Annotated in this window: 50 protein-coding genes, 1 tRNA gene, 2 rRNA genes and 1 riboswitch (1 of these 54 running past the window's edge); of the genes, 32 read left to right on the forward strand and 21 right to left on the reverse strand. The window is 38.5% G+C overall.

Going from position 1 to position 57,671, the window contains the following annotated elements; all coding sequences use genetic code 11:
• Positions 1-210 precede the first annotated feature (210 nt).
• The 11 genes from rrf (CW745_RS08600) (at position 211) to CW745_RS08650 (ending at position 10,564) form a co-directional block, all read left to right on the forward strand.
• Positions 211-326: ribosomal RNA gene (gene rrf, locus CW745_RS08600) — 5S ribosomal RNA — on the forward strand.
• A gap of 109 nt (positions 327-435) precedes the next feature.
• A 5S ribosomal RNA gene (gene rrf / locus CW745_RS08605) occupies positions 436-551 on the forward strand.
• An 8-nt stretch (positions 552-559) separates the two neighbouring features.
• Positions 560-635: transfer RNA gene (locus tag CW745_RS08610), tRNA-Thr, on the forward strand.
• 79 nt (positions 636-714) lie between these two features.
• On the forward strand, positions 715-1,650 hold the full coding sequence (gene hemC, locus CW745_RS08615) for a hydroxymethylbilane synthase (RefSeq protein ID WP_101108249.1): 936 nt from the start codon (positions 715-717) through the stop codon (positions 1,648-1,650).
• A complete protein-coding gene (locus tag CW745_RS08620; protein WP_101108250.1) occupies positions 1,643-2,365 on the forward strand; it encodes a uroporphyrinogen-III synthase in 723 nt (240 codons plus the stop codon). Before hemC ends, CW745_RS08620 begins: the two co-directional genes overlap by 8 nt.
• Positions 2,366-2,373: 8 nt before the next feature.
• Positions 2,374-3,492, forward strand: a complete 1,119-nt coding sequence (locus tag CW745_RS08625) for a uroporphyrinogen-III C-methyltransferase (protein WP_238596762.1) — start codon at positions 2,374-2,376, stop codon at positions 3,490-3,492.
• Positions 3,493-3,502: 10 nt separating this feature from the next.
• Entirely contained in the window at positions 3,503-4,711 is a 1,209-nt protein-coding gene (locus CW745_RS08630; RefSeq protein ID WP_101108252.1) for a heme biosynthesis HemY N-terminal domain-containing protein, read from the forward strand.
• A gap of 58 nt (positions 4,712-4,769) precedes the next feature.
• Positions 4,770-5,267, forward strand: a complete 498-nt coding sequence (locus tag CW745_RS08635) for a cyclin-dependent kinase inhibitor 3 family protein (RefSeq protein WP_101108253.1) — start codon at positions 4,770-4,772, stop codon at positions 5,265-5,267.
• Between the two features lie 506 nt (positions 5,268-5,773).
• Positions 5,774-6,781, forward strand: coding sequence for an ArsJ-associated glyceraldehyde-3-phosphate dehydrogenase (locus CW745_RS08640; protein WP_101108254.1), 1,008 nt, complete (start codon positions 5,774-5,776; stop codon positions 6,779-6,781).
• Positions 6,782-6,926: 145 nt separating this feature from the next.
• Positions 6,927-8,129, forward strand: coding sequence for an organoarsenical effux MFS transporter ArsJ (arsJ, locus tag CW745_RS08645; RefSeq protein WP_101108255.1), 1,203 nt, complete (start codon positions 6,927-6,929; stop codon positions 8,127-8,129).
• Between the two features lie 86 nt (positions 8,130-8,215).
• Entirely contained in the window at positions 8,216-10,564 is a 2,349-nt protein-coding gene (locus tag CW745_RS08650) for a permease (RefSeq protein WP_153069754.1), read from the forward strand.
• 357 nt (positions 10,565-10,921) lie between these two features.
• Here the strand turns inward: CW745_RS08650 and CW745_RS08655 are convergent, their stop codons facing one another.
• Positions 10,922-11,278 (reverse strand): glutathione S-transferase N-terminal domain-containing protein, encoded by a 357-nt coding sequence (locus CW745_RS08655; RefSeq protein WP_101108256.1) that lies wholly within the window; start codon positions 11,276-11,278, stop codon positions 10,922-10,924.
• Positions 11,279-11,367: 89 nt separating this feature from the next.
• Between CW745_RS08655 and CW745_RS08660 the strand changes: the two genes are divergently transcribed.
• Entirely contained in the window at positions 11,368-11,547 is a 180-nt protein-coding gene (locus CW745_RS08660) for a DUF1289 domain-containing protein (RefSeq protein WP_101108257.1), read from the forward strand.
• Positions 11,548-11,558: 11 nt separating this feature from the next.
• Here the strand turns inward: CW745_RS08660 and CW745_RS08665 are convergent, their stop codons facing one another.
• Positions 11,559-11,912 carry a hypothetical protein gene (locus tag CW745_RS08665; RefSeq protein WP_101108258.1) on the reverse strand — a complete coding sequence of 118 codons (354 nt, stop codon included), beginning with the start codon at positions 11,910-11,912 and terminating at the stop codon, positions 11,559-11,561.
• A gap of 317 nt (positions 11,913-12,229) precedes the next feature.
• A complete protein-coding gene (locus tag CW745_RS08670) occupies positions 12,230-12,712 on the reverse strand; it encodes a DUF523 domain-containing protein (protein WP_101108259.1) in 483 nt (160 codons plus the stop codon).
• A gap of 243 nt (positions 12,713-12,955) precedes the next feature.
• Between CW745_RS08670 and nirB the strand changes: the two genes are divergently transcribed.
• The 5 genes from nirB to CW745_RS08695 all read left to right on the forward strand — a co-directional run bounded on the left by nirB (position 12,956) and on the right by CW745_RS08695 (position 18,797).
• Complete coding sequence (gene nirB, locus CW745_RS08675; protein WP_101108260.1) at positions 12,956-15,502, forward strand: nitrite reductase large subunit NirB; 2,547 nt, start codon at positions 12,956-12,958, stop codon at positions 15,500-15,502.
• Positions 15,502-15,828, forward strand: a complete 327-nt coding sequence (gene nirD / locus CW745_RS08680) for a nitrite reductase small subunit NirD (protein WP_101108261.1) — start codon at positions 15,502-15,504, stop codon at positions 15,826-15,828. Before nirB ends, nirD begins: the two co-directional genes overlap by 1 nt.
• Positions 15,829-15,924: 96 nt before the next feature.
• Positions 15,925-16,737 (forward strand): formate/nitrite transporter family protein, encoded by an 813-nt coding sequence (locus CW745_RS08685; RefSeq protein WP_101108262.1) that lies wholly within the window; start codon positions 15,925-15,927, stop codon positions 16,735-16,737.
• A 331-nt stretch (positions 16,738-17,068) separates the two neighbouring features.
• On the forward strand, positions 17,069-17,962 hold the full coding sequence (locus CW745_RS08690; protein WP_101108263.1) for a DMT family transporter: 894 nt from the start codon (positions 17,069-17,071) through the stop codon (positions 17,960-17,962).
• On the forward strand, positions 17,955-18,797 hold the full coding sequence (locus CW745_RS08695) for a methylated-DNA--[protein]-cysteine S-methyltransferase (RefSeq protein ID WP_101108264.1): 843 nt from the start codon (positions 17,955-17,957) through the stop codon (positions 18,795-18,797). Before CW745_RS08690 ends, CW745_RS08695 begins: the two co-directional genes overlap by 8 nt.
• On the opposite strand, the gene CW745_RS08700 is transcribed toward CW745_RS08695, so the two are convergent.
• The 6 genes from CW745_RS08700 to CW745_RS08725 form a co-directional block, all read right to left on the reverse strand.
• Complete coding sequence (locus CW745_RS08700) at positions 18,794-19,216, reverse strand: GNAT family acetyltransferase (RefSeq protein ID WP_193755569.1); 423 nt, start codon at positions 19,214-19,216, stop codon at positions 18,794-18,796. The two genes, CW745_RS08695 and CW745_RS08700, sit on opposite strands and share 4 nt — an antisense overlap.
• Before the next feature lie 288 nt (positions 19,217-19,504).
• Complete coding sequence (locus CW745_RS08705; protein WP_101108265.1) at positions 19,505-20,494, reverse strand: calcium/sodium antiporter; 990 nt, start codon at positions 20,492-20,494, stop codon at positions 19,505-19,507.
• Positions 20,495-20,578: 84 nt separating this feature from the next.
• Complete coding sequence (gene rpoZ, locus CW745_RS08710) at positions 20,579-20,854, reverse strand: DNA-directed RNA polymerase subunit omega (protein WP_101108266.1); 276 nt, start codon at positions 20,852-20,854, stop codon at positions 20,579-20,581.
• 72 nt (positions 20,855-20,926) lie between these two features.
• Positions 20,927-21,550 carry a guanylate kinase gene (gene gmk / locus CW745_RS08715; RefSeq protein ID WP_101108267.1) on the reverse strand — a complete coding sequence of 208 codons (624 nt, stop codon included), beginning with the start codon at positions 21,548-21,550 and terminating at the stop codon, positions 20,927-20,929.
• 388 nt (positions 21,551-21,938) lie between these two features.
• On the reverse strand, positions 21,939-22,907 hold the full coding sequence (locus tag CW745_RS08720) for a phosphotransferase (protein WP_101108268.1): 969 nt from the start codon (positions 22,905-22,907) through the stop codon (positions 21,939-21,941).
• A 190-nt stretch (positions 22,908-23,097) separates the two neighbouring features.
• Positions 23,098-24,183 (reverse strand): outer membrane beta-barrel protein, encoded by a 1,086-nt coding sequence (locus CW745_RS08725; protein WP_101108269.1) that lies wholly within the window; start codon positions 24,181-24,183, stop codon positions 23,098-23,100.
• A gap of 205 nt (positions 24,184-24,388) precedes the next feature.
• On the opposite strand from CW745_RS08725, the gene CW745_RS08730 reads away from it, so the two are divergent.
• Positions 24,389-24,991, forward strand: a complete 603-nt coding sequence (locus CW745_RS08730; protein ID WP_101108270.1) for an ACP phosphodiesterase — start codon at positions 24,389-24,391, stop codon at positions 24,989-24,991.
• Between the two features lie 28 nt (positions 24,992-25,019).
• Here CW745_RS08730 and CW745_RS08735 read toward each other — a convergent pair whose 3' ends face one another.
• Positions 25,020-25,583, reverse strand: a complete 564-nt coding sequence (locus CW745_RS08735; RefSeq protein WP_101108271.1) for a phosphoribosyltransferase family protein — start codon at positions 25,581-25,583, stop codon at positions 25,020-25,022.
• A 305-nt stretch (positions 25,584-25,888) separates the two neighbouring features.
• Between CW745_RS08735 and CW745_RS08740 the strand changes: the two genes are divergently transcribed.
• Positions 25,889-26,527: a hypothetical protein gene (locus CW745_RS08740; RefSeq protein WP_101108272.1), complete on the forward strand. Its 639-nt coding sequence runs from the start codon at positions 25,889-25,891 to the stop codon at positions 26,525-26,527.
• A 4-nt stretch (positions 26,528-26,531) separates the two neighbouring features.
• Here the strand turns inward: CW745_RS08740 and CW745_RS08745 are convergent, their stop codons facing one another.
• Positions 26,532-27,107, reverse strand: coding sequence for a TetR/AcrR family transcriptional regulator (locus tag CW745_RS08745; RefSeq protein WP_101108273.1), 576 nt, complete (start codon positions 27,105-27,107; stop codon positions 26,532-26,534).
• Between the two features lie 76 nt (positions 27,108-27,183).
• On the opposite strand from CW745_RS08745, the gene CW745_RS08750 reads away from it, so the two are divergent.
• From CW745_RS08750 to CW745_RS08760, 3 genes are all read left to right on the forward strand, one after another.
• Positions 27,184-28,089 carry a Gfo/Idh/MocA family oxidoreductase gene (locus CW745_RS08750; protein WP_101108274.1) on the forward strand — a complete coding sequence of 302 codons (906 nt, stop codon included), beginning with the start codon at positions 27,184-27,186 and terminating at the stop codon, positions 28,087-28,089.
• Complete coding sequence (locus CW745_RS08755; RefSeq protein ID WP_101108275.1) at positions 28,086-29,165, forward strand: hypothetical protein; 1,080 nt, start codon at positions 28,086-28,088, stop codon at positions 29,163-29,165. The genes CW745_RS08750 and CW745_RS08755 overlap by 4 nt, the downstream gene beginning before the upstream one ends.
• A gap of 132 nt (positions 29,166-29,297) precedes the next feature.
• Positions 29,298-29,382, forward strand: a riboswitch (cyclic di-GMP riboswitch).
• An 84-nt stretch (positions 29,383-29,466) separates the two neighbouring features.
• Positions 29,467-30,882: a fibronectin type III domain-containing protein gene (locus tag CW745_RS08760; RefSeq protein ID WP_101108276.1), complete on the forward strand. Its 1,416-nt coding sequence runs from the start codon at positions 29,467-29,469 to the stop codon at positions 30,880-30,882.
• A gap of 62 nt (positions 30,883-30,944) precedes the next feature.
• Here the strand turns inward: CW745_RS08760 and CW745_RS08765 are convergent, their stop codons facing one another.
• Positions 30,945-31,511: a PEP-CTERM sorting domain-containing protein gene (locus tag CW745_RS08765; RefSeq protein ID WP_101108277.1), complete on the reverse strand. Its 567-nt coding sequence runs from the start codon at positions 31,509-31,511 to the stop codon at positions 30,945-30,947.
• Positions 31,512-31,808: 297 nt separating this feature from the next.
• Between CW745_RS08765 and CW745_RS08770 the strand changes: the two genes are divergently transcribed.
• The gene (locus CW745_RS08770; protein WP_101108278.1) at positions 31,809-32,264 is read left to right on the forward strand and encodes a hypothetical protein; all 456 of its coding nucleotides are present in this window, start codon (positions 31,809-31,811) and stop codon (positions 32,262-32,264) included.
• Between the two features lie 127 nt (positions 32,265-32,391).
• Here the strand turns inward: CW745_RS08770 and CW745_RS08775 are convergent, their stop codons facing one another.
• The 8 genes from CW745_RS08775 to CW745_RS08810 form a co-directional block, all read right to left on the reverse strand.
• Positions 32,392-35,022 carry a tetratricopeptide repeat protein gene (locus CW745_RS08775; RefSeq protein WP_101108279.1) on the reverse strand — a complete coding sequence of 877 codons (2,631 nt, stop codon included), beginning with the start codon at positions 35,020-35,022 and terminating at the stop codon, positions 32,392-32,394.
• Positions 35,023-35,070: 48 nt separating this feature from the next.
• A complete protein-coding gene (prsR, locus tag CW745_RS08780; RefSeq protein WP_101108280.1) occupies positions 35,071-36,414 on the reverse strand; it encodes a PEP-CTERM-box response regulator transcription factor in 1,344 nt (447 codons plus the stop codon).
• A gap of 17 nt (positions 36,415-36,431) precedes the next feature.
• On the reverse strand, positions 36,432-37,709 hold the full coding sequence (locus tag CW745_RS08785) for a hypothetical protein (RefSeq protein ID WP_153069755.1): 1,278 nt from the start codon (positions 37,707-37,709) through the stop codon (positions 36,432-36,434).
• Between the two features lie 12 nt (positions 37,710-37,721).
• Positions 37,722-38,453, reverse strand: coding sequence for a polysaccharide biosynthesis protein (locus CW745_RS08790; protein WP_101108282.1), 732 nt, complete (start codon positions 38,451-38,453; stop codon positions 37,722-37,724).
• Between the two features lies 1 nt (position 38,454).
• Positions 38,455-39,999 carry a chain length-determining protein gene (locus CW745_RS08795; RefSeq protein ID WP_101108283.1) on the reverse strand — a complete coding sequence of 515 codons (1,545 nt, stop codon included), beginning with the start codon at positions 39,997-39,999 and terminating at the stop codon, positions 38,455-38,457.
• Between the two features lie 2 nt (positions 40,000-40,001).
• On the reverse strand, positions 40,002-40,607 hold the full coding sequence (locus tag CW745_RS08800) for an XrtA/PEP-CTERM system exopolysaccharide export protein (protein ID WP_101108284.1): 606 nt from the start codon (positions 40,605-40,607) through the stop codon (positions 40,002-40,004).
• A gap of 25 nt (positions 40,608-40,632) precedes the next feature.
• Positions 40,633-42,684 (reverse strand): XrtA/PEP-CTERM system histidine kinase PrsK, encoded by a 2,052-nt coding sequence (prsK, locus tag CW745_RS08805; RefSeq protein ID WP_101108285.1) that lies wholly within the window; start codon positions 42,682-42,684, stop codon positions 40,633-40,635.
• Between the two features lie 168 nt (positions 42,685-42,852).
• A complete protein-coding gene (locus CW745_RS08810; RefSeq protein ID WP_101108286.1) occupies positions 42,853-43,881 on the reverse strand; it encodes a hypothetical protein in 1,029 nt (342 codons plus the stop codon).
• 300 nt (positions 43,882-44,181) lie between these two features.
• Here CW745_RS08810 and CW745_RS08815 point away from each other — a divergent pair, with 300 nt between their 5' ends.
• From CW745_RS08815 to CW745_RS08850, 8 genes are all read left to right on the forward strand, one after another.
• Entirely contained in the window at positions 44,182-44,979 is a 798-nt protein-coding gene (locus CW745_RS08815) for a WecB/TagA/CpsF family glycosyltransferase (protein ID WP_101108287.1), read from the forward strand.
• A gap of 14 nt (positions 44,980-44,993) precedes the next feature.
• Positions 44,994-45,977, forward strand: a complete 984-nt coding sequence (locus CW745_RS08820) for a sulfotransferase (RefSeq protein WP_101108288.1) — start codon at positions 44,994-44,996, stop codon at positions 45,975-45,977.
• 6 nt (positions 45,978-45,983) lie between these two features.
• Positions 45,984-47,531 carry an MATE family efflux transporter gene (locus tag CW745_RS08825; RefSeq protein WP_101108289.1) on the forward strand — a complete coding sequence of 516 codons (1,548 nt, stop codon included), beginning with the start codon at positions 45,984-45,986 and terminating at the stop codon, positions 47,529-47,531.
• Between the two features lie 44 nt (positions 47,532-47,575).
• Complete coding sequence (locus tag CW745_RS08830) at positions 47,576-48,784, forward strand: hypothetical protein (protein ID WP_101108290.1); 1,209 nt, start codon at positions 47,576-47,578, stop codon at positions 48,782-48,784.
• A 51-nt stretch (positions 48,785-48,835) separates the two neighbouring features.
• Positions 48,836-50,017 (forward strand): glycosyltransferase family 4 protein, encoded by a 1,182-nt coding sequence (locus tag CW745_RS08835; protein WP_238596764.1) that lies wholly within the window; start codon positions 48,836-48,838, stop codon positions 50,015-50,017.
• Positions 50,010-51,344 carry a hypothetical protein gene (locus CW745_RS08840; RefSeq protein ID WP_101108292.1) on the forward strand — a complete coding sequence of 445 codons (1,335 nt, stop codon included), beginning with the start codon at positions 50,010-50,012 and terminating at the stop codon, positions 51,342-51,344. The genes CW745_RS08835 and CW745_RS08840 overlap by 8 nt, the downstream gene beginning before the upstream one ends.
• A gap of 46 nt (positions 51,345-51,390) precedes the next feature.
• Positions 51,391-52,809, forward strand: coding sequence for an O-antigen ligase family protein (locus CW745_RS08845; RefSeq protein ID WP_101108293.1), 1,419 nt, complete (start codon positions 51,391-51,393; stop codon positions 52,807-52,809).
• A 70-nt stretch (positions 52,810-52,879) separates the two neighbouring features.
• Positions 52,880-54,733, forward strand: coding sequence for an acyltransferase family protein (locus CW745_RS08850; protein ID WP_101108294.1), 1,854 nt, complete (start codon positions 52,880-52,882; stop codon positions 54,731-54,733).
• A 57-nt stretch (positions 54,734-54,790) separates the two neighbouring features.
• Here the strand turns inward: CW745_RS08850 and CW745_RS08855 are convergent, their stop codons facing one another.
• On the reverse strand, positions 54,791-56,530 hold the full coding sequence (locus tag CW745_RS08855) for a right-handed parallel beta-helix repeat-containing protein (protein WP_101108295.1): 1,740 nt from the start codon (positions 56,528-56,530) through the stop codon (positions 54,791-54,793).
• 631 nt (positions 56,531-57,161) lie between these two features.
• Between CW745_RS08855 and CW745_RS08860 the strand changes: the two genes are divergently transcribed.
• Positions 57,162-57,671, forward strand: the 5' portion of a protein-coding gene (locus tag CW745_RS08860; protein WP_193755570.1) for a glycosyltransferase. It continues 537 nt past the right edge of the window; the window shows 510 of its 1,047 coding nt (coding positions 1-510); it begins with the start codon at positions 57,162-57,164; its stop codon lies beyond the right edge, outside the window.

Consider the following 57,671-nt stretch of genomic DNA (forward strand, 5'->3'; position numbering starts at 1 on the left):
ATTACCCGTGAGGCTTAACCATACAAACTCTAAGAGTTTTGTATACCAAGACGAGTCGAAAGACTATAAAAGAAATGCTTGCGAAGCATATTTTACGAAAACATTGCAAAGATTAAGAAGAACAAGCAGATTACGAAGTAATTTGCAGTTTCGTACTGTTTAACGAAGTTAAATAGTGGAAACAAACAGCTTTTCTAATTAACTTTTTTGTTTGGCGACAATAGCGCTGTGGTCCCACCTGATTCCATTCCGAACTCAGTAGTGAAACGCAGTTGCGCCGATGGTAGTGTGGGGTCTCCCCATGTGAGAGTAGGTCATCGCCAAACGCCTAATTTAAAATAACCCCACTGGTTAATTCCGGTGGGGTTTATTTAATTCTAGTGGTTGCAAATAACCACTATGAAAATTTATAATAATAATTATTTTTAGATTTTTTCTGACAACAATAGCGCTGTGGTCCCACCTGATTCCATTCCGAACTCAGTAGTGAAACGCAGTTGCGCCGATGGTAGTGTGGGGTCTCCCCATGTGAGAGTAGGTCATTGTCAGATCCCCTTTTGCTGATATGGCTCAGTTGGTAGAGCGCACCCTTGGTAAGGGTGAGGTCGGCGGTTCAAATCCGCCTATCAGCACCATCCCCCTTTTAAAGCCTTAGTAATTCTCTTATACTCTCTTTTAATATTCTGATTTTATTCTTCTTTATTAAGAGATCTCATGACTCAAAAAACGATTCGTATTGCAACAAGACACAGCCCTCTTGCTATGTGGCAAGCCAACTTTGTTAAATCTGAACTATTAAAATTTCATCCTGATCTAAATGTTGAATTACTTCCTATGAAAACCAAAGGGGATATTATTTTAGATACACCACTGGCTAAAGTCGGTGGTAAAGGTTTATTTGTAAAAGAGCTTGAAGTGGCAATGTTGGAGGGGCGTGCTGACATTGCAGTTCATTCAATGAAAGATGTTCCTGTCGATTTTCCTGAAGGTTTGGGGCTCACTGTTATCTGTGAGCGTGAAGACCCTCGTGATGCTTTTGTATCTAATCAATATATGAATATATCAGAGTTACCTAATGGCGCTATTGTTGGTACATCTAGTTTACGTCGTCAATGTCAGCTTCGTGAACTAAGGCCTGATCTGATTATTAAAGATTTACGTGGAAACGTTAATACTCGCTTACGTAAACTGGACGATGGTGAATATGATGCCATTATCTTGGCAGCGGCTGGTTTAATACGTCTTGAAATGTATTCGCGTATTGCTAGTTATATAGAACCTGAGATGAGTCTACCAGCGGTTGGCCAAGGAGCTGTAGGTATTGAGTGTCGATTGGACGACGAAGAGACTATTGCTTTATTACAGCCTTTAGAACATCAGCAAACACGCCAACGTGTGACAGCTGAGCGTGCAATGAATCTCGCACTGCAGGGGGGATGTCAGGTGCCTATTGGCAGCTATTCTATTTTTAAAGGTGATCAGCTCTTTCTTCGCGGTCTAGTAGGCAGTGTTGATGGTAAAAAGATCATTCGTAAAGAGATAATAGGTCAACCAGAGCAAGCTGAGCAAATGGGGCTGACACTTGCAAAGCAACTCTTAGACTGCGGTGCGAAAGAAATATTATCTGAAGTTTATAATATTAATGGTTAAACCTAGGCTATTAATCACGCGTTTTGCACCACATGGGCAATACTTAGCCGAACGACTTAGTGAGCAAGGCATTTATAGTCTTGCTCAGCCTTTATTAACGATAGAGCCCATCCCTCACTTAGATTACCCTTTTGTTCATCATTATGACTTTATTATTGCTGTTAGTGCAAATGCGGTTGAATATACAGATCTGTCTCTACACAATAAAACATGGCCCCAATGTAACTACATTGCTGTAGGTGATGCAACACAACACTTATTAGCAGAAAAAACAAAACAATTTGTTGAAGTGCCTATCTCTTCGTTCAATAGTGAAGGTGTGTTGGCATTGCCTAAGCTACAACAGTTAGACAATCGTAGTGTGCTTATCCTACGTGGTGTGGGAGGGAGGGAGTTACTCAAAGAGACCTTACTTGCCCGTGGCGCGAGTGTTGATTATTTTGAATCATATCAGCGTGTTGCTATTTCGTTACCGAGATCAATGACTATTGATAAATGGCAGCAACATGCTATTAATGGTGCTATTATCAGCAGTGTTGAGTTATTAGAACAGCTGATAATATTAACTCCTGATTCACAGCTAAACTGGCTGAAGACCATCACAATTTATGCCGCCAGTGAAAGAATTCTAAATTTTGCGTATGCCAACGGTTTTGTTAAGCGCGTATTGTTACCGAGCATCGCGAGCCAAGATATTATTGATTATTTTAAATGAGGGCAGTTATGAGTGAAATTGAAAATAAATTAGAACAACAGCCTAATGAAAATTTACCTGAAACGAATACGATAAAGCAGCCAAAGTTACCATTATATAGTGCATTATTAGCACTTTTATTAATTGTAATGTTAGCTATCGGAGCCTTTTATTTTCATCAGCAGCATAGTGCATTAGTTAATGCACAGCAGCTACAAATTAGTGAATTATCTAAGAAGCTATCTGTACAATCTTCACAGCAAACCTCTCAACATCGCCAAGTCATAGAGACTAAAGGTAAGCTTGAAGCAAAAATAGAGCAGGTTAATCTACAACTTCAGCAAGCTAATAATGATAATAAAATCGTCAAAACTGATATCCAAGCATTACAGCGTAGCTTCGCAGCTAGCAATGTTCGCCAGCCTAATGATTGGGTTTTAGCGGAAGTTGAATATCTCATTGACTTATCAGCCCGAAAAATCTGGTTAGAAAAAGATATTAACACTGCAATATCCCTTTTAGTGGCTGCAGACCAACGTATTGTCTCACTTAACGATGCAAGCCTAAGTCCATTACGTGGGGCTATTCTAGCTGATATTAATCAATTGGAGTCATTGCCTAAGCTGGACACTGACGGTGTTATTTTAGCGCTAACCAGTTTAGAGCGTCAGGTAGATAAATTACGCTCTTCAAGTTTATTGATGCCAGAAGCTGCCGAAAATACTGATAATGAAGTTTCCAGCGATATAAATGATTGGGAAACTAATTTATATAAATCTTGGAATGTTTTCATTGATAGCTTTATTACAGTTAATAAGAGAGAGCGCAAAGTTGAAGCGTTATTATCCCCAGAGCAAAGTTGGTATCTGCGTGAGCACCTGCGTAATAATTTAGCTAAGGCACAGTTTGCAATTTATCGAGAGCAACAAGAGGTTTATGACCTAGCTCTAGAAAACACCTTAGTGCTATTAAAAGATTATTATGATCTAAATGATAATGCGACGGAGCACTTTTATAAATCGGTACAACGTTTAAGTAAGCGTCAGGTATTTATTAATTATCCTGATCAATTAAAAAGCGCCCCTTTGTTAGAGCGTGTATTAGATCAGCGTATTAAAAAAACACTTGCTAGCTCAAATCTGAAATAGGAGAAACAGTATGATTAGAATGATTCTTATTGTTTCAGCGTTGATTGCTGGATTGATTTTAGGCCCTGAAATTAGTGAAAACAAAGGTTACATTCTGCTCTCCTTTGATAGTTACACAACCTATGAAACTACGATTATTAATGCATGTTTTATCGCGCTTATTTTCTATTTTTTATTGTTGATTGCTGAGTGGCTATTGCGTCGATTATTGTCAATGAACTCTTTAACTCGTGGGTGGTTTGGACAAAGGAAAACTAAAAAAGCACAGAAAAATAGCTTGTTAGGTATGTTTGCACTGTTTGAAGGCAATAATAAACAAGCATATAAATTACTGTCTAATTCAGCACAACGCAGTGAAGCGCCTTCTCTTACCCATATTGGTGCCGCTAGAGCGGCTCATTTACAAGGATTATATGACCTACGTGATGATCATCTTCAACTTGCTGGTGAAGTGAATAAAGCCGCAGAATTGGCTGCTGGTCTAGTGTGGGTTGAGTTGCAGTTAGACGCTAAGCAATATGAAAATGCATTAGCCACCCTGCAAGAATTGGCGATAAAGTTTCCTAAAAATAAACGTATTGCTCTGTTATTCCTCGACATCTACCCTGCTTTAGATGAGTGGAAGCTATATATACAGACCTTAAATGAGCAACGCAAATCGCTTGCATATAATGATCTTGAATTTGCTACGTTAGAATTAAATGCTTATCAGCACTTTTTTACACAACTTGCTGCTGATAGCCCTGATATGCTCAAACTTTATTGGGATAACAAAGCACCTCGCTGGATGCGTAAAGAGCTATCCTATCAAAAGGCGGTATTGGACGCTTTTATTAGCACGGATCATGGTAAGTTTGCACAGGCTGTACTGCTCGAAAAATTAAATAAACAGTTTTCATTACCGTTATTAGCGTATTTGGATAAAGTTGTGGTAACTGATCATTATCCATTAATTCTCTTACTTGAAAAGAAGCTCAACAAAGAGAAAGAGACCAGTTTAATACATCAAGCATTAGCAAAGTTAAAACTGAAAGAAGACAACCCTATCGCTGCCATTAAGCACCTTGAGCAGAGTTTAGAGACTGTGCCTAATGCAGAAGACTTTGCTTTGATAGCTGAGCTTTTAGAAAAACAAGATCGTCACCAAGAAGCAACTAGTTACTATCGCCAGGGGTTAATATTGGCGACAACTAAAAATACTGCTGTCACAATAGTGTAACAATACGTTTTTATCATTAATTAGCAGGAATCGGCCTGCTTTTTATATAGGTCCATATATGTTAACTCATCCATTTTTTACACTTCCCATAAAAAATAGTGAAGCGAAAATTATTTTAACCGCTTGCCCTGGTACTAAAGAAGCTGATTTAGACACTTCTTTAGAGCAACTAAAAGCAGCTGGGGCACAAGCTATACTCACTTTTATGACTCAAGCAGAGTTAGATAAAAATAATTTATCAGATATTGGTAAATCGATTAAGTCTAAAGGGATATCTTGGTTCCACCTTCCGATTGTGGATGATGAAGCGCCGGAAGCGCCTTTTTTAGATGCTTGGCAAACCGCAGGGCCCGCAATTCATCGTTTAATTGAACAGGGCAAAACGATTGCAATGCATTGTAAAGGTGGATCAGGTCGAACTGGGCTCATTTCTGCGCAAATATTATTAGAGCGTGGTGAGGCGATTGAACCACTCATGGCACGTATTAAGCTGTTGCGCCCGAATGCTTTTACTCATGCTTGCCATCGCGATTACTTAAAAAATTTAGCCTCTTAAAAGCAACCTCGTTATTTCTCTTTGCAGAGAGGTAACGATCTCCTTTCAATTCTTCCTGCCACTCTATTGTAATAATTTTCTATTACCTTTATATTGCCTGTTATATGTATTTTTTCATATATATGGAAAAAAGTATATTTAGGGTTGCCAGAGCGTTATCTTTTTAAAGTGCTTTCAGATGAAATGCGACTAAAAATAATAATGTTCATTCAACTGAAGGTGAACTTTGTGTGTGCGAGTTAGTGGCTGCTTTAGATTATCATCGGCCGTAAATATCGCGCCACTTAGCGCAACTTAAACCTCTGGACCTATTGCTTGAGAAAACAGGAGTAGTGGATTTACTCCCGATTAAATCCAACTCTTAGGGAGGCAAGACATTATTAACACTACTTATGTTAATAATGAGTTATTTATAAATGGCAACCTAGCTAAATTAACCACAATGGCAGATCGACTCAATAGTTGTAATGGCCAATGTTAACAATAAATTTAAGATGGAATATCAAATGAAAATTAAAGTAGGTATTAACGGTTTTGGACGTATCGGACGTTTAGCATTACGCGCAGCTTATGATTGGGATAATGTTGAATTTATTATGATTAATGATGTAGCTGGTGATGCAAAGACACTGGCACACTTATTGGAGTTTGATTCAATTCAAGGCCGTTGGCAGCATACTGTGGAAGCCGAAGCGTCAAATATTATTATTGGTGAACATAAAGTTAAGTGCACTCAGGAGTCTGAAATTGCAAGTGTAGACTGGTCGGACTGCGACGTGGTTATTGAGGCGACGGGTGTTAATCGCGATGCTAAGTTATTGCAAACCTACCTCGACCAAGGTGTAAAGCGTGTGGTCGTCTCTGCACCTGTTAAAGCGGAGGGTATTGCTAATATTGTCGTTGGCGTGAATGATGAAATATTTCAGCCTGAGCTACATAAAATTGTTACCGCTGCTTCATGTACCACTAACTGCCTTGCACCAGTGATTAAAGTGATCAACGAAAAATTAGGCATCGAGCAAGTTGCCTTTACCACGATTCATGATCTGACCAATACACAAACTATTTTAGATGCGCCACACAAAGATCTGCGTCGAGCACGTGCATGTGGTATGAGTTTAATTCCAACTACAACGGGATCTGCTAAAGCGATTGTAGAAATTTTCCCTGAGCTTGCGGGAAAAATTGACGGCCATGCTGTGCGAGTTCCACTGGCAAACGCTTCACTGACAGATATCATCTTTAACTTGAAACAAGATACGACAGCTGAGCAGGTTAACGAATTACTAAAAAGCGCTTCTGAAAATGAGTTGCAGGGTATTTTAGGTTACGAAGACAAGCCACTTGTTTCAATTGATTACCGAGGCGACCGTCGTTCAACGATTGTGGATGCGCTCTCTACCATGATGGTGGGTAAGCGTATGTTAAAAATTTACGCATGGTATGACAATGAGATGGGTTATGCGACGCGTACAGCAGAGTTAATGAGAACAGTTGGTCTAGCTGATAAATAATAGTAATCGAATTAAGTAAGCGGTCTAAATTTTTACGCAGAAAAAATAACCCACCTCTTTGTTGGAAACTATTTTAAGCGATAAAAAGACCGCCTATTTATTTCCTTTGCTAGCGCAGTTAAACGATATCTGATGGAATCCAAAAATGTTTAAAAATCTCTCTGATGAGTTAAAGCAATACCTTGTTATTACGGGTAATTATTGGGCCTTTACCTTAACGGATGGTGCATTACGCATGTTGGTGGTGTTGTACTTTCACCAACTTGGTTACGATGCATTACAAGTGGCTTTTCTATTTCTTTTTTATGAGTTTTTTGGTGTGGTAACCAACCTTTTTGGCGGTTGGCTAGGTACAAGACTTGGTCTCAACAGAACAATGAATATTGGCCTGTTGATGCAAGTGGTTGCATTAGCCATGCTAGCATTACCTAATGGTTACTTAACCATTGCATGGGTGATGCTTGCGCAGGCGCTTTCTGGTATCGCTAAGGACCTCAATAAAATGAGTGCTAAGAGTGCTATCAAGCTATTTGTTAAGGATGATCAACAGGGCCAGTTGTATAAATGGGTTGCTATCTTAACGGGCTCTAAAAATACTTTAAAAGGGATTGGTTTCTTTCTTGGTGGCTTGCTACTTACTTTAATTGGCTTTCAATCGGCCATGATATTAATGGCGAGCGTATTAATGCTGGTCTTTATCGCAAGCTTACTTTTGTTAAAAGCAGATCTTGGAAAAATTGAGCGAAAAGTTAAATTTAAAGAGCTATTTTCTAAAAGCGAGGCTATCAATCGTTTATCGCTTGCTCGCATGTTTCTTTTTGCATCGCGTGATGTGTGGTTTGTTGTTGCTCTTCCGGTTTACTTGAGTGAAACCTACGGCTGGAATTCATGGACGGTCGGTGGATTAATCGCATTATGGGTCATTGTATATGGCGGTATTCAGTCTATTGCTCCCTATTTTACAGGTAAAAGGTCAGGCAAACTTCCCGATGGCAGGTCTGCAACACTTTGGGCATTTGCACTCATATTCACACCACTTCTAGTGATGTTTAGTTTGTCTTTTGCGAATTGGTTAGTGGTTCTTTGTCTCTTTATTTTCGGGGCGCTGTTTGCGATTAATTCTTCATTACATAGTTATTTGATTGTTAGTTATGCGCAACGTGAAGGGGTTTCTTTGGATATTGGTTTTTATTACATGGCTAATGCGATGGGGAGACTGATCGGGACGTTACTTTCTGGTTGGGTATTTGTAAATTACGGCTTATCTGCTTGTTTAATCGTTTCAAGCTCTCTTATCGTGTTAGCAATGCTATTTTCATTAAAGCTACCTCAGGAGCAATTTAAATAAGAATCGCTATCAACTATGTAGCGTCATACATCTGAATGTTATAACATAACACTTGTTGTTATTAACCTAATTGAGATGTTTATTCTATGTTGTTGCTGTTAAGCATATTGGCCCTTTTTCTAGGGCCTATTACCTACCGTTTATTAAAGCGTCAACCGGGGTGGTTTGACCTGATGGACGCATTTATTTTTGTAACTATTTCTGGCCTAGTGTTATTTCACATACTGCCAGAGGTATTACATAGCGGTGGACCGATTGTTCTCCTTTTGATGGCTATTGGTTTACTTGCGCCAAGTTGGATAGAGAAGTATTTTCATAAAGCCGCAGACCAAGCGCATCAAACAACACTTTTTCTTGGTGTCATCGGCCTTGTTGTTCATGCAGCGGTAGATGGCTCTGCACTAGTGGTCGAGCCAGGTGATCATACCGCTTGGTTATTAGCACTGGGTGTTTTATTACACCGTTTCCCTGTTGGTTTGACTATTTGGTGGTTATTACGTCCACAATATGGACGAACGTTACCGCTAGTTGTGCTTATTTCGATGTCTGCAGCGACGGTTGCCGGAGCGCTATTTGCCGATCATTCCATTGCACATTTAGACGGAGAGCTACTCGCATGGTTCCAAGCGTTTGTAATGGGCTCTATCATGCATGTTGTATTACATCGTCCTTACCTAAAATCAGGTAAACATTCGCATTCTCATGGGCATAGCCATGAAACAGATAAAGAGAGTGAGTCTAGCGAAAACCGTTACGCAGCAGGCATTGGTAGTGTGTTGGGGGTTGTGGTTTTGGCTGCCGTGTTGTTGCCCCATTGGCTAGGTTATGTTGAGCATAACCATGATCATGGCGTAGCGCATGAAGTTCATGAGTCTCACGCCCATGATGAGCATGCGCATGAATCACATGGGCACGACCATGATAAACATGAAGCCGATGCACATGAATCACATGGGCACGATCATGATGAACATGAAGCCGACGAGCATGCGCATGAATCACATGGGCACGATCATGATGAACATGAAGCCGACGAGCATGCGCATGAATCACATGGACACGACCATGATAAACATGAAGCTGATGTGCATGAATCACATGAGCACGACCATGATGTACATGAAACCGAGAAGCATGAATCACATGGGCACGACCATGATGAACATGAAGCTGATGCGCATGAATCACATGGACACGACCATGATGAACATGAAGCTGATGTGCATGAATCACATGAGCACGACCATGATGTACATGAAACCGAGAAGCATGAATCACATGGGCACGACCATGATGAACATGAAGCCGACGAGCATGCGCACGAATCACATGGGCACGGCCATGAAGAACATGAAGCCGATAACCATGAAGGACATGATCATGGTGCAGAAGAACAATTTAGTTCACAAACGGCACAAGCGTTAATTAATGTCAGTAAAATTGCACTGTATAGTGCTCCTATGCTGTTATTCGCATATTTTTTAAGTGCGTTAATGCATTACTTTAAACCTAAATTTTCTATTATGCCGATGCAAGGCAGTCAAGCTTTCCTTAAAGACAGCTTAAAAGGTGTCGCTTATGGTTTACCGTTACCTGTGTGTTCACCAAGTGCGAGTAAAATGCATCAACAGCTATTAGGATTAGGGGCAAACCAAACCTTTGCAACTGCCTTTCTAATTGCAACACCTATTTTGGGTTTCGATGCATTGCTTATCTCATTGCCTTTATTAGGTGAACAGATGTTATTGTTGCGCCTTGCACTAGCGATTATTTTTGCAGTAGCTGTTGCTTGGTTACTAGGGCGTCACTTTAAAACACCAATCTCTTCAATTGCTGCACATAGTTGCCAAGGTGGTCAACCCTCGTCGCGATTTATTAGTGCGATAAAACAAGGGTATCAACACCAACTTGATCATACCGCTCCATGGGTTTTATTAGGCTGGGCGGTCGCAGCGACACTCTCTACGCTACCTGCATGGTCATTTTTCGATCAGGCATTATGGTTACAAGTATTAGTGATGATTGTTATTGCTTTCCCATTTGCGCTCTGTGCAACGGGTATTACGCCAGTGATCGCCATTTTATTAATGGCGGGACTCTCACCGGGCGCTGCAATTGCCTTCTTTTTGATCGCGCCAACTATTAGCCTTGAGCTACTTAAGACACTTAAAAAGCAACAGGGCTTCTTTGCTGCCATGAGTTTGGCGCTATTGATGACAGTCGGTGCTTTCCTAACGGGCTTATTACTGAATCAATTTATCGAAGTCTTCTCACCTTCATGGATTGAGCATAGCATTGCAGATTACAGTCTCTGGCAAATGATCAGTTTAGCGATTATTTTAGTACTATATTTCAGCTCACTATTACGTCGTGGTGCACGTAGCTTTATTGCTGAATTAGTTCCTAAAAGCTTTTTAAAACCTCATCAACATTAGTAAGCTACTGCGATGTTACCTGACCAATGAATTAGGGACGGTGACATCTGCAAATATATTTTGGCCGCTAATAGTAAATGAAATAAATAGCTTCTTTTAACCAGTAAGATTGCTCAGTTATTTAGTGGATTTGGTATTATTTCTGCGTTGATATTTTTACACGTGGAACAACTGGTTACGTAGAGTTTTTCTTCATATTTTTCTGCTTATCGAAATCTTGTGATAGCGTTTGACCCACCGTATTTTGCGGTGTTGTCACAGGCAGTTGGAAAGTAGAGAAGGGAGATCTATTTTACGATATGGATATGGGGTTGGCATTACTGTTTAAAAGCGAATAATACTCTAACCCCTCATTGTTTAAGCGAAGCGTTTGCTTAAATACTCACTGATTGCTGATGATTCATACATCCAAGTAACTTGCTCTGCTTCTTCGATACGCAGGCAGGGAACTTGTACTTTTCCACCCAGTGATTTAAGCTGTTGTTTATTCTCCTCAAGTTTTGCATCAACGGTTTTAATATTTAGCCCATGACGACGTATATCTCTGCGTACTTTCACACAAAAAGGGCACGCCTGGTATTGGTAAAGCTGTAACGAGCTTGTTTGTGCATCGATAGCTGCTTGAGCAGAAGCTTCTCGTTTTAACTTTTTAGGGCTAAAAATAAAATTTAATAATAAAATGATACGGCCTAAAACCCAGCGAATAATAAACATCTGAACTCTCTTTGTAATTGTTATAAAATTGCTGCGCAGTTTAACGGAAGCGTGTCCAACACTCAATTATTCCCTAAAAAGAGTTAATCATGAATCAAATAGAAAGTCCCTGTGTTCGAGATTGTTGTTTAAATGAAAATGATATCTGTATGGGCTGCTTACGTAGTTTAGAGGAGATAAAAGCTTGGGGCCAAGCGAGTGATGTCAGAAAAACAGAGATTGTTGAAGCCATAAAGTTTCGAAAAGGCGTTGAATTGAAAGAGGTTTAATGTTCTCGACTCTATAGCGTGCTTGCTTCTTCGTTAATATCAGCACAGTGGATCTTGAGTCGCATTTTATCCTGACGTTCATGCGTGCTTGCTAGTTGGCAGTGTTGATTTTGTGGTTGTGTGCTGACCTGAATAATTAATTGTTCTGGTGTTGCTGAATATGCCATGAAAGTAAAACGATCAAGTTCGCCAAGGTTTAGATGAAAGTTTTCGATATTAAGTACCAATTTTCCTTCCAAGCCTGTAACTTTTCCATGTATTTGAATGGGTTGCGTAAATTTTTCGTTGTCATATTTTACCCAGCACCAAATACTGAACAGTGAGATGATCATTGTATAAGTGATGTATTTTATTTTAAAAGTCATGTAAATCCTACTCACCATTTTTCAGTATAAGTTGATGCAATTAGCTGTTTTTTGACGCTTATAGCACAGCTAACTTAAGCAATTATTTAATAAAACCTTCTTTTTAGAGCTCTTAATAGCAGTGGTAATAGTGCAATACCACCAATGAATATGATCAGCGCTTGTATTATATTCCCACTAGCAATCAGAAACAGTGCACAAGAGGTTAGGGATAACAGTAAACAGGTTGTAATTATTATCAGCATCTCATCTCACTGAACGAATAGAGACTTATACTATTGATAATAGGAGAATCAGTATCATTTTATAACTACCTGCTAGGGTAGTTTTTGAGAAAAAGAGAGGTGTTTTTGCACTTCCTCTAATTGGAATTGGTTAAATACTAAAATGCCATTGTTGCGTAGCAATTGAGTAGTGATGCCTTGGCCCTCAATAAGTGTATTTGAAAACTCCCCATTATAGATATTTGAGCTACCGCAAGAGGGGCTACGTTCTGTCAAAATAGCTATTTTAATTCCATGTTTTAATGCTATCGCGAGGGTTTTTTGTGCTCCTCTGTGAAAGGCTTCGCTGACATCTTCTTGTTGTACAGTTTGGATTGTACCATTGGTCATTATTTCTGCGGGCGCTCGTGGTGTTGGTAGTCCTCCAATGACCTCTGGGCAAACAGGTAAAACGATATCTTCATTGATCCACTGTTGAAGTAATGTGTGCTCAAGTTTATTGAGCTTAGCGTCATAACGGACGCGTTCTCCAAAAAGGCATGCGCTTATCAATAGCTGGTAATTTTCTTTTTTCATTTTGTTATCCATGTGTTCATAAATAGTGATCATTTATAATTGAGGTTGTTGCCAATATGTTAATTAACCTTGTTTACAACAAGGTTTTGTTATGGTTTTGTTATAAAAATTTAATCAATTTCACTGCTTTTGTTATTAAACTGTAATGCTAATTGATGCTTATCAAGTTATGCCCTGAATATGTCAGTACTCTAACCCTCATTAAATAATGTAGCTAAGTAGTTAATATATCTCGAGGGTGTTATGAGTAAACAAAAATTAGTAATTATTGGTAATGGAATGGTTGGCCATCGATTTATTGAGGATTTTGTAGAAAAAGCCGATTTAGATCAGTTTGAAATTACTGCTTTTTGTGAAGAGCCTCGTGTTGCTTATGACCGAGTACATCTCTCTTCATACTTTTCGCATCATACTGCAGATGAGCTTTCTTTAGTCAAAGAGGGCTTCTACGAAAAACATAATATTAACGTGTTAATCGGTGAACGTGCGTTAACTATTAATCGCCAAGAAAAAGTGATTCACTCACAAACTGGTCGTGCTGTTTTTTACGATAAGTTAGTGATGGCAACTGGCTCTTACCCATGGGTTCCTTCGATCAAGGGCAATGAAAGTAAAGACTGTTTTGTCTACCGCACCATTGAAGATTTGAATGCCATTGAGAACACTGCACGTCGTAGTAAAAATGGTGTAGTTGTCGGTGGTGGTTTGCTTGGATTAGAAGCTGCGGGTGCGTTAAAGGCGCTTGGTGTTGAAACACATGTTATTGAATTTGCACCGGTATTAATGGCTGAGCAATTAGACCAGCAGGGTGGTCAAATGCTTCGTAACAAAATAGAAAGCATTGGTGTTAATGTCCATACAGGTAAAAATACTCAAGAGATTGTGGTTGGTGGTGAAAGCGCACGTAATACCATGAAGTTTGCTGATGGGACGCAACTGGAAGTCGATTTCATTGTTTTCTCAACCGGTATTCGTCCTCAAGATAAACTGGCAAAACAGTGTGGTTTAGCAACAGGGCGTCGTGGTGGCATTACCATTGATAATAACTGTTTAACGACTGATCCGGATATTTATGCGATTGGTGAATGTGCTTCGTGGAATGAACAGTTCTTCGGTCTTGTGGCGCCCGGCTACAACATGGCTAAAGTCGCTGTCGATAATATTTTAGGGCGTGACAATGAGTTCACTGGCGCAGATATGAGCGCAAAGCTGAAATTGTTGGGTGTGGATGTGGGCAGTATTGGTGATGCAAATGGCCGTACACCAAAATGTAAGAGTTATGTCTATTTAGATGAAAACCATTCTGTCTATAAACGCATCGTTGTCTCTGAAGATGGTAAGCATCTGCTAGGAGCCGTGTTAGTTGGTGATACAGAGAGCTACAGCGATCTATTACAATATAAATTAAACGATATTGAGTTACCCAAACATCCTGACTCTTTGATTCTTCCCTCTCATGCTGGTGGCGAGAAAGTGGGCTTAGGGGTAGATGCTTTACCAGAAACTGCGCAAGTCTGTTCATGTTTTGATGTTAAGAAATCAGATATCGCTGAGGCGGTGGCGGCTGGCCATACGACTATTGGGGCGATTAAGTCTGAAACCGGAGCGGGTACTGGGTGTGGTGGCTGTGTTCCACTGATCACGCAAGTGCTTAATGCTGAACTCAAAAAGCAAGGTATGGAAGTTAAAAATCATCTTTGTGAGCATTTCGAATATTCTCGTCAAGAGCTGTTCCACTTAATTCGTATAGAAGAGATCAAAACCTTTAAAGATCTTTTAGCTAAATATGGCAAAGGCTATGGTTGTGAAGTTTGTAAGCCGACGATCGGGTCTATTTTAGCGTCTTGCTGGGGTGAGCATATCCTCACTAAAGAACATAACGGCCTTCAAGATACCAACGATATCTTCCTTGGTAACATGCAAAAAGATGGTACTTATTCTGTTATTCCACGTATGGCGGGTGGTGAAGTAACGCCGAAAGGTTTAGCCGCTGTAGCGAGTGTCGCTGAGCAATACACGCTTTACACTAAAATCACTGGCGCGCAGCGTATTGGTCTATTTGGTGCGCATAAATCAGATCTCCCCGATATCTGGAAGCAACTCTTAGATGCTGGCTTTGAAACCGGTCAGGCTTATGCTAAAGCACTGCGTATGGTAAAAACCTGTGTTGGTAGTACATGGTGTCGTTTTGGTGTGCAAGACAGTGTGGGCCTTGGCGTTGAACTTGAGAATCGTTACAAAGGCTTACGTACACCACATAAAATGAAATTTGGTGTTTCTGGTTGTACTCGAGAATGTGCTGAAGCACAGGGGAAAGATGTCGGTATTATTGCTACCGATGCAGGCTGGAACTTATATGTGTGTGGTAATGGTGGTATGAAACCTCAACATGCTTCATTACTGGCTTCTGATTTAGATAAAGAAACGCTGATTAAATACTTGGATCGTTTCATGATGTTCTATGTGCGCACTGCCGATAAATTAACACGGACTTCAGTGTGGTTGCAAAACCTTGAAGGAGGTATTGAATATCTACAACAAGTTGTGATGGAAGATAAGTTAGGTATTAATGCACAACTTGAAAAAGAGATGGCTGAATCTATTGAAAATTATCACTGTGAATGGGCAACGACGCTTAATGATGAGCAACAATTACAACGCTTTACACATTTCATTAACAGCGATGCACAGGATGATAATGTCGTATTTACCCCTGAACGCGGTCAAAAACGTCCCGCCTTTTTAACTGAAAAAGCACCCATCTATAAAATTGATTTGGAGGAAGCGTAATGAGTAAGTGGATTAAAGTGTGTGAATTAAAGGATATCTTTCCTTCTACCGGGGTATGTGCATTAGTTGATGGTAAACAAGTGGCTATTTTCCGTCCAAGTGATGAAGAGCAAGTATACGCGATTAATAATATGGATCCCTTTGCACGAGCAAACGTGTTATCACGGGGGGTTATTTGTGAACATCAAGAGCAACTCTGGGTGGCTTCTCCTTTGAAAAAGCAGCGTTTCAATTTAGTGGATGGCTCATGTTTAGAAAACAGCGAAGTCTCTATTGAAGCTTACCAAGCGCGTGTGGCTAATGGCCATATCGAAGTGAAGCTGTAATTTATCATTCTATTCATTTTTATAACCCTATTTGTCGCGCATTATGCACTAGATAAATAGGGACTAATTTATTATTTAACTTATAGGGACGTAACTATGTCTTACAACAAACCAGCCGATTTTGTACAAACCATGATAGATGTTGGCGAAGCTAAAACTAAAACTGGCACGCGCGACCTCATCCTACGTGGAACAATGGCTGGTGTTATTTTATCACTGGCGGTTGTGGTGGCTATCACCGCTATCACTCAAACAGGAAGTGGTCTTGTTGGGGCATTGGTGTTCCCGGTTGGTTTTTGCATTTTAAGCTTGATGGGTTATGACTTGGTGACAGGTGTTTTTGGTTTAGCGCCACTCGCTAAATTTGATAATCGTCCAGGCATTACATGGGGACGTGTTTTTCGTTGTTGGGGACTTGTCGGTCTAGGTAACTTAATCGGCTCATTGATTGTCGCTTATATGGTTGCTGTTTCTCTGACGATGAACTTTTCGATTGACCCGAATGCCGTTGCACAAAAATTTATCGCCGTTTCAACTGCCCGCACTGTCGGCTTTGAAAATTTAGGTGCGGATGGTTGGATCACTTGTTTTGTACGAGCAATTTTCTGTAACTTAATGGTTTGTTTAGGGGTGATTGGTGGCATGACATCACGCTCAGTCGCAGGTAAAGTTGTTGCAATGTGGTTACCAATTTTTATCTTCTTTGTGTTAGTTTTCGAACATACGGTTGTAAACATGTTCCTTTTCCCACTTGGAATGATTTTAGGCGCGGATTTTGGTATTGCGACATGGTTAAACTTTAACTTAATTCCAACTATCTTAGGTAATATTGTTGGTGGTTTACTATTTACGTGTATTCCACTTTACTTAACACATGCAAAAACGTCGGCTTCGTTAGATGCCAAATAATTTTTAAGGTAGCGCTACTTTAGCGTTGATGAATGATTAAGCCCCGTTACGATACGGGGTTTTTTTATGGGTGAGAGAAAACAACGCAACAATCGGGTTGAGTTATACCATTGCGTATAATATTGTGATCTGGGCTTGTGGAGGAAAAAGGATAGAGAGCAAGGCGCATGATTGAGTAATAGCTAGCTATTGCGATTGAATGCAATGCAGTTATCTATTTTTTTAACTCACAAGATAGATCAGATAGCTATGCGGACTGGTATAATCAGAGCCTTTGTTTCACAATCAGCATATTGACGATTATCAATGCGATATCAACTAAGGGTTGCGAATGGGGTTTGCCAGTTTATTACAGCTATTCACATTAGCCGCCATTTGGGGGGGCTCTTTTATATTTATGCGTGTTGCGGCTTCTCCGCTAGGCCCTGTTGCACTCATTGAGGGGCGTGTTTTATTTGCAGCGGTTACGCTACTCATTATTTCTTGGATTGTAAAAAAGAAATTACCCGTGAAAGGGAACCGTAAACACTTTTTCATATTAGGGTTGTTTAATACGGCATTACCATTCTTATTGTTTGCTTATGCAGCCCAAATCATGAACGCTTCATCTTTAGCGGTTATTAACGCTACCGCACCTATTTGGGCGACCTTAATTGCAACTATTTATTACAAAAATCAGTTAACTAAGCAGGTGTTAATTGGTTTAGTATTGGGGGTGTTGGGCGTTACCTTACTAGTTGGTTGGGAAGCTTTGAAAATAGGTGAGGGGGCTATCCTCCCTATTTCTGCGGCTATGTTTGCATCCTTTAGTTATGGCGTCGCCTCCAATTATGCCAGAAGCGCCCCTAAAGTAGAGGCTTATGCAAATGCCCATGGAAGCATGTGGGCTGCGGTGATTTTTTTATTACCTTTATGTCTCTTTTTCCCAATGAGAACTCCCCCCGATATTGATATTAGTATTGCAGTGTTATTATTGGGCATAGTATGCACAGGTATAGCTTATATCTTGTATTTTCGTTTAATTGTTGAGGTTGGCGCTACTTCTGCTTTATCTGTTACTTTTTTAGTCCCTGTTTTTGGCATTTTATGGGGGTATTTTTTCTTGGATGAGCAAATCGGGTTTAACACCTTACTGGGCTCTACATTAGTTATCTCTGGTACGATGTTTGTGACTGGCTTGACGCCTAAAGCACTTATTAGCGCCACAAGGGAAAAGTATGAGTAAGCAAGATAACCAAAGACACTATCAGCTCATTGAGCAGGCCATTTACTTTATTCGTGCTCAACAAGCAAAACAACCAAGTTTAAAAGAGGTTGCCGATGCTGTTGGTGTGAGTGAGTTACATTTTCAGCGACTTTTTTCACAATGGGCGGGTATTTCACCAAAACGATTTTTACAATATCTGACTAAGGAAGCAGCGTTAAAGGCATTACAAGAGAGTAGCAACTTATTAGAAGCGAGTTTATCTGCTGGCTTATCCGGTACTGGTCGATTACATGACTTGATGGTCAGTTGCGAAGCAATGACTCCAGGGGAGATAAAGCTCGCAGGAAAGGGGATGGTTATTGATTATGCCTTTGTGGATACGCCATTTGGGGAAGCATTATTAGCGTGGACTGCACGTGGTATTTGTTACTTACAGTTTGTAGGGCAATCGATGCAGCTGGTGGATGATTTGCAAAAACAATGGCCGAATGCAAAGTATCGACTTAATCAGGATAATGGTGCTCAATTAGCGCTGGATATATTTTCATCCGCTGTACCAAAACAGCAACTACACCTGCTAATTAAAGGTACCAATTTTCAAATAAAAGTATGGGAGGCTGTTTTACATAGTGCTGTGGGTCAGCAACTTTCTTATGCGCAACTTGCTAAAGGAATGGGTAACCCTAAAGCTTCAAGAGCGGTTGGTAGTGCACTTGCTAGTAATAACATTGCCTACCTTATCCCATGTCATAGAGTCATTAAAAGTACTGGTGAACTTTCTCATTACCGCTGGGGAGGTAGCAGAAAAGCCGCTATGCAAGTTTGGGAAAAAGCACACAATGTGGCGACTTAAATTGGCTTTCCAGTAAAAGTGCCCATGCTGATGCGATCCTCTATAGTAAAGCCCAAGGATTGATAAAAACCGATCACTTGCTCATTACCAGCAACAATTTGTAAGTTAATTTTTTGGCACCCTAATTTGGTTAATTCGCTCATTGTGTGTTTAACCAGTTTTGAACCGATATGCAATCGGCGCATCTCTTCGCTAACCGCAACTGAGTATAACCAGCCACGATGGCCATCATAGCCCGCCATACAAGAGCCTATCACTTGTCCTTTTTTCTCAGCTACAAACAATAACCTGTCGACGCGTAGTTTTTTATCCAATACATTATTGGCTTCATTGTGCGGTGCTGGTGAAGTAAAAACGGTTTGCCAAAGCGCAATCAGAGAGGGCCTATCCGTTGCTTTATAGTGGCGTATAATGATCATAACTGACCTTTCCATTGCTATGTTGTGAAGAGTTTTGCTATACCAAACGAAATAATACTAATCCGCATAACTATCTGATCTATTTTACTGGTTAAAGATAACTTATCTCATCGTTAAAATTTTTGTAAAGAGAGCAACCATTTGCGTAAATTTTCGCCTTGAGTTAAGCCACTTTTCCTGCGCAAAATGTTAGATAACATACTTAATTCGCTTGGTAATAAGCATAGATTGTAAAAATAAAAAAGGCACTTAGTTTAAGTGCCTTTTTCTTGGATGTCGCGTTAAAAGTTATGCGCTTGTTTTTGTCATATCGATGAATAGCCAAACCATATAACCAAGGTAGGCTGTTAATAACAAGGCGCCTTCAAATCGACCTAGTATTCCTGTCTTTCCTTTACGCCAAGCAATAGAGAAAATCATTAATGCAACTGTAAGACCTATCATCACAGGGTAATCACGGGTGAGTACTTCGATATCAAAAGTATCAGGGCGAATTAAACCAGGTAGCGCCATAACGCCGAGAATATTAAAGATATTAGAGCCGATGATATTACCTACCGCTAAATCAAATTCTTTTTTACGAGCCGCTGCGATGGTGGCGGCTAACTCCGGTAAACTGGTTCCAATAGCAACAATAGTAAGTCCAATAATGAGATCGCTGACTTGGAAAAACTCTGCAACTTCTACAGCTCCCCAGACTAAAACTCTCGAAGACGCGATCAAGACGATAATACCGATAATCAGCCATTTCAGCGCCTCACCTTTACTGACTTCTTCTGGCATTTCATCTAAAATTTCTTGTGGTAGTTCATCATCACCGTGGCTTTTAGCTTCCCATATGGTGTAGGCCAACATGGCAAACATCATAAGTAGCAGTAACAAACCATTTAAGAAGCTCAAATGTTGATCGGAAAGAATATAATAACTTAGCAGTATGATAGCTAAGAGTACCGGCATCTCCCGTTTTAGTAATTTAGAATGGATATGTAGCGGATAAAAGAGGGCGGTAACACCAAGCATTAAACCGATATTAGTGATGTTAGAGCCAATGGCATTGCCAATTGATAAGCCAGTATTTCCTTCTGCAGCGGCGATCGCAGAAACGAGCATCTCTGGCGCTGAGGTGCCTAAACCAACAATAACAACACCGACAATAAGTGGGGAAATTGAAAAACTGCGAGCGGTATTTGATGCGCCTAAAACAAATTTATCGGCACTCCAAATGAGTAACGCAAAACCAATGATGATGGCTAGTGCTGGGTATAATAGGGTGATCACAATATATCCTTAAATTTGCTATAAAAAAACGCCGAGCACTTTCATGTTCGACGTTTTCTTAAAAAATTGAAGTGTCTTCGGGTATTAACCGCGACCTTCTGCAATAGCTGCAACTGCAGCTAATTCAGCTGCTTGTTTCTCATGCTTCTCTTGGCGATCTTGAACATCCATCAACTCATTAGTGATTAAACGCTCTTCAATTTCACGTAAAGCAATGACGGTTGGTTTGTCATTTTCAGGATCAACCAAAGGTGTTTTACCTTGAGTTGCAAGCTGACGAGCTCGACGAGATGCCATTAAGATTAAATCAAAACGGTTACCAACTACATTTACTGCATCTTCAACGGTTACACGTGCCATTGTTGAACTCCAAAAGTTAATTACATAAAAACGGGCGCTTATTATACAAGCATAACAAAGTTTGATCCAGCGCTACTTTAGCAAGTCAGCGATCATATCTTGGTAAATAATCGATTGTTTCACGCGCTGATTACGTTGTGCACTAACGATTTGCGAAAGTTGCTGACTGGCAACTTCAAAATTATCATTAATAATTAGATAATCATACTCATTGTAGTGCGACATTTCAGACTTTGCTTGTGCCATGCGTTTAGCGATGATCTCTTCGCTGTCTTGACCACGCTTGGTTAAGCGAGATTCTAATTCGTCCCGGTTGGGTGGCAAAATAAAGATACCAACTGCTTCTGGCATCATTTTACGAACCTGCTGTGCGCCTTGCCAATCAATATCTAAAAATATATCGGTGCCCTGTTGTAAAGCTTGCTCTATCGTAATGCGTGAAGTGCCGTAATAGTTACCAAATACTTCTGCCCATTCAAAAAATGCATTATCTTCAATCAAAGATTTGAAGTCATTAACATCGACAAAATGATAATGCTCTCCATTATTTTCACCAACCCGAGGCGATCGTGTTGTATGAGACACAGAAACTTGTACATCCCATGAACGCTTTTCTTCTAGTAATGCATTGATAAGACTAGACTTCCCTGCGCCACTGGGTGCGGAAATAATATAAAGTGTACCGAGTTGAGACATGTTTAAGTTCCTAAAAAATAATGAAGCGCGAATTATCGCCTATTTTTTAATTAATTACAGCGTTTAAATCATAAATTAGAAGGGGGTTTCTAGAGGCAGTCGATCTTTGCTGTTTAACTTTCGTCTTCTGCTACCTCCTTTTTCCTACATAAAATTTAAACACTACATTAGTGGAATTGGTATTAGTCATTCTAAGCGAGTTTCGTCTAACGGATAGCAAAACGCCTTTTCGTTTTGTATTGCGTACTGTTTGACGTAGTCAAATAGAGCAAGGGCAACATTTGTTGACCATTTTTACTGCGTTTTTGCCTATTGATGTGGAATAACCACACATCATAGGCTCAGTCCTTTAAAATGGTTGCAAATAAACTCGAAAGTGCGACAGGCGCTAGCACAGCTGTTCATTTTTATATTGATTGCGTAAAAACTCTATTTTATGGTCAAAATATTTTTCACTAAGCCACCCCTTTGCGACAGCGATATCAATGTGCAAACCAATAAGCCAAATATGACGAATAGAGACAAGTGTGTCTATAATTTTAAGATCACTGTTACTGAGGGAACGATGTGTTTGATAATGTTGTAAAAAAGGCTTCCATGCAATATCTACCTGTTTCCTTAATTGCAACGACCATTTAAATACTGCTAAGTCATAAACACGCAACCCTATTGCGCAACAATCAAAGTCAAATGAAGCTAACAGATTTCCATCAAAATGCGCGTTTCCACCATGCAGATCGCCATGACATAAGCCAATATCCGTTGAGCTATTTAATGTTTTACTTAGCTTTTCTGAAAGTACCTGCGCATAGCTTTCAATGAACAGCCAATCTTTTTTACGGTCTGCTAAATAAGGTTTAATACGTTGTAATGGTTGCTCGATTAAATGCTCAACATCTAATTGAAAACGTTTATGGGAGCTATTAAATTGTGCTGACTTTAAATGTAAGTGAGCCATATGCTCAGCATATTTTCTGGCATTTTCTGCTTGAGAAAAGTCTAATTCATCGCCAGGGATATAATTTATTAAAATAGCGTGTCGCAAACCCTCTGGTGCGTCGAAACTGACAATGTAATCGTTTTGGTAGGTGAGGATAGGCGCCGCAACATTTACCCCGTTGTTTTGTAGATGTAACAATGCATCAATTTCAAACTGTATCTCTTCACGTGATCGCCAGTTATGTCGGTAGACCCTGAGAATAAATGTATGTTCTTCCGTACTAACTTTGTAAGAGTCATTTAAGCCTTGGCACCAGAATAAGCAATGTAATACAGCGTCTATTTGAAATTTGGGAATAATACTCTGTAATAAAGCAGCTGGGCAACTCGCTGAATAGCTTACTGGAAGTGTTAGCATTATTTACTCCGTTGTAGAAGCCGAACTGGCGTTTACGTCAAATTTTTTCCGGGAACAGTTGCTTTTCCTGCGCAAAATTTAGATCACATACTTAATTCGATGAGTATGATCCTACTATGTAAACATATATTTTAATTAAAAAAACCAAGGCACGTTGGCCTTGGTTTTTGGATCGAATATAAAAGCGGGTTTATTTTTCATTCACCACAAAAGAGGGAGAAAATACAGAAACACGACGGTTTTTTGCCTGTCCTTCTTTCGTCTCGTTAGTTGCAATAGGTACTGCCTCACCTTCACCTGAATAAGTGATACGATCTGCAGAGATTGCGTACTCTTTTATTAGAAAATCACGAACTGTCTTAGCGCGTTTCTCTGAAAGTTTTTGATTCAACTTTGCAGCGCCACGTGAATCGGTATGACCAACGGCAAAAATAGTCGCAGAAGGGTAATTTTTTAAATGCTCGATGATCGGTTTCAATTGCTCGATTGACTGTGCCGATAAGTTTTCGCTACCTGTGTCGAAGTAAACTTGTACTGTTTTATAGTCAACTTTAACTGGTTTTTCTTTTACAACTTCGGTGGCTACTACAGCTACAATTGTTTCTTCAACAACAGCTTCTTCAATAACGGTTTCTTCAACAATTGTCTCTTCTACGGTTTCAACAGGTGGCGTTGTTGATGGTGCATCTTGCACGATCACTTTTTCTTGTCCGCCCCAGTGATAAATTAAACCAAGCGCAAACAGGTGGGTATTCCAACTTGCCTCATTATTGTTGTCTTGCAACGCCAGATCATGATAATACTGATATTCTAAACGAGCTGAAAAATTATCAGTGAAGAAGTATTGCATGCCTAGACCTGCCGTAGCACTGAGCCCATCGTCTTTGAAACCAGAAAGTAAGTTTTCACCTTTATTTTTATAAACAAAGCCACCGGCCTTAGCAAATAGATCAAAAGATTCAGTAGCTTGCCAAGTAAACTTACCAACTAAGTCAATGCCATTACTTGAAATACTGGCATTCTCTGCAATTTCTGTTTCTCCAAGATAGGTATACCCTGCTTCTACTCCAAACCAATCATTAATGTTGTATCCTAAGAATAGGCCTGCTCCGAAGTTATCATCATCTTTCAACTCATTTGATGATTGATTAATTTCAAAGTTAGTATAATTAGTGATGCCAGCGCGAGCACCAACATAGAATGGGTTATCTTGATTGTTTGCCATTGCATTGCTTGCTGTTAACAAGGTGCCTAAAACAATAATTTTTTTATTCATATATCCATCCTGAAAAAAGTTACCAAAAAGCTAAAGTGTGAGCTGTGCACGATAAATATTTATCACAAACAAAGCAATACATAATATGCCAATTTTGTTCTTTTTATATAATAACCGCCTATTTTTTGAGTTGAGGGACTCGATAAAGTAATTACTGTTACGTTTGCGTATACTCAATAGACGTTTTAAAGCCATGAGCCATTAAATGAATTATCTTGCCCACCTTCATATTGCTGAACATACCCACACTAGTTTATTAGGAAATTTTTTAGGTGATTTTGTTAAAGGTAATCCTGATGAAAAGTTTAATCACAAAATTGTGCAAGGGATTCGCTTACATCGTTTTGTGGATAGTTATACTGATCAACACCCCTTGGTAAAAACTTCCAAGCTTCTTTTTGAAAAAGAAATACGCCGTTTTTCCCCTATTGCATTAGATATGTTTTGGGACCACTGCTTAGCCAAACACTGGCATCGTTTTCATGATTGCTCTTTAGAGGTTTTTTCACAGCAAGCACAGCGCATCGTGACCGATGAGTGTAAAAATTCACTACATGCGTTACCTGCACGCTTTGAAAAAACTTCACAGCTAGTTTGGCAGGGGAGGTGGTTTGAGCATTATGTAGATATAAAAAACATTGAATTTGCTTTGCAGCGAATAGCTACAAGAAGCCCTAGAATGGCACCTTTAGCTTCCATATTTACAACCTTGGAAGTAAATTACCAAACCCTTACAGGGACATTTTTTGAGCTATACCCAGATGTCTTGGAGGCTACGTTAAAAGCAAAGGAAAAGGAGACTGATTAGTCTCCTTTTAAAGTGGGTGAGATTTTGATTAATCTTTAAACAGATGTTTAATGTTTTCAAAATCTGTTTTGCCATTGACGATTTCATCAATGTCGAGGCCAGAGACTTCGTGCGGAAATACTAGCCACTCTTCTGATTCGTGGATAAAGTAATCAGGTACCATTTCAACGGCTTTATTTTTAGGTTTGTAATAAGGCGTTGCAATACGTACATCGCGTGGCATGTTAAGGCGCATTAGTTCTGACAATTTCTCTTTTAATGCAACGACACTTCGACCTGAATCAAATACATCATCAACAATTAATAGGCCATCATCGGCATTCGCATTTTCAATAATGTAATGTAACCCGTGTACTTTGATTGTTTTACTTTGCTTACCAATTCCGTAGTAAGAAGAAGTACGCACTGCAATATGGTCGGTTTCTACTTTTTTGTAGTCAAAGTATTCCTGTACAGCGATACCAATGGGAGCACCCCCACGCCAAATACCAACAATAAATTGTGGACGAAAGCCACTTTCGTAAACCTGTGCGGCTAGGCGGAATGAATCTTCCAGTAGTGTTTTCGCGGTAATAAATACTTTGTCTGACATAGGACCTCTCCTGTTAATTGTGCGCAAAGTTTAGACTAACGTCACAAAAATTCAATGACTAATATCAATTCGCATTAATTTGTCACTTTATTGTGTTTTGGATTTTATATTGGTGTTTTTGAGAGGGGATAATTTTAATTTAAGATGTTGATTTATATGGTTTGTTTTTTCTTCCCCCTTCTTGTTTACTTTCTGTTTTGATGTTCGGTAGATAACTAAATCACGTATATAATAAGCAAATCGGTTTCAATATAAGAAGTAAGCTAAAATAAGTACGCAACTCTCTGCTTATTTAAAGGAAATAAATGTCTGATTCTTTACCCTATGAGCGCTTTGAACAAGTGCAATTGAAGATACATGATCTGCTTAAAGAGTCGGTCACTAATACCTTATTAGAAAATAGGATACCGCTCTCTGTTGCCGATAAGCTGGCTCGCCAAGTGGCGACGAATTTCGATTTAGCGCAGCTTTATTTGCTCATTGAACAAAATATTCAAGATACTCGCTTCCCTAAACAACGTATTTTAGACCGCACGATCGTGCATATGTTTGAAGAATTATATCGCACGGTTAATTCGCCTAGCGCGGGCCAAATCGACAATGAATTTTTTAGTATTGTGCCACGTGGTGAGTGTTTAGATCTATTCCTCCAACTGGTAAAAGAGTATTGCATGGGGGATGCCGAGATAGAGAAGCACACTCATCAGATAGAGCCGATAATAGAGCGCTACAAAGATGCTGAAATTATCAATTGGGAAGCGATTTATGCGAGTGATGATTTTAAAGTGTATCTGGATGGTTTGTTAACATTAATATTAAGCCGTCTTCGTAAAGATCAAAAACCTATTCCTGCACTTGAAAATAAGATGCCACTCAAATACCAGCCCTATCGCATTAATTCATTTTTAAACCAAGTCTGCTTAATGTGGGAAAAACAGCAGTAGATGATCAACGTTTAAAGCGTAATAGGTTTTCAACGCAAAGGCCTGCTTCTAACGCACTCTTATTATTACCTGTAACGAGTGCGTTGTTGATTGCACCTTCTTTCAATAAAATTAGTGTGTTAACTAAATATTTATTTTTATCTGGGTGCTGTTCAAAGCTGTCAACATGCGCCTGAATAAGTGCCTTGATTGCGTTTTTGTGTGATTGACTGGTGTCGTACACTAAGGTGTTTGTTTGTGCATATTCGGCGCAGCAATTGTTGAAATAATCGCCTCTAAAGTCGCCGAGTGTCGTGTCGCGATTATTGATAAAATCATCAATTAGCTCAAACAGCGCCAATAGGGCATCTTTGCCAATTTCAGCACTGGCTAATTTGAATTTTAAGTGGTTGATTTCGAGTTGATCTCGATAGATAAGTGTTGCGACAATCAGTTCGTCTTTACTGACAAAATGGTTATAGAGGGTTTTTTTGGCGATAGAGGCACTTTTAATGATTTCATTGACCCCAACTGCATGAATACCTTTGCGGTAAAAAAGTGAAAAGGCGGTTTCGATAATGTGACGTTTTTTATTATTCATATAAACTGCTCCTCTAATCTGCTCAACAATCATAGACCAGGTTGTCTACTTTGTATCTAATTTAAGGGGTATTAATATGAAAATCGCAATTATAGGTTTAGGAGATATTGCCCAAAAGGCATACCTGCCCATTTTAACCCAGCTTGAAAATATAGAATTGGTTTTTTGTACGCGTGATCCAGAGACACTAACTCGGTTGGCAAAGCAGTACCGTATTAAAGAAACTTATCAAGATTATCGAGCGCTGACTAAAGCAAATATCGATGCAGTGATGATACATAGTAGCACGACATCACACCCCTTAATCGCCACCTATTTTTTGCAGCAAGGTATCGCCACTTTTGTTGATAAGCCTTTGGCAGATAATGCCTTTGATTGCGAAAAACTGTATGAACTAGCTGAGAAACAGCGCGTTCCCATATATATGGGGTTTAACCGTCGCTTTATTCCACTATTTCAGCAATGCTATGGCGCTAAAAATTTACGCTCACTGCGTTGGGAGAAGAATCGCTATAACTTAGCCGGTGAGTTGCGCACCTTTATTTTTGATGACTTCATTCATCCATTAGATAGTGTCAATTTATATGCTAAAACGACTGTTGATGAGGTTAATATTGTGACTCAATTTGAAGGTGAGTTGCTCGCGCGTTTAGATATTCAGTGGCAACAAAACGGCGCACTGTTACAGGCTTCAATGAATCGTGCACACGGTGTAACCAATGAAAGAGTCACTTTTAATTATTCGAATAGTAGTTACCAGTTTGACTCTTTTGTCTCAGGTATTAACTGGAATGCTAATCAACAAACATTATTACAGCTGGCTGATTGGACGCCGATGCTTGCGAGTAAAGGTTTTGTGGCGATGATTGATGATTGGCTAAATGTCGTTGCACAGGGGAAATTAGACAGGCAGATTATGAATCGAAATTTAGCTAGCCATCTGTTTGCCGAAGCGCTTTGTCAAAAAATAGGTAAATTATGAAACATATATGCTTTTCGATAACAGCACACGGGTTTGGGCATGGTGCGATATCTTGCTCTGTGATTAATTGCTTAATGGCGCAATATCCCCATATAAAAATATCAGTAATGACGCTTTTACCCAAAGCTTATCTTGATTCTCGTTTGGCTGGCGAATTTGATTATTATCCAATGGGATCTGATTTTGGTATGTTAATGGCCACACCGATTGAGATAGATATTGAAAATAGCCGCCAAAAATATCAAACTTTGTATGAAAATTGGCAATCTTACGTCGAGACTGAAAAAGACCAATTAGCTACGATGAAAGCAGATATGCTAATTAGTAATATCTCACCAATTAGTTTAGATGCAGCGCATCAATTGGGCATCCAAACTGCCTCTGTAGCGCCGTTTAATTGGGCGCAAATTTATCAAGCTTATTGTTTAAATGAAGAGCGAGCTACTCAAGCAGTCTATCGCAAAATGATGTCGGTCTATGAAAAAGTTGATCAAGTCTTTAAACCTTTGCCTTTTGTTCCTTTAGGTGATGGAAAAGAGATTGAAATTGCGAGTATTAATGACCAGCCTGTGGCACAAATGGATGTGCTACTTTCCAAATTACCAAAGAGTGTTAAAAAGATAGGCTTGCTTGCATTAGGGGGCTTACCTTTTCCACTGGACCTAGCGCAATGGCCTGAAATTGAGAGCTTGCATTGGTTAGTTGATCAAACGCCACCTTCAGCGCGTGCAGATATGACGCAAATTGGTCAATTAAACCTTCCTTTTCTAAGCCTTATTGCTTGTAGTGATTTGATTATTACTAAACCGGGTTATGGCACTTATTGTGAAATAGCTGCATTAGCTAAATATAAAAAAGTACGCGTGCTTAGCCTACAACGACCAGATTGGCCTGAGACACCTTATTTGAAGCGTTTTTTATCGCGCAGAGTACCTTTTGTTGAAGTTAGCCAATCGCAGTTAAAGGGAGAATCTTTAAGGCAGGTGATCATTGAAATTAATCAGGTCGAATACCCTGATGAGATGAGCTGTCAGAGTGGCGCACAGCAATTAGTAAAGGCATTATCGATACTTTAATAATGAGCCTGCCTCCACAATAATTTAAAAACTGAGAAAATATTATTAGGCAATGTAAATTTTTAAGCTATATTTATTTTGTCACATACATCTAATCTTTTATTACTTGCATTCAGATGTTTATATATTGTAGCTAGAAAAAGGCAAGTTAAGGGAAACCTTAATACGCAAAGCCACCGGCCTGTCGACAACTGTCTATGGTAGCGGAGTTACCGAGGCGATACATATTGTTATATCCCTCCATATTTCAAAGATAATGCAATGTCAATAAACGCTGAATGATCATTTTTGTGGAGGCAAAATGAATCAGCTATTTACCTATTCTAAAACCTATTACTTTACGTTGTTTATATATCTATTTTTTAGCCCTGTGGTTGCTGCAGAAAGCTTGCTAGTTAGCTGGGTAGACAACTCTAATGAAGATGTGTTTTTTGTTGAAAAGCGCCAGCCGGGTGATGCGAGTTTTCAGCGTGTCGCGATCCTTTCTGAAAACACTAATAGTTATACTGATATAGATGTAATTATCGATAAAACATATTGTTATCGAATTATTGCATTTAATCAGGCTGGGCAAAGTATTTCAGATGAAGTCTGCCAAGAAGTACAGGGCGTCGTTTCCTCACCTATACCACCTACTTCGCCTACATCACCAACTTTACCCATACATCCAGATCTTGTAGATCCTTCTGGAAATATGGTGGTATCACACCAATTTATACCGAGACCTATCAATATTGAAATAGCTGAAAAGAAACTATATTCCTTTAAAAGTGATGAGTTATATAATGATCGGTATAGTGAAGATGATATTTTTAATGTTGATTTTTATGTAAATGAGGGGAATCTTTATCGAATTGATCGTGAGGATTTTAGCTTTCAGCAAGACGGGGTAGAGTTAGATAATGGATATGCAAGCATGGTCTTCGACACAAGCAATAGTTTATCTTTTGTTTTGCAAGCAAGTGGAGATTTACAGGTTGCAACATTATATATGCGAGCAGGTGTTTGGAGTCATGAGGAGTCAAGTATTCTGGTTACAGTGGGTGATACAATTGAAAAAATAACTTTACCAAGCGGTTATGGGTGGCATTACATCATGGTGGATATTGAATTTGATGGTACAGCTCCTGTTACCATTACCACTGATAGTGATAGAGCTGTATATAGCTCTGTTATGTTTGCAGGCTTGGTAATCAATAACAAGCCTAGTGCTCCTCAATATGCAGCTATGGTAGATATCGATACTAATGTTGATTATAAAATTGATGTTAGCAATGTGAAATTCATGGTTTCTAATGGTGAAATAGGTAATGAAGGTGCTTCTGATGTGAGTATTACTTCGCTAGGTTATTATGGAAAAACAATGGTTTATGATAGCCCTTATGAATTTGTTAGTGCTAACGGAGGTGATTACTCAGGCTATAGATATATGGGCTGGAAAGAATCGAATGGCGTAGATATAAAATTGCAGAGTGCAGAGTCTCAGGTTAATACTACATCACTGTACTTTAAAGTTGGCGTCTGGAGTCATGAGGCAACATTTATTGAGCTGACTATCAATGGAGTAAACGAGTTAATTGAAGTCCCTAGTGGGTACCGTTGGTATTATATGAAAATAGAGGTTGAGTTTGAAGGGGAACTTGAACTTGATTTGCATCCTTACGGGGAAAGAGGGGGGTACAGTGCGCTAGGATTCGTTGGCCTTACATTTGAGTAACAAACAGTAAGTAAAAAGCCGAAGAGTTTATCTTCGGCTTTTGCGTTTTTAGCTCAATTTTATTAAGCTTGTTTTTTACGACGAGCAGCACCAAAGCCAACTAATGCAAGACCTAGTAATGCAATTGTTGCTGGAGCAGGTACTGCAGAAGCTGCAAAGATAAATTCGCCTGGCGCACCAAATTGATTTGCAGAGAACTTCATCATACCTGATGTATCAGCAAATAGGCCTGAAACTGACTTTAAAACACCATTTGCAATGAAGTCATTTAATAGACCATCTTTATCTGCATCATTGTGCGTGATGTTAGTTAATGTAAAGGTGAAATCACCTGCAGCCCAAAATTCAGCACCACCATTTACAGTTGGCACTGAATTGTTGATAACGATATCGTTAAATGTAGCTGCTGAGCCAATTGCAACCGATTGAAAGTCAATCGTTGTAGCTGCAACAGTTACTGGGTTAAAAGACACGCTTTCAAGTGCAGTTTCTGCTGCGTTGTAGTCAGCTTGTGCAAAACCAAAAAATGCAATTTCACCTTGAATTGTGTCCAAAGTGGTTGCGAAAGTTGATGATGACGCTACTAAAAGTGTTGCGCATGCAACAAGCTTTAAAAATACGTTTTTCATGTTAATCCTTATTAAGTGTTCGTCCCTTATTGGGCTTGTTATTAAATAGTGAAGCTCAAATTAATATGAACTTATTTGTACATAAGCATTTTTCATGCCAAAAATAAAGCTTATGTTTATCAATGGGTTATTTACTTAGTTGTACCCGGTGTGTAAATAAAACTGACATGGGTAAGTTTGAAATAGATAAACAGACTTAAATCAAAGTTAATGAATCTGGGGTGATAGATTGATTGAATAAGTAACAAGCTACGCTTACAATTGGTTTCTTTGATATTTTTTATAGATGGAGTTTGAATGCAATTTTCTTCTGCAGTTAAGGTAGTGACACCCGCTGTTTTTTTATCAGTTCTTTTATCTGCCTGTGGCTCCTCTAGCTCAGAAGACTTAAGTGTTATTAATAATATTCTTGAACAAGATAATGTGCTCGTTGCAGAAGAAATTGTAAAAGAGATCGCTAATAATACGGAGTCAATTATTGTTACCCCACCTTTGGAAAGCAACGGTGAAGTAGATTTTTCAAATGTCCAAATTGAATGGCTTGATAATTCAGATAATGAAGATGCTTTTATTGTTGTTCGGAAAAATATTCGACATACTCATTTTGACCAAGTCGAAGTATTACCCAAAGATACGATAAGTTATACAGATACAGGTGTTATTGTTGGTGAATCGTATTGTTATAAGGTGGTTGCGGTTAATGCAGGTGGGCAAGCTAACTCTGAAGAGTCTTGTTTAGAAGTGACTTATTAAGTACTAAGTCCTAATGTATTATCAACATTATCAACATTATCAACATTATCAACATTATCAACATTATCATTTCTGAATAAACTAAGCGCCGGTAAGGGCGGTTAGTTTATTCATGCTTAACGTTTTCTTACAAATCCTTCACTTCAAGCCAATGATCTTTTATTTCGGTATTATCTGGGGCTAATGTATAAGCACGTCGTAGCTCTTTTTGGGCTTCTTTTAATTTGCCTTGCTTATATAATATCCAGCCATAGGTATCTGCAATCGGGCCGTTATTAGGAGCTTGTTGTGACGCTCTTCGTGCTAGCTCTTCAGCACGACTTGCATCTACATTAAGATATAACCATGCTGCGTTATTGAGGCTAGTCAGCTCATTAGGTTGTTGTTCTAATACTTTTTCATACAATATTAACGCTTGTTTGTGGTCACCTGCAGCTTGAGCTACTAATGCTTGATTAATGCTAGCAGCTAGGCTTCCGGGGCTTTGCGCTTGCCATTGCGTTAAAAATTGAGATGCACGTTGTTCACTCTCTCGTTTGAGGGTCGCATAGAGTTTTTGTGCGACTTGATCATTGCGGCCTGATTTCCATTTATTCTCAAGTAGTTGTATTGCTTTTGCATTATCTTTTTGCATAATCGCAATGTCTGCAAGATAAATGGTGGTAATCGGGTTGTTAGGCAGAATCGCTTCTACCTGTTGAATCACTTTTTGGGCTTCGTTGAGCTGTCCTGCATCAATCTCAATTCTTGCTAATAATACTAAAAATGTTGCTTGCTCGGGTGCGCTTTTAAGTTCATTTAAAGCCAAGGTTCTCGCTTGGATATAGTCCTTTGCTTGTAGTGCGGAGTATGCTCGCTGATAATTAATTTTCTGTCTAAGCTGATTAAAATAGGTGATGAGCTTGCCATCTACGCCTTGTTTTGCATCCTCTAGATGGACAATTGCCTGTGTTATATTTTGTGCTTGGAATTGTGCATCAGCAAGTACCAGTGCTAAGGTTGAAGCGTGGTGGTTACTCGGTAACATCTGTTGAACCTGTTCAATATCTTGATTGAGTTGTATCTGGTTAAATACAACTCCTTGGTAGGCCCTTAATTCTTCTGGGTGAAAAAGAATTGCTTGGCGATAAACTTGCTGTGCCTCGGACCAGCTTTCTGTTTGTTGTTTACTCTGAGCAAGGCCATATAGGGCGACTAAATTATCCTCTTCCTGGGCTAACACGCTGTTAAATAACTGCGCTGCCTGTGGATACTGTTGGCGGTATAGTGTGTATTTTGCAACGAGAAGTTGAGTATCGATAGGGCTAACATCCATACTCTTAAGTTGTTGGATATATGAATCTGCTTCTGACTCTCTTTTTAATAAGATTAATTTCTGCAGATAAGCCGTTTGTAGGTGAATGTTTTCAGGGTTTTTCGTTAATGCTTTTTTTAATGTAGCGAGTGCTTTTTCATGTTGCGCAGGTTTTTTTTGGCTATCATAGTTTGCTGAAAGAAGTGCGTATTTGTCGCTATTAGGAAATAGCTTCCCGATTCTCTTTAAGGCCATTTCTGCTTTTTCGAACTGCTGCTGATTAATTGCTGCAAGATGATAAAGGGTTAAGGTTTCATAACTATCTTCTACGCTAATTGTATTGTCGAGCATGAGCAATACATCGGATGCATTATCTAATTTTAGCTGTGTCATAGCATAAAGTTGAGTTAACTTGTCAGAGTCCTTCTCTGGATCAACAATACCGTTAAGATACTGTTGAGCACCTTTTAGATCACCTTCTGCATAAAGTATTACACCATATAAGGTGAGTGCTTTTTTGTTACCAGGTGCAACTTTTAAGATGCTATCTAACGTTTGTTTTGCGAGTGTAAACTCTTTATTCTGATATTGTTTGGTTGCTTCAATAATATTTTGGTTAATGGAAGCCGCTTCTGGAAATTCATCCGCTAAAATACGTGAATAAAGTAATGCTTCTGAGCTTCTACCCTGCATCGTTAACACTTCTGTCAGCGCTTGTAAGATATTAATTCTTTCTGGTGTGAAAATATCAGAAGAAGGAATCACTGCTAACGCTTCAGAAAGTGTTTTTTCAGCTTGCGGTAAGTCATTATTATTAATCTGTAAATAACTCTTAAGGATCAGCGCTTCACTATTTTTACTGTTGTTCTCTATCGCATTATTTAACAGGGCGATGGCTCCCTGTGGGTCATTGGAAAGTGCACTAACGCGAGCTAATCCAACTAATGCATCACTTTGATAAGCATCGGTACTTTGTAACTGATTGAAAAGTTTAGCGGCTTTATCTATCTGCTTATCACGTAATAAGAATTTTGCTTGCTCAAGTTTTAGACGGTTAGGTTGTTGTTGCAAAATATCTGCATAAGTCTCTATGACGCTATTGGCAGAAAATAGCTTATTGTCTTTATTGTATGACTCTAATAGTAAAAAGTAGTAGTCAGCATTTTTTTCATTTTGATAGTTTTTTAACACGTAGCTTGATGCTTCGGGCTGTCCCAGTTGCAGGTATATTTGAGCGAGGATAAGATAGCCATCAATCTGATCTGGGTAAGTCGTAATCGCATTTTTAGCGGCTACCATCGCGGCTTTAAACTGATGTTGCTCTAAGTAAGTTGTTCCCTGCTGAGTATATTGACTCAATGAAGCTGTCGGAGCCTCAGTGGGTTCGCTACACGCGGAAAGCAATAAGGTTGTTGCCATTAATATTGCTGTGACTGTTTTTTTCTTAGTAAATTGTAGCGTCATAATATTTCCATATAGGTTGCCAATATAATTACAGGGGCATAGCGATGCTTAGCTCATATTGTATTTTTTCATTAAATCGTACAGTGTTGGTCTTGTAATACCGAGTGATTTCGCTGCTGCTGATATATTATGGTCACAGGCGATTAATGCTTGCTTCAGAGCATTAACTTCAGCATTTTTACGGATCTCTTTTAAATTAAGCGCGCTATTTTCTTTGTTACTAAGTCCTAGATCCTGGGCGCTGATATATTTTAAATCACACATAATCGTGGCACGTTTAATCTTATTTTCCATTTCACGTACATTGCCAGGCCAACTATGATTTTCGATTGCATTTACTGCATCTTCTGAAAAACCAATAATGTTTAACTTTTGTTTTTTGACAAACTTGTTAAGTAGATATTTGGCTAATAATATTTTGTCTGAACCTCTATCTTTTAAAGCAGGAATATCTATTTGTATCTCTGCGATACGATAGAAAAGATCCTCCCTAAACTCTCCATTTTGGATCATTTCATCAAGGTTCTTATGAGTTGCACATACAATTCGAGTATCAATAGGGATATTGGTACGCCCACCAACACGCTCAATAACACGCTCTTGTAAAAAGCGTAATAATTTTGCCTGTAGATGAAGTGGCATATCACCGATTTCATCAAGAAAGAGCGTGCCTTTGTGCGCCTGTTCAATTTTACCGATGGTCGTTTTGACTGCACCGGTAAATGCACCTTTTTCATAACCAAACAATTCACTTTCGATCAGGTTTTCTGGAATGGCTGCACAATTGATTGCAACAATTGAGTGCTCTTTTCGTTGGCTTAGTTGATGTAATGAGTTCGCTAATACCTCTTTACCGGTACCGCTATCGCCTAGTAATAGGCATGAGGTATCAGTAGGAGCAATTTTTTCGATCATTTTACAGATTTTTAGCATCTTCTCATCGCTGGCGATAAGGCCATGCAACATTGATTCTTGCTGTTGGCTACTATTGCGATTTTTTTCTTCTAAGTGATGTATGTGGAAGGCTCGCTGTACGATTAGGTCTAATGTATCAGGGTCCACCGGTTTTGCATAAAAATCATAGGAGCCTAATTTAATTGCCTCCATCGCATGTTGATTACCCTCATTTCCTGTCATTACGATAATTTTCATATGTGGATTGAGGTGCAGCGCTTGTTGTAAAAGTTCAAAGCCCTCTTTTACGCCATCCTCATCTGGCGGTAACCCTAAATCTTGTATCATTACTTTAGGCTCATGTAGACGAATTGCTGCAATCGCATCTTTTTGATTGGCAGCTACGACGACCTGATAATCAGAGAAGTGCCACTTCAATTGTGTTTGCAAGCCTTTGTCATCTTCGACAATTAGCAGTGTCTCTGCTTTGTTACTCATTCATTGTTCCTTTACGTTTAATAGCTAAAGCGAATGTTCGCGATTAATCTAACTTCGTCATAACCACTAATATTTTCGTTACTTATCTGTTCTTCATATTGTACGGTGAGTGCCCCAAAAAGTTTTGGGTGAAATTGATATTGGCTGGAGAGACTACTTCTCCACTGTTTTTTATCATTTACTTTATCAATTGTAGTTTGGCTGTAGTGCGCGTTAAATAAACTGGTTAATAATCGAGTATGCTTCCAACTTACCTGTGTAGAGATACCACTTCGAGGCTTAACTTTACGAGTGAGTAGGGGCGTTTCTTGTTGATAATAGATACTATTTGAGTTAGTTAATCGAGTACTAAACGCGAAAAATTGATGGTCTAAAGAGACTCTATCAATCCATAATAATTGTGTTCCATCAAAATCAATATCGCCATTATCAGGCCTATCTTCCCCTAAGCCAAGCGACGAATCAGTTAATTCTCGTTGTGCGCTGAAAGACAATCTGTTTTTTTGAAAGCGGTAATTATAAGTTAATTGGAATATACCTCCTTCCTCATAGCGATTTAATAGCGCTAATCGACTATATCCACCTTCAATTAAATAATCACCTTCTCGTAAGCGGCCAGAGAATGAACTGTTTAGATTAATTTGTTCGTAGGTTAAGTCGTAATATAAAAAATCAACTTCGCTATATTCACTACTAAATTGAAAAGTCATTTTACGATTTAAATGATGATACCAAGCAATGCTTAATGCATTGCGGTTAGTTTCTTGTTGCTTGTCATCACTAAATCGAACCGTGGTATAAGTATAGCGTGTATCAAAACCTGCACGATCTGAGTAGGGAAGGTGCCACAGGGGGCTAGCAGTGAATACATCTCGATCTCCTGTATTGCTAGGCAAGTCGACACCTGCTTGGTCAATTAAGTAACTACGTCTAAAGTGACTTAAATCTAAGCGTAAGTTTTCACTGAATAGTTGCTGATTAATGGATAGGCTACCTGATATATCGCTGTCGTCTTCAATGCTCTCTTCGCTATAGTGAGAATAAGAGACCGTGTAATCTAATATTGTTGTATTAGTCGCGGTATTATTAATATAACTCGCCCCTAGGTTTGCACGTTGCTCATAGCCTGATTTGATATCAGTGCTTGATTTTAAAATATTATCGCTATGGGCATGCTCTAAACCCATAGAAATATGTCCCTCACCACTGGATGAAGGAAGTGGGTCAGCATGAGCAGTCTTAACTAGATGCAACATGCTGAGAAGAGTTAGGCAGATAACATAGCGAATAATCATGGCGTTTCTCTACTATTGATTATTAAAGACAATGCCAGCGAGCTTATCTTTACCAATGGTATCAATGCCGGCTTGTGTCTGTGCATTATTGGATTTTCCATAACCCACAACTAAAATGGCAAAATCACAAATAGACGCCAATATTTGGCTTTCTGCATACAAGCCTATTGGTGGCGTGTCCAAAATAATAAACCGATCAGGATAACGCTCTTTCACTGAATGCATGAATGAATCCATATGTTCAGAGGAGAAATGCTCGGCTGCGTTAATGACGTTATTACCGACTGGAATAATTCGCACACGAGGAATACCAGAAGGATAAATGATATCGGTGATAGCATCGGTATCATTTTCAAGAAAGTTAGTAAGCCCTAATGTGGGGGGCGTTTTTAGATAAGATTCAATCGTCGGGTCGTATATATTACAATCGACAACTAATGCTGTTTTATTTTGATCTAAAGCGATACTTGCAGCTAGGTTCATCGCGACATGGCTTGTACCTGCTCCGGAACGAATACTAGTTACCATGCAGATAAAGTTTTTGTGGTCTGTTTTTTTTAATAAATTAGTGCGTAACTCACGATATGCATTAAGTGTATTTGAATCATCAATGCCAGGATAAATAATTTTTCGCTCATCTAATTCTCGTGGAGAGAATAGAGACGTTTCAGACATTTTTTTAATCGCATTCTGTATTGGTTTTTCTGGTGTTGCTGTCTTTGGTTCATATTCAGGCGTAGACATATTACAACCCTCCTAATTCGATAATTTGTGTTAATGAAAGTCCGTATTTATGTCTGATGGCAAAGCCTGCATAGGCGAGCATGGCAACAACAATTAAAGCTAAAAGGAGAATGTTGCTAATTCGGCGCTTTCTTTTTTCTTGGCTGGTAATTGCACGTGGTAAACTGGCTAAGATAGAGATGCTCTCCATGTTAGTAAGTTGATCGGCAAAACGAATGCGTCCATCTAATAGAATTTTACCCGCAAAGATAGCTAAGATAAATCCAATTGCTAAGATTGGGCCTGCCAATAAAAAGTGGATAAAACGAAAGCCTGTTGGTGCATTAGGATAAGTGGCCGCTTCTTGTATTTTAAAGTTAACCCCTTGGCCTTGAATATCTAATACCATGGATATTCTTGCTTGCTCTTTTTTCGCGAGCATATCTTCATACTGCGCTTGAAATACGCTGTAGTCTCGAGTGAGTTCCGATAGCTCTGCTTTATTGTTAGCAATACGCTTACGACGTTCATAGGCTTCATCTAATAGTGAATTAAATGCTTTTAATCTATTATTCAAAGTCCGTTGTTCAACGCGAGCCGCAGATAACTTACTTCGTAACTCTTTATAGAGAGGGTTAAAGTCAGAATCAATCGATTTAGCTGGCTTCTCTTTCTTATTTACCTCACGGATATTTTCTTGGAGATCTGCAATTTGATAGGTCAGCTCAATAATTGCTGGGTAGTCATCTTGATAGCTTAATTGTAAGGTTGCTTTTTTCTGTTGTAGCTCTTTTAATTGCGTATGGTAAATAGAAGCTTCAAAATCACTACTAGCAAAACGGCTCTCTTTAGATAACTGAGATTTTAAAGACCAAATACGTGTATCACCCTCTTCGATCAATATGTTCATCTCTTCAATTGAGCTACGCAATGAAGCAATACGAGCACTTACTTGCTCCTCTGTACCATCAAAATTATTCGATTGAAATTCTTTTAATTTCGATTCTGCGGCGAGTAACAAGGTTTTATACGATGCCGTTTGTTGCTCAATAAAGTTATAAGCGTTCCTACTTTCTTTACGTTTTGAGTTGGCGCTATCTTCTATAAATAGACTCACCACTTTATTGATAGTGGTAAAAGTTCTATCTGCATTGGTATCTTTATAACTGATCTGAATGTAGTTTTTCGACTTACCGTCAATAGTGAGGTTGTTACGTAATTGCCCCATTTTTAAATCTTTAGCCTGTGCATTTGGGAATGCATCTTTACCATAAATATCGTCAATCACCTGATTTAATATACGAGGTGAATAGATAATGTCACGTACCTGCGTTGTTCTGTTTTGCTTAATGCCTGTAACTGAGGTTTTACTGCCTAACAATGGTTTAATGATGTTTTGATTATCGGCAAAAATAGTGATAGAGGTAGTGAAAGTCGAAGGTCTAAACATACCCGCAATCATGACAACAAAGCTTATGCTGATAATGGTCAGCGCAACTTTAAACTTGCGCTTACAAAGTTCATACCAAACAACACCGATATACTTAAAAATTTCATTTAATTCCATGACTAAAATACACTCTCTGGGATGATCAAAATATCTGACGGGCGAAGTTCATAGTTCGTCTCTAATGAACCATTATCTAGAATTTCGTGAATATACACAGGGTAAGACTCTATGCCACTTGGTGTTTTACGGTATAGGATGGCATCATCTGCATTAGCAAACTCAGTCAAACCACCCGCTTCTAAGACTAGATCTAGAACAGTAATATCTTTATAAAAGGGGATAGATAAAGGATTATTAACGGCACCTGTAATTCGAATACGGTTAGTATAAATAGCGCTATTTGCTGCCGTCACAATCACAGTGACATTAGGAGAGCGGATATATTTATTGAGCTTTTTCGCTATATTTTTAGAAAGGGCTTCGGGAGCTAGATCTTTCGCTTGTATATCGCCGATCAATGGCATTGATATTTGACCGTCAGGTCGTACTGAGACCGCGAGAGAAAGCTCTGGATTTTGCCATACGCTAATATAAAGCTGATCAGCATTACCAATTTGATATTCTGCTACGCTAATATCTTCTTCAAATGGCGTAACATGTTCTGGTTTATTGGCACAGGCCGATAATAATGTTACTGCTAACATTATGATTAATTTATTTTTCATATGTACTCTCTCCCTGACGGTATGATTAATTTAAAATTGTGTTGGCATTTTTAGGAATATAAATTGAAAATTTACTGCCTATATTTAAGGTGCTTTCTACAAAGAATTGCCCCTCTAATGAATGAATTATCTCTCTAATTTGATAGGCGCCTAAACCCATCCCATTATCCTGTTTGGTACTATCAAAAGGCTTAAAAAGCTTGTTGTTAATAAACGCTTGACTCATTCCTACCCCTGTATCCATTACTTCAAGCCAAATAGCCTCTTTATCTGTTCGCAATATTATATCTATCTGGCCATTATCTTCTGTGGCATCCTGTGCATTTTTTATTAGGTGGTTGAGCACCATTAATAGTTTGTCCGCATCCACATTTAAACTCGTATCTGCTTGAAAAGCTTTTAGTGTAGGTATTGGTGATGCGTGTTTATTCATTTCAATTGCTTGTGCTATTAAATGATTAATATTAACCAAGTTACTGCTATTACGATGCTTCCCCTGTAGCTTGACTAATAGCGCATCCATTTTTTGTACGGAGTTAGCGATGGTATCAATCGCATCATCAACAAATTCAGGGTGATGTTTATATTTTTCTGCATTTTTGACTACTAAGGCTTGTTGCGCGATTAAATTTTTAATGTCGTGAATAGCAAATGCAGTGATCTTATTAAAGATATCAAATTGTTGATTTTGAATTAATTTCTCATGGGCTTGCTGGTGGCTAATATAACTCGCTATCTGCCGACCTGTTAATTTAAGCATATCTAAATCTTCCCAAATTAACTCTGTTTTAACGCGTTGCTCAGATAAAAGCATAAAACCAATAAGTTCTTGTTCGTTATTTAATGGCACAATGACCCACGGCTCTTTAAATGATGTTAACCATTCTGGGAGATGTTGATTGTTTGTTTTATCAATCTCATTTTTATTATAAGCCGGCTGAAAAATCCATTCCTGTTTCTCGAGTAGTTCAATGAATGGCGTGTGGTTATTTTGAATTGGATTATTGGCTAATGGCCCATGGTTAATGCTATTAACCATGGAATAAAATTGTGGGCCTTTAATCCAAACCGCACCACTTTGGCATGAAAAGATTGTTAACATCGCCCGTAAAGATTTCTCATAGCTATTACCGCCTTGAGTGAGTAGCTTATCTAATTTCATCCACTGTTGTTTATAGTCATATTTGTGAGCAAAAAAGTGTTTACTGATCCAAACAAACACTGTGAGTCGTGCTGTTTCAGAAAATGAGAGGGCAATAATAGAAAAGATTGCGAGCACATATAGCATGATAGTCGATGCATTTAGCCAGCTAATTTGTAGATAATTAAAAATAGACCCTAACAGAGCCATAATTAATAAAAAGAACCCTACTAATGTAATGCTGGTATTAAAAATAATAACGGAGTTAGAGAGCTTAAACTTTCCTCGTTGTTGTAATTGTGGAGCATAAAAAATTACAGTTAATGCCATTATTAAAGAGGTAGCCGAAGCTACAAAACCACGTGCATGCCATATCTCTTGATTGTGTTCAGCAAATAAAAGTAGGTTAGAGAACACTAGAATGTCATAAGCAAAAATTGTAAAAGCAGCGAGTGCGATTAATTTTGCCATACGACTAGAATGGTCGTGGCGCAATAATTGTTCGCAAATAATGATCCCTAATAAACAGATAGCCATTTTGCTATATAACCAGAAGTTTGCAAAAGGAAGCGCAATAATTTGAGTCATTATTGAATAGATAAATGAGATTATTAATACAGGTATGGTGATAAATAAGGTAGTGGACCATAGCGCAGGTAATTTTGTGCCTCGAGAAAGCATGAGTAGGCATAAAAGCATTAGCAAGAGTGTTAAATAACGCAAAGCTTCAATAATTAGTAATTGTGCGCTATTAACTAAATAACTATCAAGCTGAGTAGGCAGGCTAATATGCCAAACTACAGCGCAGAGGGCATAGATGAGAAAGCTAATTTTAGTTCGAGTAATGTGTATTTTAAAGAAGACTACGATCGCTAAAGCGATTTCAACAGAACCTAGTAACAAGTTACTAAACTCCGTATTTTGATAAAAGTCCATTTAAAAATTCCAATTTACAATTGTTTCAAACGAGTGGGAAATCTGGGGTAAACGCACTTCACAAATAATATATTTTTTATGCCATTATAGCTTTTATATCAACAAGAAGGCAAATGCTGCTGCAGTGTTTAAATGTGCCTTCTGCTATTTGCTTGATGCTGACTACAACTAAATGCTGTGTAAGTTATTATTTTTTAAGTTCTTTAGATCTTGAAAAGTGATGAAGTTTAGGTTGTTATTTTTTTCTAAAAATTGTTCAAGCTTTATTAATGAAAACTCGCAGAGGCTTTTAGGGTGCCCCATAACATTGAAAACAGCTTTTGGGGGTGTCGACTTTTTATGTGTGATAAATGCTTGTTGAAGTTGACCCGCTTTTGCGCCATCAATCATTACTGGGCCATGTGTCGTTTTTGTTAATCGTTCAATATAGTAATTGCCATGCGCAACCATTGCTTGTCCATCCCCGAAAGGTTTAAATTGTTGCCCTGAGAATTTCTTCCTAAAAGCCAACTTCCAAAAGAATAGAGGGGAAGTTTTGAATGAACTAATGGGTAATTCAGTAAAGAAGCCATTTTCATCTTCAAGCAAAGGATCGTTTGAGAATGACCAATGTGCTTTCGGGGGAAGCGCATGGAAATTAAAGTAACGGGTAGGGTCATCGGAGTGACCACCTGAAAATACTGTGCTGTCTAGCCAAATGTTGTGATTTTCAAGTGCAGATTGTAGTCTGTCAAAGGGTTGAATACACCAACCACCTGCGCGATACGCAAAAATATCATGAACAGTAAAGTGCTGTAGCTCTTCTTTATAACTTTTAACAATATCGTTAACTTCTCTTTCCGAAAAATCATGAAGGCGGTATCGCTCAGTTGTGATTTTCCATCCCTCATGATCATAAGTGCTGTCATACCAATGGGGATGAATATGTAACTGAATATCATGCCCTTGTTCGGAAAGGGTTAGTAGCTGTGTTTGAATTTGCTTATATTGTTCTATGAGTTCTGGGTATTGCTGACCATACTCTCGGAGTTTTACTAAAAAACCAACGTCAACAAATAGGCTAACTTTAGCGTTAAACTTATCTAAAACAGAGATTAGTTTTTGTGTTGGTGTAATCATACAATGTTGAACACTACCTGGCTTTTTACCAAAAAACAGTTCGTAATCTAAGCTTAATAAAAAATCGGTCTTGTGCATTGCTAATCAACTCCTTGTCATTGAGATGCGATTATAAAGTGATTATTGGTTAGTTACTACCTCGGTATTAAAATCATTATATGCGCTAATAATCAGTTGTTTTACGTATGCTTCATTGGGTTTTCTTAAATTGTTTTTTTATCAATCTTAGGTATAAAAAACAGCCTCTAAATGAAGCGCCTCGTTTACAAAATGTTCAGTTACTGCTATGGTTCGCGCCTTATTTTAGATTACACTTTATTACTAAAGTGACATTTCGCCTTTTGAACGAGGGCTTACGTATGCAAAGGAGAGCAATGCGTGTCAGATATCGACTCTATTGACGGTAATTCGTTACCTAAACTTCAGGTTCAACAAAAAACGATACAGCTTTTTGGGATTAATATACACGCTCTCTCGATGAAAGAAGCATTAGCTAATGTGCATCAAGCAATCACTAACAAACAGTCCTTACATGTCGGTATGCTTAATGCTGCGAAAGTCGTCAATATGAAACGTAATCCCGCATTGGGTGAAGATGTGACTTCATCCAATATGATTCTTGCTGACGGTAGTGCAGTGGTAATGGCGAGTAAGTTATTAGGTAAAAAGTTACCCGAACGTGTTGCTGGTATAGATTTAATGCACGGAATTCTAGCAGAGGGAAGCCAGCTTGGTTATCGTGTTTTTTGCTTGGGGGCAACGGAAGAGATTTCGCATCAAATAGAAATTGAAATAGGGAAGCATTATCCAGGAGTTGTCGTGGCTGGGCGTCAAAATGGTTACTTTTCTGCAGAGCAGGAGCCGAGTGTCGCGCAACGTATTGCTGACTCTAAAGCAGACGTTTTATTTGTGGCTATTACCTCTCCTAAAAAAGAGCAATTTATGGCTAAATGGAACGCCACCATGAAAGTGCCGGTAGTACATGGAGTTGGTGGCTCATTTGATGTTTTTGCTGGAAAAGTACAACGTGCTCCTTTGATGTGGCAAAAATTAGGGATGGAGTGGCTATATCGCGTTTTGCAGGAGCCTGGGCGTCTTTGGAAGCGTTACTTAGTTACTAATACTTTATTTCTTGGCATGTTAGCTAAAGAAATGATCAAGCCAACAAAATCCTAAATAGTAAAAAAATCATGACTCAGAAAAAACAGAAACTTGTCTATTTAGCTGCAGCTAGTCATTCCGGTTCGACAATGACAGCGATGTTACTTGGCGCACATCCAGACTTGTGCAGTGTCGGTGAATTGAAAGCGATAAATCTCGGAGATAAAAATAGTTACCTATGCTCCTGTAAAACATTAGTCGGTCAGTGTCACTTTTGGCAGGGGGTAACAGAGAAAATGGCGAGTAAAGGTCATGATTTTTGTATCTCTGATGCTGGGACTGATATCCGTACCGGCGCAACTCCGTATATGTTACGTTTACTTCGTCCTTTAGTTCGTGCGCCTTTCATGGAACTTATCCGTGATTCCTTATTAAGTTTATCTCCTGTGTGGAGAAAACAACTACCTTACTTACAAAAACGTAATGCTGATTATGCTCGCTCAATCGCCGAGCAAGCGGGAGTTGATACAGTGGTTGACTCTTCTAAAATCGGTATCCGTTTAAAGTACCTGTTACAAAACCCCGAATTAGATGTAAAAGTTATTTGGATCGTGCGAGATGGACGAGGTGTATCGCTTGCATATAAAAATCCTTCTGAGTTTGCCGATGCAAAAGATCCTAAACTACGCGGTGGAGGAGCAGGAAAAACACAGGAGCATCACCGTGGTGTTGAAATTGGCGCACAAGAGTGGGTGAAATGTAACAAAGAAACACAGGCTATTTTAAACACGATGCCTAAGAAAAATTGGATGCGTGTACGCTATGAAGATATCTGTAATGAAACAGATAAAACGCTAGATCAGATATTTGACTTTATCGGTGTAGATGCTTCTAAAAAACGTTTGGACTTTAAAACAGTAGAGCATCATGTCGTCGGCAATGGGATGCGTTTAGATGACTCTGAAGTTATTCAACTGGATGACCGCTGGAAAACACAATTGGATGAGCAAGATTTAGCAACGTACTATCAAGTTGCAGGTGAATGCCATCACGAACTTGGTTACACGGAATAAACAATAATGACGCAACAGGTAACCAAGGCAAAAAAAGATGATTTAACTGGGCAAGACCGTTTTGCATGGAATTTATTGGTAAGTTGGGCAAGCCAATTCGTACTTATTTTCTCAGGTTTTATTATGCCACGGCTAGTGGATGATAAAGTTGGACAAGAGTTGTTAGGTATTTGGGATTTTGGCTGGTCTTTTGTGAGTTACTTAAGCCTAGTTGGCCTAGGAATGGGCGCTTGCTTTAACCGCTATATAGCAAAACACCGTGCTGCCGGTGACTTCGAAGCGCTTAATAAAGTGGCAAATTCGGCGGTATTCGTACAATTGATTTTCTCCAGTGTGACCGCATTTTGCACAATATCATTTTATTTTCTTTTACCTATCTATTTTGATGATGCATTACACGCGAATATGGAGATGGCGCAGTGGGTCGTGCTCTTTTTAGGGTTAAGTGTATCTGTACAAATGATAGCGGGCTCTGCAAGTGGTTTATTGACCGGTTATCACCGTTGGGATATTCATAATGCGTTGCATGCCGGGGATAGCATTTTTTCATTGATTTTGATGTTTATAGCCCTGTATTTTACCGACCTGGGTGTCGCGGGTATGGCAATCGGTTATTTAATTTCGACGATCACATTTGAAACGTTACGCTTTGTTTTTGTGAATAAATTATGCAACGAATTTCAATTTAATCTGCGTCTCGCCAACTTCATTAGCTGTAAAGAAATGTTGATTTTTGGTATTAAAAGTATGCTATCAAATGTACCTCCTATTATTCTATTACAAACTATCAGTATTATGTTGGTAAGTACTATTGGCCCCGCCGCATTAGCTATTTTTGCTCGCCCAATGGCATTAACAAAACAGGTCAAAACATTTATGGCCAAGTTTACCTTGATGCTGACTCCAACCACTGGATCAATGCAGGGTACCGGCGATATTAAAGCGATACAGGCGCTGTTTATTAACACAACCACTTTGAGCTTTGCATTTGCTTTACCCAGTTTAGGTTTCTTGTTTATCTATGGTGATGTCATTTTACATTATTGGATGGGGAGTGAGTATGCACTTTCTTCTCTGGTAATGATTCTCGCATTGGGTCAGTTATTACCGATGGGGCAAGATACCTCCATTCGCATTTTAATGGGGATGAATCAGCATGGGCGCATTTCTCTTTTTGCTTTTATTGCCGTATTTGTTCTTTTTGCCATCGGGCTTCTTTTTGCTGGTGTTGAGCATTGGGAGTTAACTACTGCAGCGTTGCTATTTGTTGTGCCAATGAACATTGTTTATGGCTTAATTGTACCTATTTATACATGTAAAGAGTTAAAGTTGTCGTGGTTCAGCTATATCATTAGTAGCCTATTGAAACCACTTGCTTATATCACTCCCTTTTTAGGTCTTATTTATTGGTCTCGACAAGCATTTGATGCTGAACAAATGTTGGCTGCCTTTGTGAGTTTTGTGTTGGCTGGCATTCTCACCTTCATTATCTACTTTATTTATTTAGTGCCGGAAAAGCTACAGCAGAAAATACTAGGGCGATTTAAATGGTAAGCGTGATCGATTTAGGGACTTTAACTTAATGAGGTTAATAAAATATGGATGTTAGTTTAAGGAAGTATCCTTATCCCTATCAAGCGATGTTGGCAATCTGCAGTGATTTAGATGAAACACCTAACAAAGAGATCTATTTTGAAACTGCACGATATTTAAATACTTCAGAAGAGACGTTGCTTGGGAAGGGGGTTGGATTAGAGGTGGGCAACACTCTCTATTTTGATATGCCTGAGCATAATTTCTCTTATACAAATACTGATGATGATGGTCGCGAAAAAATACAAACCTTGATTCAATCTGGGCATATTGATTGTTTACACTCATTTGGTGATTTTGTTAACTCTCGAGAAAAAATAGAGAAGTGCTGGGCTGAAATTCGCCAACATGAACGTAAAATAGAGGTATGGGTCGATCACGCCCAAGCCCCAACTAATTTAGATAACGATATCATGCAAGGTAAGGGCGCTATCATTGGCGAGAGCGCTTACCATAGCGATTTAACGGTTAAAAGTGGTGCATTGCCTTTTATTTGGAAAGGTCGGGTAACCAGCTGTGCTGCGCAGAATGCCAAAAGAAGTTATCGCGCCATCTTTAATAAACGTCATATCAAAGCTTCTTTAAAAACCATTGCCCTTGAATTTATCAAAGGATGGTTAGCTCGCCTAGGTAATGAAAAATATGCGATGCATAAGGCCAATAAAGTATTAAGAAAAACAACGCTTGTAGATGGCAGTGAAATCACTGAATTTATGCGTTGCAACCCAGCTTGGGGGGGCGTATCTTGCTTTGATCAAGCACGTGGTATTCATCATGTATTAACTAAACCTGTTTTAGATGCACTTGTACAACAGCAAGGCTGCAGTGTTTTATATAGCCACCTAGGTAAAGTGCACTCTGTTGAAGCCCCTTTTAGTGATGATACGCGACAAGCATTTGAATTATTAGCTAACTATCAAAGCAACTCTTTAATATTGACCGCTACTACCAGGCGATTGTTGGGCTATTTGCGCGCACAGCAAGAGATAACATTTCATACTGAGTTAAAAAATGAAACATTACACATTATTGTTACTACCTCATTGGCGATAACCGAGTTACAGGGACTCACTTGGGAAGTTGGTAATGCTAAAGATGTTTGCTTGTTTATTAATGGTATTCAGCTTGAAGGGCTACAGGTAAATAAGTCAGATGAAGTAGGCATGCATAGCGTGTCTATTCCATGGCTAACACTTTCATTTCCCACACTATAAAGGTTTTTGGTTTTCTTTATGTATTTAATAAAATTATACCTAGGTAAATTAATGATGTTTAGCTTTTGGTTGCTAATCACTATTTTTTCATGGTTACCTAAAAGAAAAGAAAGAAAACAAAAAGTAGTTGTTTTAACTGGGACTTTCTATTCAAAAAATTGGGCTAATGCGCACCTTTTGCCATTAGTTAGTTGTCCATCAGTGAAGCATGTATACATTGTTTCTACTCATTTAGAGTATCAAGCTGATGGATTAACTATTGTAACACCATCCGATTTATCCTGTAGATATATTGGACACACGCTGGCACGTTTACTCTGTTTCTTTTCAACCGCCGTTAAAGTTAAGCCTGATTATATGGGGGGCTTTCATATCCTGTTTAACGCCTCTTTTGCTATTTTATTTGCCAATATACTACGTACTCGTTCAATCTACTTCAGTGGTGGAGGGGTAACTGAAACACTAGAAACAGGCGCTTCAGAAAACAGCTACTTTAAGTTCATTGAGCAAAAAGATCAGTTTTTAACTTCGACTATTTGCAACATTATTGCTCATGCAACTGCGATTATTACGATGGGGAAAGGCGCTAAAAGTTTTCTTGCGAAAAATGGTGTTAATAATGAACGTATTCATATTATTTCAGGCTCAATTGATAAATCTAAATTCTACCCGCCCTCATCAGAGTCACCTAAGCCATTTGATATAGTTTTAACTGCTCGCCTATCAGCTATTAAACAGGTAGATCTGTATATTGATGTGATAGCTGAGATATATCAGAGAGGGCATAGCTGCAATGCATTAATTATTGGCGATGGTCCCCTTTTTACTGAACTACAAAACTATGCCACTAAAAGTGGAATGCAAAAAAATATAACGTTTGCCGGACATCAAGATGACGTCTTATCATGGTTACACCAATCTAAGGTGTATATTTTAACATCTCGTACCGAGGGGCTGTCTTTATCCTTATTGGAAGGGCTAAAGGCTGGGTTACCTGCTATTGTGCCAAATGTAGGCGACTTGGGGGATGTGTTAAAGGATGGTTATAACGGTCATTTAATTGAGAAACACAGCAAGCAAGATTTTGCGTCGCATATCATTGAATTAATTGAATCGAAAGAAAAACTAGAACAGTTTTCACAACATGCCGTCGAATCAACGGATCGCTTCGATTTATCGGTTGTCCAGCAACAGTGGGTCGCTCTATTTAAAAAAGGGAATATTTTTGAGTAACTTTCAACTAACTAAATTTATGGCAAATTGTTTTGATAGTATGAAGCAGTTTTCTTTTGCTGAAAAAATTATCCGTAGAAATCCGCTTTACTACAGTAAAGCGAAACAATTATTTTCAGATTTAAAAGCAATGCCTCTAACTGAACGTAAGCAGTCTGTTGAATCGTTGTTAATACGCACCTTAAAATCACGCACTCATCATATTAAGCAGTTTAAAGCGGATAAGGGGGGCTTAAGCGTACTGCCTTACATTAATAAAAAATCTATCCAAGAAAACCCTAAAGCGTTTTTAGGGTTTTGGTATAAGTTGTCTATTCCTTCGGGAACAGGAGGCTCTACAGGAGTACCGTTACGCTTATATCGTTCATTCCCATCAATTGTTGTGGAGCAGGCCGCTATTGATAGCATATATAGTGATAACGGTATTGAACCTGATCTATCAAAAATTGCTGTCTTAAGGGGAGATTCAATAAAAGCAGTAGATGATAATAATCCACCGTTTTGGAAATATAATGCAAAGGGTCGTATTCTAAAACTTTCTGCACACCACATGAACAGTAATACGATACATCATTATGTAAAAGAACTAGAAAAGTTTAAGCCGGATGTTATTTATGCTTACCCTAGTGCGATAGAATTTTTTACTCATTTAGTTTCTCAAAGTGGGCTGTCATTTAATGTGTCATTATTAGTGACATCATCAGAAGTGTTTACTACTCAGTCCAGAAAGAGAGTAAGTAATATATTAAACTGTAAAACTTGTGACTATTTTGGACAAGCTGAAAGAATGGCTTTTGCTTACAGTTATGAAATAGATGAATACTTCTTTTTGCCTGGTTATTCTCGAATTGAATTGGCTTACCAATATAGCGAAGATGAGTATGACTATTATGAGGTGATCGGTACTTCGTTGCATAATAATGCAATGTCAGTACAAAGATATTGCACGGGAGACCTTGCGGTTTTACCAAAGGGGTTAACTAAAGAACAGATAGAAGAAATTGCTTATGGTGTAAAGCCCTTTAAGGGGATATTAGGAAGGACATCTGAGTATCTATTGGGGCCAGATCGCCAGCAACTAATTGGCATTAACCAAATCCCTAAATTTATCGATAATGTAGTACAGATGCAATTTGTTCAAGATAAATTAGATCATGTCAATCTTTATGTTGTTCCTGAGGCGGGTTTTAATTCTGAGAACCAAGCTGAACTATTAAAAAGTGCGCGTAAAAAAATCCCAGATTCCGTCATTATTAACATTATTGTCACTGATAAATTGGAAAAAACTAAAGCCCATAAAACTCCTTTAGTTATTAGGCGTTGCTAATGCAATTTTCTATTGTAATGTTAATTAATCAATCATGAGGTTATAGATGATTCGTATTACCTTGTTAACACTACTTATCGCTTACTTAAGCGCCTACGCTTGGAAAGATTGGTTTCGTACCGCATGCTGGCTAGTATTATTGATGTCTATTTTTCAGCATCCTGATATGCCTAAAGCTGTTGCAGGTGTACCAGGTTTAAATCACTGGAACTTTCTCTTTTTAAATACAGTTATGTCTTGGTTGATTAACCGGAAAAAACAAAAGCTCCCTTGGGAAATGCCCCCTTTTTTAAATTTATTACTTTTTATGTACGCCTTTTTTATTATTTTGAGTGTGGTTCGTTATTTGAATTATCACGACGGGGTTCTTGAGCTGGTGGCTCACCTTGGTGGTAAAGCATACCTAGGCTCTAAAGCAATAAATGAGTATCTAATAAATTGTTTTAAATGGGTGTTGCCTGCACTGATAATTTTTGATGGTTGCCGTAATCGCAAGCAATATAATATGGCTATTATAGTTTTAGCTCTTTTGTACATACTCCTAGCTTTACAAGTAGTTAAAGCAATGAAGTTAGGTTCTTTAACGATGGGTGGAGAGGCACTACAACGTAAAGCCCTTAAGATCATTTCCAAGAGTGTTGGTTTTCATCGAGTAAATATATCGATGATGATGAGCGGTGCATTTTGGGCAGTCTTTTGCTTGAAAGAGTTCGCTACAAATCGCCAGTATTGGTTGTTTATTATACCTAGTTGCCTGTTTATTTTTCTTGCAATGGCATTAACAGGTGGCCGAACTGGTTATGCTACCTGGGCTATCCTTGGTTTAATATTCTGCCTATTTAAATGGAAAAAATACTTATTATTAGCGCCTATTATATTTTCTTTAATAATGGCATTTGCGCCTTCTGCTATCGAACGTTTAACACAAGGTTTTGCAAGTGAGGAGTCGATAGAGGAATCGAGTGCAAATTTTGAGGAAGAACAAGTTGATTTAACAACAGTGACTTCTGGAAGAGTTTATGTTTGGCCACTTGTTTGGGAATCAATTACAGAGGCTCCATTTTTTGGTCATGGACGTAACTCGACTCAGAATGAGGGAATTACTTTAAGAATATTATTTGAATATGGCGAGTTTGAAATGTTTCCCCACCCGCATAATGCATATTTGGAGTGGTTACAAGATAATGGGTTTATCGGCGCCTTTCCTGTGTTTTTATTTTACTTAATTTTATTAAAGTATGCCTGGGCGCTCTTTCGTGATGACTCTGAAAAAATATATGTAGTGACAGGAGGAATGGCTTTATCGTTATTATTGGCATTTTTAATCGCCTCTACAGGAAGCCAGACCTTTTATCCAAGGGAGGGGGCTGTTGGAATGTGGGTCGCTATTGGGATATTGCTCAGAGTTTATATTGAGCGAGGTAAGAAAAAGAAAGGTAAAGTTAGTTCGTTGATAGACGTTTAAACAGAGCTTATCGTGTTGAAACATAGCCATTATTTTGCAGATAATTGTGGCGATTAAAGAGTTATAAATTGTGAAATTCAGGAAAGATATTAATGGATTAAGAGCTATTGCGGTAATTGCTGTTGTCTTATTTCATTTTGATGCAACTTGGTTACCTGGTGGCTTTGCAGGTGTAGATGTTTTTTTTGTTATTTCTGGTTATTTAATGACGGGAATAATTTTTAGAGGAATAGAAAATAAAAACTTTTCTATTTATCGTTTTTACATTGCACGTGCTAATAGGATCATTCCCCCTCTCGCTGTACTTTGCTTGGTATTATTGGTATGGGGATATTTTTATTTAACACCAATAGATTATAGGGTGTTAGGTAAGCATATTGGGGGGAGTATTAGTTTCCTATCTAATTTTTTGTATTGGATGGAAGATGGTTATTTTGATGTATCTTCATATGAGAAATGGCTATTACATACTTGGTCTTTGTCAGTCGAATGGCAATTCTACATAATATATCCATTAGTGTTAGTTTTTATGAGAAAGCTTGTTTCATTAGCCTTATTAAAGTTGCTGGTGTTGCTTTCTGCAATAATTGGTTTTATTTTTTGTATTTATTCAACCATACAATGGCCTTCATCTTCTTATTACCTTTTGAGTGCTAGGGCATGGGAAATGGTTATCGGTGGTGTTTGCTACCTTTATCCCGTTAAATGGTCAAATGTTGATAATCTCAAGCAGAAGCTCATAGAGTGGCTTGGGGTTGCCCTTATTATCTTTTCATATCTAGCTATAAATAAGGAAACTGCCTGGCCCGGATATTGGTCCCTTATCCCTGTTTTAGGTTCTTGTTTGGTAATTCTCGCGCATCGAAATGATAGTGCCATTACATCTAATGTTGCCTTTCAAAAGTTAGGTGCGTGGTCATATTCAATCTATTTATGGCATTGGCCAATAGTAGTGGGAATATATTTTTATTCTCTTAATAACTTGTTTATTTATGCAGGTATATTAATTTCTGTGTTACTCGGTTTTTTAAGTAATAAGTATATAGAAACCCTTAAATTTAAAAATAACTTTACAGGGTTCAAGAGTTATTTTAAGTGTAAGCCGTTTTATATGATTATCAGTGTTGGTGTGGCTGGCAGTTTTATTTTTCTAACTAATGGTCTTGATAGCAGAGTAAGTAAGGAGAATCAGAATTTAAATGCATCAGCTCGCAGTGCAATGGTTGATTGGGAGTACCCTGATCCAAATTTAGAAATTAAAGGCTATGATATTAGGTTTATTAAAGGAAGAGCAAATAAAAATATACTCTTTCTAGGTGCTAGCCATATAGAGCAGACTTTTCCATATGTAGAACAGCTTGACACAGAATATAATATTTATTATTTAACACAGGGGGGGTGTTTATTATTGCCCTCTTATAGGCCAAATTTAGATTGCTCTAATGTTAAGGGATATAAAGATATTTTGTCCGAAATTCATTTCGATAAAATAGTCACTTCACTATTTTTACTTGATTCATATCTACCTGAGAACGATCGACTTAAGGCTGCGCAACTCAATATCAGAATAGCCGAGTTAAATGAGTTTTTAGAATATACGAAGGATAACTCACTGGATGTTTTCTTAATTTTAGGGGAGCCAAGGGGGAAAGAATTTAATCCTAAATTATCAATAAGACATAGTTTAAATAGCGAAATACCTACTAAAAAAGTCAAAGAGTCATACGCTACACATTATAAGGTTTTACCTAGTATTATTAGATCAGATAGGGTTACCATCATTGATCCTATTGATTATTTATGTAGGGAAACTTGTAGGACACGTGATGTGAATAATCAATTTTATTATAAAGACTCTGATCATATGAGGCCTTGGTATGCGAAATTATCACTCGGCTACTTAGATAAAATATTTGATAAGTGAACCAATACACTGCAAAAAATGAGTGTATTGGTGCTTTATATTAAAATATTTTAGTTATTATTGTGGAGTTATAAGTACCTGTACATTTGTTGGTGATTGGGGGGGGGTTACTTCATTCTTAGCACCATCTTGCTCAAATGGGCCTATATCAATAGATGCACCTAATTCGCGCTCTTTATTTAATATGTCACGATCCAGCCCTGTAGTATTCGGAAATATCTCTTTAAAGCTAGTTTGTAAAAAATAGTTATTATTTTTACCCTTGTCTTTTAACAGTGTACTTACGTCTTGATTTGACATTAAACTACTAAATATTGACTCAATATCTGTGCTATCAACTGCAATTGGGTTGGTGACATTATTTAAGTGACCACCCGCATCTAAAAGAGCTGTTCTTTCATATATTGTGTGGTGGAGCTTAACTTTGAAACCTCCTCCTAAAAAATTGTTATCTACGATTAATTTTTCGGTACCTTTGTTACCTTCACTCCAGATATTATAGCCACTCTCTCCTGATGCGTGACCATTTATGACATCGAAGATAATATTGTTTTCAATAAGAGTTTTATGGCTATGACTAGAGGTAGTAATACCATTGCCTACATTAAAGATTAAATTATTATATATGTAATGTTCATGTCCTCCGACTAGATGTATTGCCGCACTTTGCCAGCTATTTTCTGAGCCTACTTGTATTGTGGACTCTGGAGCTGCAGTAACATTATAAATTATATTACCAACTGTATAGACTTTTAATATGGTTTCACCCACATCATAGGTGCTAGCTATTCTTATCCCATACTCTACATCATGAATGCGGTTATTTATCATCCATAAGCCATCGGGTTCATATTGTGCCCCTATCCCTTTAGATACAGACCATGGAGTGGTCACTATGTTATGGATATAATTCCCTGAAAAAATCACGTTTTGCGCGAACTTTACCCAAAGGCCACTTTGCCTTACATTGTAAATTTCATTATCTCCTACATAAACATTATGGGTTGCTATCCTCGGAGGGGCACCGTTGACCTGTAAACCAGAGCCAGATGCGTTATATCCAGTATTTTTTAGAATCCAAACATTGGAAGTGTATCCTGATACAGTCATTAGGTGCGCATCTTGGTCGAATGAACTGTTTATGTCTCCTGCATCATGAATTGTATTATTATAAAAAATGATATTTTCTGCTTTTGAATCGGGACTTCCTCCTGACGTTGATAACAGAGTTCCTCCATCTATCACTCCAATAATTTCGTTGTTTCTCGCCACAATGTTTTTAGCCGCATACCCGCTACTAGGTGAACCGATTTGTAATAATGATTTATCCTTAAACAGCATATCTGTTAAAAAAGCATTTTCACCCCATAGAACAACTTTGTGACCAGTAAACGAGCCAGGTTTGTTTTTCGCTTTAGTAATCCATACTGGGCCTGAGGTATTGGCAACCCATTCAGAATTTGTACCATTCGCAATGATGCGTGTAAAACCACCTGCGGGTACGTCATAGTCTCCTGCTATTTCTACGTATGATCCTGCTGGAATTGGTTGAGGTAACATTTTTCTCGGAGCTGTCTCTGAACCAAAACTAGGGGAATAAGAGCCATTAACGAGATCTATATAATAATAACCAGGGACCTCTTTACTCCAGTCGCTTGGCCTTGCCGGCGCCTCTTGCTCAAAATTTATATCGGGAGCAGGTATGCCTACTGGCATTGTATAGGCCCCGGTACTATGAAAAGGGATGATTATGAACGAGAGTAGCAGATACGCTACATGTCTAAATGAACTATTCATTTTAACTCCATGTGAAAATAGTTTGTTGTTCTGAAAGGCTTTGTCATGCCAAGGGTCTTACAATAATTAATGACTTTTGTATGTAAAAAATAATCATTAATTATGGTTGTTATATACCTAAGTGCAAGTATTCAACGCTAATTAGTTAATAAAATATTTAGTTTTATTAGCTTAGTAATTTAATCTTTTAAACCTTTTCATATTCTTATTCCTGATTGCCGTAGGGAAAATAAAGTTCTTACTTATATGTAAAGGAAAGGTTAACAACTTTATTATATATTGATATAATTATTAGCGGTTAAAGGATATATCGCACTTCTTTGGTTTTTCATCATACTTAGGTGTGAACGCTGATTATTTTTGGCGCTACCATGCTTCTCAGTTTGCTCATCCCATGTTCTTTAAGCGTTCAAACCTGATGTAGATAGATACTCTAGAATGCAAGAATGGCAATGATGTTGGCATAAGCTAAAGTGTTATTTTAAATCAATTAGTTAATTCATGGATTAGAAGGTGTTAGAAATTGCAAAAAGGAAGGAATATCGTTCATTATTGGGGAGGTTGCCCAATAGTTGCCACCTCAAAATGGATGAGTTATTTAAGGCTAATTGAGAAATGTACAGAGAATGGTATGAATAACTGGCTTATTCTATCTAAACAGCCTGACGATCAAACCCTTATCGCTCCGATATTGAAGGCTGGGTGTAAAATCATTTACCAACCTAGATCTAAAAAGAATTTTGATTTTGCGAGTATTCTTCGAAATTACAAGCTTCTACGACAGATCAAATGTGATATTTTTCACTGTTATAATGATCATACTAGCCCACTTATTGCGGCTAAATTAGCACGGGTGCCTGTTACTTTGTGGTCAAAATTGTCGATGTCTTCATACTATGAAAAAGGCGTTAATCCGAAAGGCTTGCAACGACTTATGTTGAGTACCAGAGTTACTGCGTATTGTGTGAGTAGGATTCTCGCTATTAGTAAACGCGCAGGTGATGAAGTCATTGAGCAAGTTGGCTTTAAAAACAAAGTGGCAACTGTGACTGTGCCTGTTTCATTAGAACGCTTCTTTTCAGTTAAGCATTCAGCGGTCAGAAATGAATTTAAATTTATTAATGCTGATTTTGTTATTACA

The organism is Psychromonas sp. psych-6C06, from assembly GCF_002835465.1.
In the GTDB taxonomy this organism is placed as follows: Bacteria; Pseudomonadota; Gammaproteobacteria; order Enterobacterales; family Psychromonadaceae; genus Psychromonas.

Excerpts from the sequence above, each read along its gene's own strand:
- hemC (WP_101108249.1), top strand. The coding sequence starts at position 715 with ATGACTCAAAAAACGATTCGTATTGCAACAAGACACAGCCCTCTTGCT.
- CW745_RS08620 (WP_101108250.1), top strand. The coding sequence starts at position 1,643 with ATGGTTAAACCTAGGCTATTAATCACGCGTTTTGCACCACATGGGCAA.
- CW745_RS08625 (WP_238596762.1), top strand. The coding sequence starts at position 2,374 with ATGAGTGAAATTGAAAATAAATTAGAACAACAGCCTAATGAAAATTTA.
- CW745_RS08630 (WP_101108252.1), top strand. The coding sequence starts at position 3,503 with ATGATTAGAATGATTCTTATTGTTTCAGCGTTGATTGCTGGATTGATT.
- CW745_RS08635 (WP_101108253.1), top strand. The coding sequence starts at position 4,770 with ATGTTAACTCATCCATTTTTTACACTTCCCATAAAAAATAGTGAAGCG.
- CW745_RS08640 (WP_101108254.1), top strand. The coding sequence starts at position 5,774 with ATGAAAATTAAAGTAGGTATTAACGGTTTTGGACGTATCGGACGTTTA.
- arsJ (WP_101108255.1), top strand. The coding sequence starts at position 6,927 with ATGTTTAAAAATCTCTCTGATGAGTTAAAGCAATACCTTGTTATTACG.
- CW745_RS08650 (WP_153069754.1), top strand. The coding sequence starts at position 8,216 with ATGTTGTTGCTGTTAAGCATATTGGCCCTTTTTCTAGGGCCTATTACC.
- CW745_RS08655 (WP_101108256.1), bottom strand. The coding sequence starts at position 11,278 with ATGTTTATTATTCGCTGGGTTTTAGGCCGTATCATTTTATTATTAAAT.
- CW745_RS08660 (WP_101108257.1), top strand. The coding sequence starts at position 11,368 with ATGAATCAAATAGAAAGTCCCTGTGTTCGAGATTGTTGTTTAAATGAA.
- CW745_RS08665 (WP_101108258.1), bottom strand. The coding sequence starts at position 11,912 with ATGACTTTTAAAATAAAATACATCACTTATACAATGATCATCTCACTG.
- CW745_RS08670 (WP_101108259.1), bottom strand. The coding sequence starts at position 12,712 with ATGAAAAAAGAAAATTACCAGCTATTGATAAGCGCATGCCTTTTTGGA.
- nirB (WP_101108260.1), top strand. The coding sequence starts at position 12,956 with ATGAGTAAACAAAAATTAGTAATTATTGGTAATGGAATGGTTGGCCAT.
- nirD (WP_101108261.1), top strand. The coding sequence starts at position 15,502 with ATGAGTAAGTGGATTAAAGTGTGTGAATTAAAGGATATCTTTCCTTCT.
- CW745_RS08685 (WP_101108262.1), top strand. The coding sequence starts at position 15,925 with ATGTCTTACAACAAACCAGCCGATTTTGTACAAACCATGATAGATGTT.
- CW745_RS08690 (WP_101108263.1), top strand. The coding sequence starts at position 17,069 with ATGGGGTTTGCCAGTTTATTACAGCTATTCACATTAGCCGCCATTTGG.
- CW745_RS08695 (WP_101108264.1), top strand. The coding sequence starts at position 17,955 with ATGAGTAAGCAAGATAACCAAAGACACTATCAGCTCATTGAGCAGGCC.
- CW745_RS08700 (WP_193755569.1), bottom strand. The coding sequence starts at position 19,216 with ATGATCATTATACGCCACTATAAAGCAACGGATAGGCCCTCTCTGATT.
- rpoZ (WP_101108266.1), bottom strand. The coding sequence starts at position 20,854 with ATGGCACGTGTAACCGTTGAAGATGCAGTAAATGTAGTTGGTAACCGT.
- gmk (WP_101108267.1), bottom strand. The coding sequence starts at position 21,550 with ATGTCTCAACTCGGTACACTTTATATTATTTCCGCACCCAGTGGCGCA.
- CW745_RS08720 (WP_101108268.1), bottom strand. The coding sequence starts at position 22,907 with ATGCTAACACTTCCAGTAAGCTATTCAGCGAGTTGCCCAGCTGCTTTA.
- CW745_RS08725 (WP_101108269.1), bottom strand. The coding sequence starts at position 24,183 with ATGAATAAAAAAATTATTGTTTTAGGCACCTTGTTAACAGCAAGCAAT.
- CW745_RS08730 (WP_101108270.1), top strand. The coding sequence starts at position 24,389 with ATGAATTATCTTGCCCACCTTCATATTGCTGAACATACCCACACTAGT.
- CW745_RS08735 (WP_101108271.1), bottom strand. The coding sequence starts at position 25,583 with ATGTCAGACAAAGTATTTATTACCGCGAAAACACTACTGGAAGATTCA.
- CW745_RS08740 (WP_101108272.1), top strand. The coding sequence starts at position 25,889 with ATGTCTGATTCTTTACCCTATGAGCGCTTTGAACAAGTGCAATTGAAG.
- CW745_RS08745 (WP_101108273.1), bottom strand. The coding sequence starts at position 27,107 with ATGAATAATAAAAAACGTCACATTATCGAAACCGCCTTTTCACTTTTT.
- CW745_RS08750 (WP_101108274.1), top strand. The coding sequence starts at position 27,184 with ATGAAAATCGCAATTATAGGTTTAGGAGATATTGCCCAAAAGGCATAC.
- CW745_RS08755 (WP_101108275.1), top strand. The coding sequence starts at position 28,086 with ATGAAACATATATGCTTTTCGATAACAGCACACGGGTTTGGGCATGGT.
- CW745_RS08760 (WP_101108276.1), top strand. The coding sequence starts at position 29,467 with ATGAATCAGCTATTTACCTATTCTAAAACCTATTACTTTACGTTGTTT.
- CW745_RS08765 (WP_101108277.1), bottom strand. The coding sequence starts at position 31,511 with ATGAAAAACGTATTTTTAAAGCTTGTTGCATGCGCAACACTTTTAGTA.
- CW745_RS08770 (WP_101108278.1), top strand. The coding sequence starts at position 31,809 with ATGCAATTTTCTTCTGCAGTTAAGGTAGTGACACCCGCTGTTTTTTTA.
- CW745_RS08775 (WP_101108279.1), bottom strand. The coding sequence starts at position 35,022 with ATGACGCTACAATTTACTAAGAAAAAAACAGTCACAGCAATATTAATG.
- prsR (WP_101108280.1), bottom strand. The coding sequence starts at position 36,414 with ATGAGTAACAAAGCAGAGACACTGCTAATTGTCGAAGATGACAAAGGC.
- CW745_RS08785 (WP_153069755.1), bottom strand. The coding sequence starts at position 37,709 with ATGATTATTCGCTATGTTATCTGCCTAACTCTTCTCAGCATGTTGCAT.
- CW745_RS08790 (WP_101108282.1), bottom strand. The coding sequence starts at position 38,453 with ATGTCTACGCCTGAATATGAACCAAAGACAGCAACACCAGAAAAACCA.
- CW745_RS08795 (WP_101108283.1), bottom strand. The coding sequence starts at position 39,999 with ATGGAATTAAATGAAATTTTTAAGTATATCGGTGTTGTTTGGTATGAA.
- CW745_RS08800 (WP_101108284.1), bottom strand. The coding sequence starts at position 40,607 with ATGAAAAATAAATTAATCATAATGTTAGCAGTAACATTATTATCGGCC.
- prsK (WP_101108285.1), bottom strand. The coding sequence starts at position 42,684 with ATGGACTTTTATCAAAATACGGAGTTTAGTAACTTGTTACTAGGTTCT.
- CW745_RS08810 (WP_101108286.1), bottom strand. The coding sequence starts at position 43,881 with ATGCACAAGACCGATTTTTTATTAAGCTTAGATTACGAACTGTTTTTT.
- CW745_RS08820 (WP_101108288.1), top strand. The coding sequence starts at position 44,994 with ATGACTCAGAAAAAACAGAAACTTGTCTATTTAGCTGCAGCTAGTCAT.
- CW745_RS08825 (WP_101108289.1), top strand. The coding sequence starts at position 45,984 with ATGACGCAACAGGTAACCAAGGCAAAAAAAGATGATTTAACTGGGCAA.
- CW745_RS08830 (WP_101108290.1), top strand. The coding sequence starts at position 47,576 with ATGGATGTTAGTTTAAGGAAGTATCCTTATCCCTATCAAGCGATGTTG.
- CW745_RS08835 (WP_238596764.1), top strand. The coding sequence starts at position 48,836 with ATGATGTTTAGCTTTTGGTTGCTAATCACTATTTTTTCATGGTTACCT.
- CW745_RS08845 (WP_101108293.1), top strand. The coding sequence starts at position 51,391 with ATGATTCGTATTACCTTGTTAACACTACTTATCGCTTACTTAAGCGCC.
- CW745_RS08855 (WP_101108295.1), bottom strand. The coding sequence starts at position 56,530 with ATGAATAGTTCATTTAGACATGTAGCGTATCTGCTACTCTCGTTCATA.